The following is a 57671-nucleotide window of genomic DNA, read 5'->3' on the forward strand; positions in this document are numbered from 1 at the left end:
TTTTTATAAAAGATGATTCATAATAAAAGTATAATAAAGTGAATGAACTAAAAAAATAGTAATTTTACATCGAAATTATGGACTATATTCTTGGACAACGCGTGATTGAAAATAATGACTGGGCAACGATTTTGTTTGTCCTATGTTTTATCTTGATTGCCATAACCAAAACTTTTTTTGAAGCCCGTTTTAATGATTTTTTAAAGCTTATTGTGACGGATAAGTATACCAAAATCTACAAAGATTCTTCGTTTATGTTAAGTTGGTTTACGATTAGTTTATTTATCGTTCAACTAATTTCGATTGCCTTTTTTATATTACTACTCTTAAATTATTTTGGACTAGCCTCTAAAACCGATTGGATAAAATACATTCAAATTATTACCTTAATTGGTGTGTTTGTTTTATCGAAATATTTAGTTGAAAAAATCATCGCTACCTCCTTTAAGATAGAAGACTTTATTGAACAGTTTAATCTTCAAAAGGTGAGTTACCGCACTTTTATTGGCGTGTTTTTATTGCCAATTAATTTAATTTTGTATTATAATGACGTTTATTCAGATTTTATAATATACAGCGTTCTCGCTATTGTGTTGATAGTTAATGGCTTTACCTACTTGCTTTCATTAAAGGCATATCAAAATTTACTATTTAGTAAGATGTTTTATTTTATTTTGTATCTTTGTGCCCTTGAAATAGCCCCCTACTATTTTATGTATTATTGGTTTACAAGACGATAGTTTTTATAACAAGTCCGTATATGAAAGTGAAAACAATTTTGGTGTCACAACCAGAACCAAAAGTAGAGAACTCCCCATACTTTGAGCTGATTCAGAAGCATAAAGTAAAAATTGATTTCAGACCCTTTATTCATATTGAAGGGGTTTCATCAAAGGATGTCCGAGGCCAAAAAATCGATTTAAATAATTTTACGGCTATCATTTTAACTAGTCGAAATGCTGTTGACCATTTTTTTAGAGTGGCAGAGGAAATGCGATATAAAGTGCCTGAAGATTTGAAATATTTTTGCCAATCGGAAGCGGTTGCTTTTTATCTTCAAAAATATGTGGTGTATCGCAAACGTAAAATTTATGTTGGCCAAAAGGATTTTGTTGATTTATCTCCTTTGATAAAAAAATACAAAGAAGAGAAATTTTTGTTACCTGCATCTGATCAATTAAATTTTGACATCCCACAAACGCTTACTAATCTAAAAGTAGATTGGACTCAGGCTGTTTTTTACAAAACAGTAATGAGTGATTTATCCGATTTAGCAGATGTTTATTATGATATTTTGGCCTTTTTTAGTCCAACAGGAATTAAGTCATTATTCAAAAATTTTCCTGAATTTAAACAAAACAATACACGGATAGCTGTTTTTGGTAGTACCACACAAAAAGAAGCATTAGACCGCGGCTTACGAGTCGATATCATGGCTCCTTCGCCAGAAGCTCCTTCGATGACGATGGCTTTAGAAAAATATATTACAAAAACAAATAAAGATAAGTAAGCTGCTTTGTATTTGGTTTTTTGACAAAATAAAAAAGAGTCCTTCAAAATTTGAAGGACTCTTTTCGTTAGGTTAGTTAATGTAAAATTATAGTTGAGGACCTGCTTTTACCAAGTTTTGTCCTTCTTCATTATCAGTATACTGAACGAAATTTTTTATAAATAAACCGGCTAAATTAGCTGCTTTTTCATTCCACTCCGCCTTATTTGAATAGGTATCTCTCGGATCAAGAATGGCCGGATTCACTTCGTGCAAAGCTGTTGGAATAGCAAAATTAAACATCGGAATAGTTTTTGTTTCAGCTTTTTCAATAGACCCATCTAAAATAGCATCGATAATGGCTCGTGTGTCTTTAATTGAAATTCTTTTTCCAGTTCCATTCCAACCTGTATTGACCATATAAGCGGTAGCGTTGTGCTCTTCCATTTTCTTTACTAATTCTTCACCATATTTGGTTGGATGTAACGATAAAAACGCTTTACCAAAACAAGCAGAGAAAGTTGGTTGTGGTTCAGTTACTCCTCTTTCTGTTCCAGCTAATTTTGCTGTAAATCCAGAAAGGAAATAATACTTCGTTTGCTCAGGAGTAAGTTTAGAAACGGGAGGCATAACACCAAAAGCATCTGCTGTTAAGAAGATTACTTTTGTAGCATGCCCTGCTTTAGAAACTGGCTTAACAATATTTTGAATATGATTAATTGGATAAGAAACACGCGTATTTTGCGTTACTGAACCATCTTTAAAATCAATTATTCCATTCGCATCAACGGTTACATTCTCTAATAAAGCATCTTTTTTGATAGCTCCATAAATATCTGGCTCGTTTTCTTTACTTAAATCAATGGTTTTTGCATAACAACCACCTTCAAAATTAAAAACACCTTCGTTATCCCAGCCGTGCTCATCATCGCCAATTAATTCGCGTTTTGGATCTGTTGACAAGGTTGTTTTTCCAGTTCCAGACAAACCAAAGAAAACAGCTACATCTCCGTCCTTTCCTTTATTTGCAGAACAGTGCATAGAAGCTATTCCTTGTAAAGGCAAATAATAATTCATCATCGAGAAAAGACCTTTTTTCATTTCTCCTCCATACCAAGTCCCACCAATAATTTGAACTTTTTCTGTTAAGTTGAAGGCCACATATACTTCAGAATTTAAACCGTGGGCGGCATAATCCTTAAAGGTTGTTTTTGAACCATTCATCACAATAAAATCAGGCTCACCAAAATTTTCAAGTTCCTTTTCTGTTGGACGGATGAACATGTTTTTAACAAAATGAGCTTGCCAAGCCACTTCCATAATAAAACGCACTTTTAATCGTGTGTTTTCATTGGCACCACAAAAGGCGTCAACTACAAATAATCTTTTTCCAGAAAGTTGGTTAACTGTATTCTCTTTCAAAGCTATCCATGTTTCTTGAGAAATAGGCTTGTTATCGTTTGGAGCTTTTGGAGAATTCCACCAAATGGTATCTTTCGTCACGTCATCTTCTACAATATATTTATCTTTTGGAGAACGACCAGTAAATTCACCAGTCATTACATTTACAGCTCCGAGCTCGGATAACTGTCCTTTTTCAAAACCTTGAAGACCTGAACTGAGCTCTTCTTTATATAAAAATTCAAACGAAGGATTGTAGATTATTTCTTGGGCATTGTGTATCCCGTATTTTTCTAACGAAATCGATTTCGTAATTTGAGCGGATGTATCCATAAAATTAACCGTTTAGTTGTGTTTATTTATTTGGCAAAAATAAAAATTTAATCTTTACTATTTTGAGATTTATCAATAAATTATGCTTTTTGTTTATAAATATCAAAAAACAGAACGCCCCAAGCGACAATTAATAACAATCCCCCAATTGGCGTAACAGGGCCTAAAAAGCCAAAATCAACCGAAGTAACGGCCGGTGTTGCTAATAAAAAAATGGAGCCAGAAAAAAGCAAAACCCCAACCAACACTAAACTTAGAATGATTTTCTTACTTTTTTCTGTTACTAAAGAAGTGGTTCCGAGAAAAAGCAAAAAAATAGCGTGATACATTTGGTAACGCACCCCTGTTTCAAAAGTGGTCAATTGGTTTTCTGTAAGTTGTGATTTTAACGCATGGGCTCCAAAAGCACCTAAAATAATAGCTAAAATCCCAAGAACTGCGGCAAAAAGAATTATTTTTCGATTCATTTGGCTTAAAATGTCTGACAAATTTACACATTTAAATTTTCTCAAAAAAAGAATTAACAGCACTTAATTTGTTAGAAATATAACATTTGCTTACTTTCGTGTGATTTTTATACTAAAACCCATGAGAAATATTCTGATTATTGGAGCAGGTCGATCAGCTTCTTCGCTTATAAAGTACTTACTCACAAAGTCTGACTCTGAAAAACTGCATCTCACCATCGCTGATTTATCATTAGAATTAGCCATGAAAAAAACCAATAATCACCCGAATGCAACGCCAATTCAGTTGGACACTGTTAATGTAGAACAGCGGCAGAAAGAAATTCAAAAGTCGGACATTGTCATTTCTATGCTTCCTGCTCATTTGCATGTAGAAATTGCACAAGATTGTATCGCTTTCAGAAAAAATATGGTCACTGCTTCTTATATAAGTCCGAAAATGCAAGAGTTAGATGCTCAAGCAAAAGAAAATGGTTTAATTTTTATGAATGAAATCGGACTTGATCCTGGCATTGACCATATGAGTGCGATGAAAGTCATTGATGAAATTAGAGCAAAAGGCGGAAAAATGATTCAGTTTGAGTCGTTTTGTGGCGGCTTAGTTGCTCCCGAAAGCGATACTAATTTATGGAATTATAAGTTTTCATGGAACCCTAGAAATGTAGTATTAGCTGGTCAAGGCGGTGTTTCGAAGTTTATTCAAGAAGGAAAGTATAAATATATTCCGTATAATAAATTATTTAGAAGAACGGAGTTTTTAGAAGTAGAAGGCTATGGCCGATTTGAAGGCTATGCAAATCGCGATTCGTTAAAATACCGTAGCATTTACGGACTAGATTCTATTTTGACGATGTATCGCGGCACGCTTCGTCGGGTTGGTTATTCAAAAGCATGGGACATGTTGGTGCAACTCGGCATGACTGACGATAGCTATACGATGGAAAATTCTGAAAACATGACCTATCGTGATTTTACAAATTCCTTCTTGGCTTATCATCCAACGGATTCGGTAGAGTTGAAGTTACGTCATTACCTTAAAATTGACCAAGATGATGTGATCTGGGATAAATTTATGGAACTCGATTTATTTGATGCTTCCAAAAAAGTGTCCATTAAAAATGCAACGCCGGCTCAAATATTAGAGAAAATTCTAGCTGAAAAGTGGGCTTTACAACCAGAGGACAAAGACATGATTGTGATGTATCATAAATTTGGTTACGAATTAAACGGAAAAGAGTGTCAAATTGATAGCACCATGGTTTGTCTTGGAGATGATCAAACCTATACTGCAATGGCTAAAACAGTTGGCTTGCCAGTTGCTATTGCCACTTTACAAATTTTAAACGGCAACATCAAAACTCCCGGTGTTCAAATTCCAATTAAAAAAGAAGTATACCTTCCAATTTTAAAAGAATTAGAATCTTTTGGTGTTGTTTTTAATGAAAAAGAAGTACCTTATATGGGTTATAATCCAAATAATGTAGCGGGATAATTTTGAATTTTACAATCTGTTTTTATTAATTTCGTCTTGTAATTGGCGTCCCAATTTCTGTTCTTTTTCTAAAGCTTTGTGCTTATAGTCTTCAAAATCAGTTTCTAATTTTTCTGCGTGACTTTTTTGTTCATTTGCGACTGATTTAGCACTTTTAAGTTGAACAAACAACAACAGTAAAACAAGTCCTAAGACAGAGACAATTCCCCACATCAAATAATTGTAGTTGGTTTTACTCATCGTAGTTCCAAATAAATCAACATTATTTTGAGCCGTTTGCAATTCATTTAAATTCGCTTGTGTTGTTTTTAAGGTGTCGTTTAGTTTTGACACGATCGCTTGATGACTCTCTTTTTGTTTTTTTAAATCAACTAATTCCTTTTGGTATTGACGAACAGAATCCGTGCTGCTTTTTTTAAGTTGTAATAAATAGTCTTTTTTTACCACTTTATACTCTTGAAAATTGTTTGACTTTTGCATAACATAATCAAACTGCTCGTTTAAAGTACCGTTACTTTTTCCTTGGCTATTTTCTTGAGCAAAAGCTAAGGAGGTTATTGAAATCAAGAGGAAAACTATATAATTTTTCATAAAAAACATCTCATTAAACTCGTTTATAAAAATTAGAGGCATAACAAATTTAATTTTTTTTGTTTAAGTATCCTAACTTATTATCGTTATCAGAAGTGCTTTTAGAAAAATAAATTACTTTTACCTATCAAAAATGAAAATTTTAGAACAATTTATAACTTTATTCCTATTTTTGATTTAAAATAGAAACTTATGAAAATTAATTCTTTAGAAGTTGAAATAGATGGGATTGATAAAGAGATTCTTCGCGATTTGATGGAAGATGCTCGAAAACCTATTTTACAAATTGCAAATAAAATTGGCATTTCAGGAGCGGCCATTCACCAACGTTTACGTAAATTAGAAGAAGCCGGCGTGATTTCGGGTTCTAAATTCATACTTAATCATAAGGTTTTAGGCTATAAAACGATGGCATTTATTGGAGTTTATTTAGACAAAGCTTCTAGCAATGCAGAAGCGGTGAAAGAACTAAAAAAAATTCCTGAAGTTTTGGAATGCCATTATACCACTGGAAATTGGAGTATTCTCATTAAGATTATTTGTCGGGACAATGAACATTTGATGCTTTTGTTAAACAAAAAAATTCAACCAATTGACGGCGTTTCTCGTACGGAAACCTTTATTTCGTTAGACCAACAAATTGAACGTCAAATCCAATTATAGAACAAAAACTTCGATTAAAGATTGTAAAAAAGTTCAAAATGACAAAATAGCATAAAAAAACCCAAGCTCTTTTTACGGAATTTGGGTTTTTGAATTAGTTTCTTTTTTTTATTAATCTCTTGAACCAAATACTTGCATAGCCCAGTAAATTAGAGAAGCTAAGGCTCCAATTGCTGCTACTAAATAGGTTCGTGCCGCCCATTTTAAGGCATCTTCTGCTCCTTCATATTCTTGTTGCCCCACCATATTTGCTTTTTTTAACCAAGCCAATGCCCGATTACTTGCGTCATATTCAACGGGTAACGTGACAAAACTAAATGCAGTAGCCAGCGACATCATAACTAAACCTGCCACGGCTACATAAAATCCGATAGCACTACCAGAAGCTGCTCCTAAAATTAATCCGCCAATTACTAACCATTGTGACATTCCCGAAGAAACACTCACGATTGGTACTAATTTAGAACGCATCGCTAACCATTGATAAGCGGTAGCATGTTGCACAGCGTGTCCAACTTCGTGTGCAGCTACGGCGGCGGCGGCGGCATTACGTTGATTGTAAACTGCTTCACTTAAATTTACAGTTTTATCCACCGGATTGTAGTGATCTGTTAAACGACCGGGTGTAGATATCACTTTGACATCGTAAATTCCGTGATCATTCAACATATGCTGAGCAATTTCTGCTCCACTCAATCCGTTTCGCAAACTTACTTTGGAATAAAATTCAAATTTTTTCTTCAATTTTGAACTAACCAACCAGCTCACTAAAGCGATGGCTCCTAATAAAATATAATATCCAATCATAGCATTTTTGTTTTAAACTAACTAATAGCAAAAGGCATTCCAAACTCAGGAAATGACATCTTGACATTTATATATTATACGTAAATTTCTAAAAAAGTTACAAAAAGGAAGTAAAAAAAACCGCAGATTCACAAATTTTAAAAATAACTGTGAAGCTGCGGTTAAAGAAAAAAACAAATTTCTATCCTACCAAATTTATGATTTTTCCTGGAACAATTATGATTTTTTTAGGCGTATTTCCCGCCAATTGAGCAATGGTTCGTTCATCTGCCATGATGATTTCTTCAATTTGAGCAGCGGTTAAATCTAAAGGTAATTTCAACGTAAAACGCATTTTTCCATTGAAGGAAACAGGATATTCTTTTTCTGATTCTACTAAATATTTTTCTTCAAAAATTGGGAAATCTACTTTAGAAATAGAGCCTTCATAACCTAATTGTTTCCATAATTCTTCAGCAATATGTGGTGCATAAGGCGAAATTACAACAGCTAAAGGTTCTAAAATTGCTCTATGATGACATTTTAAAGTGGCTAATTCATTCACACAAATCATAAATTGGGAAACCGAAGTATTGAAAGAGAAATTCTCAATATCTTCTGTCACTTTTTTGATGGTTTTATGCAACGATTTATACATTTCAGCGGTTGGTTCGTCATTGGTTACATTTAATCCGTTATCATCAAAATACAATCTCCATAGTTTTTTTAGGAAACCAAAAACTCCTGTAATTCCTGCAGTATTCCACGGTTTTGCTTGTTCTAAAGGTCCTAAAAACATTTCATACAAACGCAACGTATCGGCTCCATATTCATTACAAATTTCATCAGGATTGACGACGTTATATTTTGATTTAGACATTTTTTCTACTTCGCGACCAACGATGTATTTTCCATCTTCTAAAATGAATTCAGCATCTTTATAATCTACATATAATGGATGATTTTTGAATTTTTCTATATCTAATTCATTTGTAATATCATTAATTACAGCTAAATCAACGTGAATTGGTGCTACATTTAGTGATAAAATTTCGTTATTTGAATCTAAATCTGCAATAGATGAATTTAAAATAGAAAAATCATTTCTTCTATTAAATGACAATAACAATTGTTTTTTAACCCCAGTATTAAAAATTGCCTTCTTTTTATCTCTCAACCAAGCTTCATTAGAAATCGAAGAGTTAAAAATTTCATTTTGATACTTTAAATCAATATAAGTTATAGATTCTAATCTATAAACAAAAGCACTCATTCCCAAAATCATTCCTTGATTAATCAACTTTTTAAATGGTTCTTCTGTTGGTGCAAAACCTCTGTCTTTTAAGAATTTGTTCCAAAAACGAGCATACAATAAATGTCCGGTTGCGTGTTCGCTTCCTCCAATGTATAAATCTACATTTTGCCAGTAATCTAACGCTTCCTTGCTTGCAAATTCTTCTTCATTTTGTGCGTCCATATAACGCATCCAATACCAAGAAGAACCAGCCCAACCCGGCATTGTGTTTAATTCTAAAGGAAAAATAGTTTGGTTATCTATTAACTGATTACTAACTACTGAACACTGAACACTGTCCCAAGCCCAAACCGTTGCATTTCCTAAAGGTGGTTGTCCATCTTCTGTTGGTAAATACTTTTCTACTTCTGGTAATTCAATGGGTAAATATTTTTTGTCAATCATTTGTGGTAAACCATTCACATAATAAACCGGAAAAGGTTCACCCCAATATCTTTGTCTTGAAAAAACAGCATCACGCAAACGGTAATTTGTTTTTCCTTTACCTTGTTTTATATTTTCTAAAGCTTCAATGGCTTTTTTTGTTCCTTCTTTATAGCCTAAACCGTTTAAGAAATCGGAGTTTGTTAGTGTAAATCCTGTTTTTTCACCATAAGCAAAATCCACCCCGCCCGTTGGGCACCCCTCCAATGGAGGGGAATTTAAACTAAAAATATTTTTAATTTCAGGCATTCCGTTGGTTCCTTTGAAGAAATTTGCGAAAGCATAATCACGTTCATCACCACAAGGAACCGCCATAACCGCTCCTGTGCCATAACCTGCTAAAACGTAATCACCAATCCAAACCGGAATGGGTTCTTTTGTAAAAGGATGTTCGGCATAAGCACCTGTGAAAACGCCAGAAATGGTTTTTACATCGGCCATTCGTTCTCTTTCTGAACGTTTTGCTGTGGCCAGAACATAAGCTTCAACAGCTTCTTTTTGTTCAGGCGTTGTGATTTTAGCGACCAAATCGTGTTCTGGTGCTAAAGTCATAAAGGTTACTCCGAAGATGGTGTCGGGACGGGTGGTGAAAACTTCGATAAAATTTGTTTCAGGTTTAAAGTTTAAAGTTTCCTCAGTTTGCGAATCTTTACTAAACTTTGAACTTTGAACTTTGAACTTAACAGTTGCTCCAACACTTTTCCCAATCCAATTTCTTTGCGATTCTTTTAAAGATTCTGTCCAATCGATATCGTTTAAACCTTGTAACAAACGTTCTGCATAAGCTGAAATTCGCATCGACCATTGAGTCATTTTTTTACGAATTACAGGATGACCACCACGTTCTGAAACGCCGTTTACGATTTCGTCATTGGCTAAAACGGTTCCTAATCCTGGACACCAATTTACTTCTGTTTCTGCTAAATAGGTTAATCGATAGTGTAATAGTATTTTTTGTTGTTCGTCTGATGAAAAAGTGTTCCATTCATCTGCTGAAAAAGAAACGATATTGTCATCACAAACTGCATTTACATTGGTATTTCCTTTCTTTTCAAATTCTTGAATTAACGTGCAAATACTTTCTGCTTTGTTGGAATCATTATTGTACCACGATTCAAATAATTGGATGAAAATCCATTGTGTATGTTTGTAATAATCAGCGTTTGAAGTACGCACTTCCCTATTCCAATCAAATGAAAATCCGATTTTATCAAGTTGTTCGCGGTAACGAGCAATATTTTCTTTAGTCGTTTTATCGGGATGTTGCCCAGTTTGAATCGCGTATTGTTCTGCTGGCAAGCCAAAAGAATCGTAACCTTGTGGATGCAATACATTGAATCCTTTGTGCCGTTTGTAGCGAGCTACAATATCGGAAGCAATATAACCAAGTGGATGACCAACATGTAAACCTGCTCCAGATGGATAAGGAAACATGTCTAATACATAGTATTTAGGCAGTAGGTTTTGGGTAGTAGGTTGTTGGGCTGCAAATGTTTGGTTTTCTGACCAGTAGTTGCGCCAATAGGCTTCGATTTCGTTTGGATAATATTTCATTTTTTTAAGATGCTGAGTTTCTGAGAGGCTAAGTTGCTCGGTTTTTATATTTTAAAGGGCAAATTTACGTTTATTGTACTAAAGTCAAAACTTTGACCGTTATAAACTGTGGTTTAACCAATTTCTTTTTTAATTTTACCCCTTAAAATCAATTATATGGCATCATCATTTGAAAAATATCAGAAAAGAAGGCTTATTTCTTCCTACTTTTCTGTGGTTTTAAGTGTTTTTTTAGTTCTTTTTCTGTTGGGAATTTTAGGTCTTTTTATTGTTAATTCAAAGAAAATTTCCAATGATTTTAAAGAGCAAATTCCAATGTCGGTTTATTTTAAAGATACGGCCAAAGATAGCACACTCAAGGCTTTTGGTGCAATGTTAAAAGAATCTGCATTTGTAAAAACAGATACTTTTGTTTCTAAAGAAGATGCCGCTTCTAAACATAAAGATATTATTGGCGAAGATTTTATGCAGTTTTTAGGATTTAACCCCTTACAAAATTCCTATGATATTCACTTAAAAGCAGATTATGTTCAGGCGGATAGCATCAAAACAATTGAACAAGATTTTAAAGAAAATAAATTCATTTCTGATATTGTTTATGACAAACATTTAGTGGATTTAGTAAATGACAATGTTAAAAAAATTACCTTTTGGATATTAGTCGTAACCGGATTCTTAGCAATCGTTGCGGTGTTACTTATTAATAGCTCCATGCGATTATCAATTTATTCCAACCGATTTATCATTAAAACGATGCAAATGGTAGGAGCTACAAAATCATTTATTCGCAAACCTTTTATCATGCGAAGTATAAAATTAGGGATGATTGGTGCTTTATTATCTGATGCGGCCATCCTTGCTGTATTAGTTTACATCGATACAAATTTTCCTAAATTGGGGATTTTAGCAGACAAACCCATGATTGCCGCGGTGTTGATTGGCGTTTTACTTTTAGGGGTTTTGATTTCGTGGTTCAGCACCTTTTTTGCCACTCAAAAATTCCTTAATTTGCGAACCGACGATTTATATTAATTTTTCTTTTTTCAAAAACCAGCAACTATGAGTAGTAAAAACGAACAAAAACAAGAGTTTCTTTTTGAAAAAGTAAACTATAAAATTCTTTTAATTGGTCTTGCTATTATTGCCCTCGGATTTATTTTGATGAGTGGCGGCGGCAGTGACGATCCAAAAGTATTTAGTGAGGCAATTTTCAACTTTCGTCGCATTCGTTTAGCTCCAACTGTTGTTTTAGCTGGATTTGGTGTGGTTATTTATGCTATCTTGAAAAATCCCATCAAAAAATAGTGGAGAGTATTCTATCACGATTGAAAGGCAACGCTATTATCTTGAAAAGTTATTTTTTGGTAGCCTTTGCAATTATTCTGTTTTTTGGTAGCTGTATTTCAAAAACCGAAGATCCTGTCATTACAAAAATCACCGCAGAAAATTACAAGAACCTTACTCTAAATCTAAAAAAGAAAACAATTGTTCATTATTGGTTTTCATATTGTGAACCTTGTATAAAAGAAATGCCCGCTTTAGAAAAAATGGCATCAGAAAACAATTTAGATGTACTTCATATAAGTGCTGACAAAAGTGACAGCAAAATGCAAGACAATCTGAGTACCGTTTTAAAAAAGCTTGAAATGAAAACATGTTACATTGTAGATTTTGAAGATTTATATCCGGGTGGCACAAAATTCATAGCAATACAAAGGGATTTTGCAAAAAAAGTCGGCTGGCCGTCCTTTGGTAGTCCGTATTATATTCTTTTGGATAAAAATGGAAAGACAATTATTGCTGCTGATGAATTATCAAAAATAAAAGAAAAACTATAAAAAGAAAGAAGTCATTACCAGTAGAAATGAACTAAAAACTGATACTGAAAAACTAAATTAAATGGAATTATTACACGTCATACTCATCGCTATTATTGAAGGCTTAACGGAATATTTACCAGTTTCTTCAACGGCTCACATGATTTTTGTGAGTTCGTATTTTGGAATTCAAGAAGATGATTTTGTGAAGCTTTTTCAAGTTTCAATTCAGTTTGGAGCCATTTTAGCTGTTGTATTTTTATATTGGCGGAAGTTTTTTGACTTTTCAAAATTTCAATTTTATATTAAATTAGCTGCAGCGGTAATTCCAGCTTTAATTTTAGGAAAATTATTTGATGACAAAATCGATGCGGTTTTAGGAAACCCTATTCCAATTGCCATCGTGCTCATTCTTGGAGGTGTTATTTTACTTTTTGTAGACAATCGATTTAAAAATCCAACTATCGTTAGCGAAGAACAAATCACGGTAAAGAAAGCCGTTATTATTGGTTTTTGGCAATGTTTAGCGATGATGCCCGGCACTAGCCGAAGTGCTGCTTCGATTATTGGCGGAATGCAACAAGGTTTAACCAGAGCAACGGCAGCCGAATTTTCATTCTTTTTAGCCGTTCCAACGATGTTAGCCGTCACCGTTTATTCCTTATTTTTAAAAACATACGAAGTCACACAATTAAAAGGATACGAACTTTTAGTACAAGGCAATAACATCAAGTTTTTTCTTATCGGAAACATAATTGCCTTTGTCGTTGCCGTTTTAGCCATTAAACTTTTCATAGAAGTGATTAAAAAATATGGCTTTAAACCTTGGGGCTACTACCGAATTGTAGTTGGCATTTTATTACTCATCTATTTTTCCATAAATAAATAATCCCATTGAAAAGTGCACAAGATTTTTTGGATGGTCAAATCCTACTCATAGACAAACCGTATCGATGGTCGTCGTTTCAAACGGTGAACAAACTGAAATATGCGTTAAAACGAAATTTAGAACTTCCTAAGAATTTTAAAATCGGTCATGCTGGAACCTTAGATCCATTAGCGACTGGCTTATTGATTGTTTGTACTGGAAAATTCACCAAACGCATCACTGAAATTCAAGGTCAATTAAAAGAATATACTGGAACTTTTATGTTGGGAAGCACCACGTCTTCGTATGATTTAGAAACAGAAATTGATCAAACATATCCTACTTCTCATATTACTGAAACGCTTATTCAAAATGCAGTTTCACAATTTTTAGGTGAAATTGACCAAAAACCACCTGTTTTTTCGGCCATCAAAAAAGATGGTATTCGGATGTATGAACATGCCCGAGCTGGCGTAGAAGTTGAAATGGTCAGCCGAAAAACAACGATTTATACGTTTGAATTTACCCGAATTGCATTGCCCGAACTTGATTTTCGAGTAGTTTGCAGCAAAGGAACCTATATTCGTTCCTTAGCCCATGATTTTGGGAAGGCACTGGAGTCTGGAGCACATTTAACGGCTTTACGTCGTACAAAAATTGGCGATTACAGCATTGAGAATGGAGTTTCTCCTGAAGATTTTGAAGAAAATTTAGTTTCTAGTAAAACGTAATTGTTTTTTTCATAACTTTATTTTTATTTAATTCTTAATGAGAATGTCAAAAGATAAATCTAAAAACTTAGCAACTCCTGGCCCAATGTCTAAAGATGATTTTGCTTCATTGATTAAAGAAGCAGAAGAAGGCGAATTCATGACTGATAAAAAATTTGAAGAATGGAGATTGCAATGAAAGAAGTAATCAGATCTTCATTTTATTTAGCAGACATTCAAGATATTTTTTGAGTACGGCGAAGCTTCATTTGGAGAAAAAGCAGCTTTGTTTTTTTTACGAGAATTTAAGGTCTATTGTTCGTAGTTTAGAAATCAACTACCTTCTTCATCCCGAATGTTGCTATTTGTAGACCAAAACAAAATTTACAGAAATATAATTCTAGGTTCTTATTTAATAATTTACTGAATAAAATCACATCAAATTGAAGTTTTAAGAGCTTTTCATGGAAGTCGCTCACCTAGAATCATCAAACAAGTGAGAAAAATTAATATATGAAACGTTTTCTTTTTTTAATCCTTTTATTTCAATTCAGCTGTTTTGTTCAGGCTCAAAAAATTCAATTGCAAACAGGTGACCTTCTTTTTCAAAAAATGAATTGTGGCGAATTATGTGAGGCCATCCATGCCGTTACAAAAGGCTATCAAGGGAATGATTTCAGTCATTTAGGTTTAGTTCTGATTGAAAATGACTCGGTATTTATTTTAGAAGCCGCAGGAAATGCAGTTCGGAAAGTAACATTAGAAGAGTTTTCTAAGAATACCACAACGACCATGTTTATCGGTCGCGTAAAAAAGAAGTATGAAAAACTAATTCCACAAGTAATTTCGTTTTCAAAAGAGCAACTCGGAATTCCGTATGATGATGATTATTTGTATGATAACGGAAAGTATTATTGCTCCGAATTGATTTATGATGCTTTCTTGAATGCGTATGGCAAACCTTTTTTTGAATTACAACCTATGACTTTTAAACAGCCCGAAACCAATGTGTTTTTTCCTGCTTGGGTTGCTTATTATAACGACTTAAAAATAGAAATCCCAGAAGGAAAACCAGGTTGTAATCCAGGTGGAATTTCTACTTCTAAAAAAATTAAAATTATAGGAAAATTAAACTAATTGCGATTCCTGTTGCTCAATTAAAAGCAAGATTTCCGTTTGAGTACTCACCCCTTTATCTTGTAAATACCATTTTTGAAGCTCGGTTTTAGCCGTTTCATCTACAACGCCATGGGTTGCTTTATAATCGATTATTAAATTTTTTGCTCCAAGTGGTCTTGGTCCCCAATCGCCAAGAACCGTATTCGTTTCAGCATCTATTACCACTAATTTCGGAATTGCCTTTCCTCCATTGGTTAAAAACAGATTCATCAACTCTTCGTTTTCATCACGAAGAGCGACACGCATTTCGATATTTTCTGAAAATTCTGCCATTTTATGCATGATGGGAAGTAACTGAGCGGCATCGCCACACCAACCTTCAGAAATTACTAACCAAATATATTTTGTTTTTAACGTTGACAATGCGATTTTAACCTGTTCCGTCAGGGCAATGGTTTTTTCTAATCGATTCATCCGTGCCTCGTTCAAAGCGGTATAATTCGCTAAAGCTTCTGATTGTTCTAATCCCGTCACTTTTCCTTGTCGCAATAAACTAGTCACCTGATTTCTGTATTCAGAATAAGAATAACTGTTTTCTAAACTGTTTTTTATAATCGTTTGCATACTTTAAAATTTAAGAATACAAAAGTACACGCTATTCTATCATAAATAAGTAACAATTATTACAAAGTCGAATATTTACAAATACATTGTAAAAATTAAGTAAAAACAGAATCATAAAACCAACTAGAAATAAATTTTCATCTCTTAAAAAGAGAAAATAATACGAGAAATAGTTTGAAGAATAGTTAAAAAGCAATAATTCTTTATATTTGCACCAGAAAACCACACACAACTCATGAAATACAAAAGAATATTACTCAAATTAAGCGGCGAAGCGTTAATGGGAGACCGTCAATATGGTATTGACCCAAAGCGATTAGCAGAATACGCTCAAGAAATTAAGCAAATTCATAACCAAGGTGTTGAAATTGCCATTGTAATTGGCGGAGGAAATATTTTTAGAGGAATTGCTGGAGCCAGTAATGGAATGGATCGAGTTCAAGGCGATTATATGGGCATGTTAGCCACCGTGATAAACGGCATGGCTTTACAAGGAGCTTTGGAAGAAGCAGGAATGCTAACTCGTTTGCAAACCGCTTTAAAAATTGAAGCCATTGCAGAGCCTTATATTAAAAGAAGAGCGGTTAGACATCTAGAAAAAGGCCGAATTGTCATTTTTGGTGCTGGAACAGGTAACCCTTATTTTACTACAGATACCGCTGCTGTTTTACGTGGTGTAGAAGTCGGAGCCGATGTAATTTTAAAAGGAACTCGTGTAGATGGCGTTTATAATACTGACCCAGAAAAAAACAAAGACGCTGTAAAATTCGACTTTATTTCTTTTGAAGACGTATTAAAAAAAGGACTAAATGTAATGGATACAACTGCTTTTACGTTGAGTCAAGAAAACAAATTGCCAATTATTATTTTTGACATGAATAAAGAAGGTAATTTATTAAAGGTTTGTAATGGAGAACCTATCGGGACAACCGTTACGATTTAAAGAAAATTAAGTATTAAGACAAATAAAAAAGACTTTGTGTCTAAAAATTTAAAAATCGAACTAAAATGACTGAAGAAATAAATTTTATTATCGATACGGCAAAAGAACACATGAACGGTACAATTGCCCATTTAGAAAAAGAATTTCTAAACATCAGAGCTGGAAAAGCTAGTCCGCAAATGTTGGGTGGCGTTTTTGTGGATTATTATGGTTCACAGACACCCTTGTCACAAGTGGCCAACGTGAATGTTCCTGATGCTCGAACCATAACCGTTACGCCTTGGGAGAAAGGGATGCTTCATCCAATTGAAAAAGCAATCCAAATCGCCAATTTAGGGTTTAACCCGATGAACAATGGCGATAACATTATTATTTCTGTTCCGCCCTTAACGGAAGAACGCCGTCGCGATTTAGTAAAACAAGCAAAATCAGAAGCAGAAGATGCTAAAATCGGAATTAGAAATGCTAGAAAAGATGCTAATACTGACATTAAAAAAGAAGAGAAAAACGGCACTTCAGAAGATATCTGTAAAGACGCTGAAGAAATTATTCAAAAAGTAACCGACACCTACATTAGAAAAATCGAAGAACATTTGGCGTTTAAAGAAGCCGAAATCATGAAAGTATAACTTCAAATCCACTTGAAAAAGTGGATTTTTTTGTTTAAATAACCTACTTTTGTTATTCTTTTTTATAATATGAACAAGTTTCTTTTATTTTTTCTTTTATGTTCGGTTGGTGCACAAGCACAATACCGAATTGCAGGAATTATAAAAGATGCGGCTACTCAAAAACCGCTTCCGTTTGCAATTATTGAAACCCCGAAAGGAATTCAAACAAGTTCTGATGTAACTGGAATTTTTCAATTGGAATCAAAAAACCCTTTTGAAACCATTGTCATCTCTTATATTGGTTATAAAACGTTTACTTTATTTGTTAAAAACAAAAATTATGTAACGGTAAACCTCATGCCAAATCTACAAAGTGAAAGCATCGATTCATTAACCACTAAAAAAAACGAAACAATTTCCTTAATTAAAAATGTAATCTATAAGGAACCGCAAAACAATCCGCAAAAAAAATTAGCCTCTTTTCAATTTAAAATTTACAACAAACTAATTGTGACTGCCAATCCTGATTCCATTCCGAATCAAGTAGAATGGATAGAAAGCAACAGTAATAAGATTAAAATTGATTCTTCCTCTTTAAAATTTAAACGTCTAGTTTCTAAACAACATTTGTTTTTAATGGAAAAGGTTTCGCTTTTCCAGCAAGAAAAAAACAAAGTAAAAGAAACGGTATTAGGCACAAAAATGTCAGGTTTTAAAAATTCCTTTTATGAAATTATTGGTTTCAATTTGCAATCTTTTTCGCCTTATGATGAAAAATATGAGTTTTTTGAAACAAAATATGTCAGTCCGATTTCCAGTCTTGGATTAAAAGATTATGACTATCAATTTTTGAATTCTGTCAAAATAAACAACCGAACTTGTTATGCGGTTTATTTTATAAACAAAAGAAAACGAAATAAAAATGGCTTAGAAGGCGTGCTTTATATCGATTCTGAAAATTTTGGTTTAGCAAAAGCCATTATTCGAATACGCGGAATTTTAGACATAACTTCTATTCATGATTTTGATTATTTACCAAATGAAAACCTTTGGTTTCCCATCATGAACGAATTTAAAGTGGTGAAAGGTCAAAATGATGATCCGCTTAAAATTTTAGGCGGAACGATTTATTTTGATGGTGAATATGAACAAATGGGTTTGAAAAAGAAAAAAGATCCAACTGACTTTTCGTATATTCAATCTAAATCCTATTTTTTTGACCGTGAGTTTAACGTTCCAATCGATATCAACCGCTCGTCGGTCGTGATTGAAATAAAAAATGATGCTGTAAAAAAAGATAATGCATTTTGGAATTCCTATCGCATGGACAGCTTGGATTTGCGAAGTAAAAACACCTATCAATCGCTAGACAGTTTAGCTTATCGAAAAGGAATCGACTCCAAATTGTTTTTTGGCAGAAAGATAATCAACGGCTATGCTCCCTTAGGTTTTTTTGATTTTGATTTGCGTTACTTAATTAGCTTTAACAATTATGAAGGATTTCGATTTGGATTGGGCGGCATTACCAATGAAAGATTTTCTAATAAATTTAGGCTGGAAGGTTATAGTGCATATGGCTTAAAAGACCAAGAAGTAAAATATAAAATTGGTGCTGCTACTCGTTTAGATGAATTTTCGAACACGTGGATGGGAATCAATTACACCGATGATATTTTGGAAATTGGTAGTACCAAATTCACCATAGACAAACGTGTTTTCAAAGTTTATGATCCGCGACCCATTAACGTGAATACCTTTTATCATCATGAAAGTTGGAGTGGTTTTATAGAAAGTAAAATTTTATCTAAATCAGAAAGTATTTGGCAATTAACACAGTCAGAAATCACCCCTCTTTTCAATTATTTATTTTATAATGATGGAAAAGAATATTCCTCTTATACCATGACCACCGCTTCCTTTTCGATGCAATGGAACCCATTTAGTGATTTTATGCAAACTCCAAATGGAAAAATTGAAATAGAAAAAAGGTTTCCCATTTTTTCGCTTCAGCTCACGCAAACCATTCCGGATTTTCTAGGTAATAATTTTGATTTTACAAAAATCGACTTTCGTTTTAAATACCAAAAAAAATTTATTAATGGTCAGAAGTCAACGTTTTTATTACAATCTGGAATTGCACTTGGCGATGTTCCGATAACACATTTATACAGTTCGTCACCAAATAATTTTAATCTAAGCAACGTTTGGAGAAGAATAACCGTTGCAGGTGAAAATAGCTTTGAAACCATGTTTTTTAATGAGTTTTTCTCTAGTCGGTACTTTATGGTTCATGCCAAACATGGATTTAAACGTATTGAACTCTTTCCAAAAGTAAAACCCTCTTTGGCTTTAGTAACTCGAATGGCTTTTGGAGCAATGGACAATCCAGACCAACATCTTGACATTACTTATAAAACATTAAATCAAGGATTTTTTGAATCGGGGATTGAATTAAATCAAGTTTTATACGGTTTTGGTCTTGGTGGTTATTATCGTTATGGTGCCAATCACTTGCCGAAATTCGCAAACAATATCGCTATAAAAATTACTTTTTCTTTTGAATTGAGTTTGTAAATAATTCCTTTTTTGCACTCTTTTTAATTTTATTGAAAATCGCTATTTTAGCCTTGATTTCATTACCTTTGCATCTTCATAAAACAATCCTATGTCCAAATGGTTTAGCGTGGGTTTTTGGGAGTCTGTTGCCCGAGTAATCCTTCGAAATAGAATAACAATACTTTCCATCATTTTTTTATTTACAGTGTTTTTAGCATTGCAATGGAAAAATATGCGGTTTACATATACGGAGGCCAATTTACTTCCAGATCACCACGAAGTTAACCTTCAGTACAACGACTTTCTTGAAAAATTTGGAGAAGAAGGTAATTTGATTATAATCGGAATTAAGGATTCTACTTTTTTCACGCCTAAAAAATTTCAAGCTTGGATTCAACTGATGGATACTTTAAAAAAATCCAAAGAAGTTGAATTGGTTATTTCGGTAGATGATTTAAAAAAATTAAATAAAAACGAAAATTTAGAAACTTTTGAATTTATTGATTTTATTGATAAATCCAAATCCAATAACGCCGAATATTTGATAGAGAAGCAGAAAGAATTGTTTGAAAAACTTCCTTTCTACGAACATCTATTACTTAATAAAAAAACTGGAACCATTCGTTCAGCACTTTATTTAGATAAAAAAATTGTCAACACAAGTGTTCGAAAAGATTTTATTGAAAAAGTACTGATACCAGAAGTTGAAAAATTTGAAAAATCGACAGGAATAGATTTAAAAGTTTCGGGAATGCCCTATATCCGAACGTTGAATTCGCAAAATATTGTAGATGAAATTGGAATATTTATTGGAGCGGCTTTATTAGTCACTTCACTTATTTTCTTCTTTTTCTTTCGCAGTTTCAGAGCAACTTTTATCTCCATGTGTGTAGTGATTGTTGGTGTAATGTGGTCTTTTGGAACTTTGGGATTATTAGGATATGAAATAACGGTTTTAACCGCTATTATTCCGCCGTTAATTATTGTAATTGGAATACCCAATTGTATTTTCTTGATTAACAAATACCAACAGGAGATTCAAAACCATGGCAATCAGGCAAAATCTTTGCAACGCGTAATTTCTAAAGTAGGAAATGCCACGTTGATGACTAATTTAACCACTGCTGCTGGTTTTGCTACCTTCATTATTACGGATAGTGAATTATTGACAGAGTTTGGTATAATTGCTTCTATCAATATTGTCTTATTATTCATTTTATGTTTATTGATCATTCCAATTGTTTATAGTTTTATGCCTTTGCCAAAAGACAAACATTTAAAACATTTAAATAAAGCTTATACTAGATCATTTGTAAATTGGATTGAAAAAACTGTCAAAAACAATCGAATTGCTATATTTTCAACTGCAATTACCTTACTTGTAATTAGTATTATCGGGATTTATCAAATTAAGATTTCTGGCAGTCTAATTGAAGACATGCCTAAAAAAACTGGTTTTTTTAAAGATATTGTCTTTTTTGAAAAAGAATTTGATGGCATCATGCCTTTGGAAATAATGATTGACACCAAACGCAAAAAAGGTGTTATGAAATTAAGTACCCTAAAAAAAATGGAAGAAGTTCAGGAAGTCATTTCTGAAATTCCAGAGTTATCCAGCCCAATGTCTGTTGTAAACGTCGTTAAATATGCTAAACAAGCCTATTACAATGGCAATCCAGAGTATTATGAACTGCCAACGGCTCAAGAACAAGGGTTTATTTTGACGTATGCTAAAAATGCGACAAAAGACAAGAATGAAAACTTCATGAAAAGCTATGTAGATTCTACCGGTCAACATGCACGCATAACAACCTTCATGAAAGATATCGGAACCGATAAAATGGATAAAATTGAAGATAAATTGTGGGATAAAATCAATACTGTTTTTCCGCCAGACCGTTACACCGTGACCATGACCGGAAAAGCATTGGTTTTTCAAAAAGGCACCGACTTTTTAGTAAATAATTTAATCGTTTCCCTATTGTTTGCCATCTTTTTAATCTCGCTCTTCATGGCATATTTGTTTCGGTCTTTTAAAATGATTATCGTTTCATTAATTCCAAACTTACTGCCATTAATAATTACAGCCGGATTAATGGGCTATCTTGGCGTGCCTATCAAACCGTCTACCATTTTGGTATTTAGTATTGCATTTGGTATTTCGGTAGACGATACGATTCACTTTTTAGCCAAATACCGTCAGGAATTAAAAGCCAATGATTGGAAAATCAGAAAATCGGTATTTAGTGCCTTACGAGAAACTGGAGTAAGTATGTTTTACACCTCTATTGTTTTATTTTTCGGTTTTTCGGTTTTCATGATTTCTAGTTTTGGCGGAACGGTAGCTTTGGGAGGCTTAGTATCGGCAACTTTGCTTTTTGCAATGTTGTCTAACCTACTTTTATTACCCGCTTTATTGCTTTCGTTAGAAAAAACAATTGCGAATAAAGAAGAGTTTATAGAACCAACTATAGACATCTTAGTAGAAGAAGAATAAGATTATCCTGAAACAAAATCACAAAAAAAACACACGAGTTAGTATATTTGTATCGTAAATTTATAGAAAATGAACAAGCACAGTAAAGTCATCGATTTATTAAACAACACCCCTATTCATACGGAAATTAGCGTTAAAGGATGGGTGAGAACTTTTAGAAACAATCAATTTATTGCCTTAAATGATGGTTCAACTATTCATAATATTCAATGTGTAGTTGATTTTGAAAATACTAAAGAAGAAATCTTAAAACGCATTACTACGGGAGCAGCAGTTTCCATTAAGGGTTCATTAATTGAAAGCAAAGGGGCTGGTCAGAAAGTTGAAATTCAAGTTAAAAGCATTGCTATTTTAGGCGATTCGGATCCAGACAAATTTCCGATGCAACCTAAAAAACATTCACTTGAGTTTTTAAGAGAAAACGCACATCTTCGCGTGCGAACGAATGCTTTTGGAGCGATTATGCGGGTACGATCTACCTTAGCATTTGCCGTTCATCAGTATTTTCAAGAGCGAGGTTTCTTTTATGTCAACACCCCAATCATTACTGGTTCAGACGCAGAAGGGGCTGGAGAAATGTTTAAAGTAACCGCTCTGCCATTCGACAAAACACCAAGAACCGAAGAGGGAAAAGTAAATTATAAAGAAGATTTTTTTGGAAAAGAAACTAATTTAACCGTTTCTGGTCAATTAGAAGCGGAAGCTTATGCCATGGCTTTAGGTCAAGTATATACTTTTGGCCCTACGTTTAGAGCAGAAAATTCAAATACTTCACGGCATTTAGCAGAGTTTTGGATGATCGAACCCGAAGTTGCTTTCAATGAGTTGGCGGACAATATGGATTTAGCCGAAGATTTTATTAAATATGTAATTAAATATACTGTTAATAAACACCAAGATGATTTAAAATTCTTGGAGCAACGTCTTTTAGACGAAGAAAAAAACAAACCACAAGCCGAACGAAGTGAAATGACTTTGTTAGAAAAGCTTAACTTTGTATTAGAGAATAATTTTAAACGGGTTACGTATACCGAAGCAATTGATATTTTACGCAATTCTAAACCTAATAAAAACAAAAAATTTAACTATCTTATCGACGAATGGGGTGCCGATTTACAAAGTGAGCACGAACGCTTTTTGGTAGAAAAACACTTTAAATGTCCGGTAATTTTATTTGATTATCCAGCAAAAATCAAAGCATTTTACATGCGTTTGAATGACAATACAGAGCCTGGAAAAGAAACAGTTAGAGCTATGGATATTTTATTTCCTGGTATTGGCGAAATTGTTGGCGGCTCTCAACGGGAAGAACGTTATGATGTTTTAGTTGAAAAAATGAAAGCTTTGGGCATAGACGAAGAAGAATTGTGGTGGTATTTAGATACTCGAAAATTCGGAACGGCAGTTCATTCTGGTTTTGGATTAGGATTTGAACGGTTAGTGCTTTTTATTACCGGAATGACCAATATTCGTGATGTGATTCCTTTTCCAAGGACACCACAGAACGCAGAGTTCTAATAGTTGATTAAGGTTTAAAGTTTAAGGTTGTCGAACTCACCACAACTTGAAACTTGAAACTTGAATCTTTTAAAAAAACAATCATGTTAAAACACAGTTTACAATTCAAATTATCTCAAAAATTATCTCCTCAACAAATTCAGTTGATGAAGTTAATTCAATTGCCTACGCAGGCTTTTGAACAACGTTTAAAGGAGGAAATGAATGAAAATCCAGCTTTAGAAGGCGGAAAAGAGGAAGATGAGTTTGCTGATGAATATGAAAAAGAAGAGTTTGATGATTATGAAGAGGATGAATATGAACATATTGATGCAGAAGATATCAATATTGACGAATATTTAAGCAACGACGAAACACCAGAATATAAGTTACAAGCCAATAATTATAGCGATGATGATGAAGAACGAGAAACACCTTTAGTGGCACCGGTCACTTTTCATCAAGATTTAATTAACCAATTAAATACCTTTATCTTAACTGATGAAGACCGCGATATTGCTGAGTTTTTAGTGGGAAGTATCGATGACATGGGTTATATTAGAAGAACAGTAGCTGACATTGTGGATGACTTAGCTTTTACACAAGGAATTTATACTGATGAAGAAAATGTCTTGCGAATTTTACACGTCGTTCATGAATTAGAACCAGCTGGCGTAGGTGCTCGTGACCTGCAAGAATGTTTGCTATTACAGTTAAAACATAAAACACCAACGGAATATGTCGATTTAGCAATCAACATTATCGAAAATCAATTTGAGCAGTTTTCCAAAAAACACTATGATAAATTGCTTCAAAAATATGGTGTTTCGCAAGAACAACTTAAAAAAGCGGTTGAAGAAATTGAAAAATTAAACCCTAAACCAGGTGGTGCTTTTGCTGGGAATAATAAAATTGTTGAACATGTTGTGCCCGATTTTACTATACGAATTGTAGAAGGAGAATTAGAACTTTTGTTAAATGGCAGAAATGCACCGGAGCTTCATGTTTCAAAAGATTATCAAGACATGTTGCGGACTTATAAAGATTCGCGGGATAAATCGAATAATCAAAAAGATGCGGTTCAATTTATTAAACAAAAATTAGATTCGGCAAAATGGTTTATTGATGCCATTAAACAAAGGCAAGAAACTTTGTTTGTCACGATGAATGCCATTATGCATTACCAACAAGAGTTTTTTTTAGACGGTGATGAAACCAAGCTTCGTCCGATGATTTTAAAAGATATCGCAGAAATGGTTGATTTAGATATTTCTACTATTTCGCGTGTTGCGAATAGTAAATATGTAGATACACCCTACGGCACAAAATTGATTAAAGAATTCTTCTCCGAAGCAATGAAAAATGACCAAGGGGAAGATGTTTCCACCTTAGAAATTAAAAAAATATTACAAAATATTATTGAAGACGAAGACAAAAAGAAACCTCTTCCCGACGATCAATTAGCAGATATTTTAAAAGAAAAAGGATATCCTATTGCCAGAAGAACAGTGGCAAAGTATCGTGAACAATTAGAGATTCCAGTTGCTCGCATGCGAAAGAAAATATAAAGAAATTGAAAAAAATTCTTCCCGTTTTCTCCTATATATTTCATCCGTTGTTCATTTCGGTTTATGCTGGTTTGTTCTATTTTACTTTATTTCATGATTTTTATGTGATTGAAGAAATCTACCTCTTTCTCATTCAAATCGTTATTATTATGGTATTAATACCCATTTCGATGTTTTACCTACTCTTATCATTAGGCAAAATAGACAGTATAATGGCTGAGGAACTTTCGCAAAGAAAAATTCCGCTTTTGATTAACTGTATATTATTGTTTATTTTAACGCAAAAGAGCGTCACATCAGACAGAATACCAGAATTGCATTATTTCTTTGTAGGAGGCATGTTTAGCTCAATTCTAGCCTTTTTGTTTTTACTTCTAAAAAAGAAAGCAAGTTTACATATGTTAGGAATTGTTGCACTAACTTTTTTTGTAATCGGTGTTAGTCTGCATATTGAAATTTCTTTGCTCTATACTATTGCCGCCTGCATTTTATTAATTGGATTTGTCGGCTCCTCTCGTTTGGCGATGAAAGCTCACACGCTGAGTGAATTAACCTTAGGGTTTGTTTGTGGAGCATTGCCACAAATTTTCTTTTGGCCTTTTTGGTTATAAGATGTAAAACTGAAGTCCTAAGTGAATCAAGCTAACATCTAATGTATTGCTTCCAATCTTCACATTATCATACAGCGGATTAATGCCGTAGTAAGCATAAAAGTTCCACGTATTATAGCCAGAAGCTAAATAAACGCCATATTGCAAAGCATTAAGTTCTGGATTATTTTTAACAATACTATTTCCTTGACTCGAAATAAAACGCGATTCGTCATACAAAAGATAGCTCACTTTAAAGCCCGTATATAATCTAAAAAACTTATGACTTTGGGGTGTAGAGGTTCTCCATCTAAACTCGATGGGCAAATCGATATTTAATGTGGTAAATCTGTTTTTTCGAAAAGAAACATCCGACTCGATTATAGAATAAGTATAAACGCCTTCTTCTTCAACAACTAATAAATTTTGACTGTACGCTTGATAGGAAAACCCTAGACCTGCAGCAAAAGCAAAAGTTCGGTCTTTATTAATGGGCATATCACGCAAAAAGCCTAAATTTATACCTGGAGAAAATGTTTTTTGAGTTAATCCACTCGGTTTATTTAGAAAAGTATTATAGGTAATTCCAACATAAAATTGGTCTTCGCGGTATTTTAAATCAACTTTTTTTTGGGAGGACAAAGTATCCTGACCCACCATAGCATAACAGAAAAAAAATAAAAATAGAGAGAGCCGCATACACTATATTTAGAAAGTTAAAATTACAAAAAAAGCCACGCAATGCGTGGCTTTTATCATATAAAATTTGTTTTAATCTAATACACTTCCCTTTGTGGTGGTATAATTGATTTTTAACGCATCCATTTTTCTTAATTCTTGTTTTATTTCTCCAACAAGACCCATTTTAGCATCCTTATCAATTTTCAAAGAAGTTGTAAGAACTTTCTCTAATTCCGGATCTCTTGCAGCTCTTTCTGCTAAAATAAAATTTCTAATATCAGAAACAGCAGACAATCGATCGTTCAATTGAATACGAGCTCCTTCACCATATTGTTTTTGGTACTTTTGGTGAGGTTTCCCAGCAAAAATAAATATTACCCTATCTTTCTTTTCCAATTTGGTTACTTGGTCTGCTTTAGGCAAGTTATTTTGGATTTTTAAGTCATTGTCTTTCATTACGGTTGCAACCATAAAAAAGAATAATAACATAAAAACGATATCTGGTAACGATGCCGTTGAAATGGCAGGAGTTCCTCCGTCTTTTTTCTTTTTAAATTTAGACATACTTCTAAAATTTATAATTAATTACGCTTCGGTTCAGCTTCAGATAATTTCTGAGGAAACAAGGTTTGAATATCTTTTATGATTGGCTCAATTTTATTACGTTGAGTTTCTGTCGTTTTCGGATCATCAAACATGGCCTCTAATTCTCTAAAGCTCTTGCCGTATCGAGCTAAACATTCTCTATCTCTTAAAAAATAATAGGCTGCTACTAATTCATTTTGAACAGCGATATAGGCTTTATAAGAGGTTTCTGCATCATTTTGAAGGGAAATAATTGCTTTATCAGGATTATCAGATGAAAACTCATCTTTTAGTCCTTTACAATAAGTACAAGTACCATCTCCGCCATTATCAAGGAAATCAATCGCTTTCTGTCTTAAATCTTTTAATTCAACCAATTTATCTTCCACCAACAATTGATCATTTCTGTTAATCAATACCGTGAAGATATTTTTCTCTTTAATGATGTTGTCTTCTGGTTTTTGGGTATCATCAATTGGAGGCAACTTACGATTAATACCTTGATCTGTTTGGATTGTCGTAGTTACCAAGAAGAAAATTAACAGCAAGAATGCAATATCTGCCATAGATCCAGCATTCACTTCTGGTGGTGCACTTCTGTTTTTTCTTGCCATGATTTATTTTTTAATTCGTGTATATCCCGTGAAAAACATTAATAAAATAGCTACTAAAGCCAAAATATAAAATGCATTAAGTCCAGTACTGACCATTTTAGAAGCAAAAGCAGAAACTTCTCCTCCATCTTTCAAGGGAACTGCCGTACCATCTGCAAAAACAAATGCAATGACAAACACCCCAAGAAAAGCTCCAATGCTAATAAAAGTCTTTTTTAAGTCTCCTTTTTTTGCCATCAGACCTTTGATCATATAATATGCTACAAATACAATTGCAATAATTAACATCACGTAGGCTACATAAATGATCGGTGTAATCATCCCACCGTCACTAGCATCTGACATCATGATGGTTGCCAAAAATACAATAGCAAGTACACTTAAGACCATTACCACTAATCTGGCTAACTTATTTAAGTTCATAGTAATTGTTATTTAAAATTATTTTTTGTTTTTGTAGTCTACTAGTATATCTACTAAACTGATAGAAGCATCTTCCATATCGTTAACGATAGAGTCAATTTTTGCAATAATGTAATTATAAAACACTTGAAGAATCATCGCTACGATAAGTCCAAATACCGTTGTTAATAACGCTACTTTAATACCACCCGCAACTAATGAGGCATCCATGTTTCCTGCTGCTTCAATTTTATCGAAAGCTTGAATCATCCCGATTACTGTTCCCATGAACCCTAACATCGGAGCTAAAGCGATAAATAAAGAAATCCAAGATACATTTTTCTCTAATTGTCCCATTTGAACACCTCCGTAAGAAACTACCGCTTTTTCAGCAGATTCTACTCCGTGATCGATACGGTCTAATCCTTGATAAAAGATAGACGCTACTGGCCCAGCTGTATTTCTACAAACTTCTTTTGCAGCATTTACACCTCCTGATTGAAGTGCATCTTCAACATCTTTTATTAATTTTTTTGAATTAGTTGTTGAAAGATTTAAATAAATGATTCTTTCAATTGCAATGGCCAAACCTAAAATCAAACACAATAAAACAATACCCATAAAGCCTGGACCCCCTTGGATAAATCTTTCTTTTAATTCTTGTGTAAACGATTTTTCAGCGGTTGCTGTTTCTTCATCTGCAACCATGTCAGTTGCTGTTTCCTCAACTGTAGCAGTAACAGTTTCTTCTACTGCTGGTTCAGTTGTTTGAGTGGAGTCTTGAGCTTGAACTGTTCCAAACGTCATTAGACCTGCGATTGCTAAAATAGAAAATAATTTCTTCATTGCTTTTGTTCTTAATTTTAATTAGTTAATCAGGTTAAAGGTATAAATTAATTTTTAAAAAAACACAAATTATAAAAAAATGAGCGGAGAGAAAGGGATTCGAACCCTTGATACCCTTTTGGAGTATACACACTTTCCAGGCGTGCTCCTTCGACCACTCGGACACCTCTCCCACATCCATTACAATGCATTTCAAGGGAGCCAAATAACGAAAAAAATCTCACTTGGTAAAATTTAATTTGTTATTTTTATGACAATTCTCCACGCAAGGGAGTTTCAAAAATGGTTTTGAACACTTTAGGTGAAACTTTTTGCCCTAATAAATACATTAATTTAGTGACAGCAGCCTCTGTTGTGATATCTTTTCCGGATATAATTCCTATTTTTTTTAAATAAGTACTCGTTTCATATTGCCCCATATTCACACTTCCGCCTGAACATTGCGTCACATTGATAACGTAAATTCCGTTTTTTATTGCTTTTTTCAACAAAGAAATAAACCAATCTTCAGACGGTGCATTTCCAGCCCCATAGGTTTCAATAATTATTCCTTTTAAATTTGGCACATCGATTAATGCTGCAAAAATTGTTTCATTTAAACCCGGAAACATTTTTATTATTAACACATTTGAGTCCAATTCTGTGTGTACTTGTAATTTTTTGGCTCTTGTTTTGGTTAAAATTGTTTCATTATTTACTTTTAAATGCACCCCCGACTCTGCTAATGCTGGATAATTTGGCGACGAAAAAGCATTAAAATGTTCTGCGTTTATTTTAGTTGTCCGGTTTCCGCGGTATAATTTATATTCAAAATACAAACAAACTTCCTGAAAAACAGGTTTCCCTTTTTTCTGAAGCGATGCAATTTGAATTGCAGTAATCAGGTTTTCTTTCGCATCTGTTCGCAAATCTCCAATAGGCAATTGAGAACCCGTAAAAACTACTGGCTTTGCTAAGTTTTCTAACATAAAACTCAAAGCAGAAGCCGAATAAGACATCGTGTCTGAGCCATGTAATATCACAAATCCATCAAAGCGATCATATTCGCGTTCAATAATTTTTGCCATTTCAACCCATTCGATAATACTCATATTAGAGGAATCGATTGGCTTTTCAAAAGAAATTGTTTCTATAGCACAATCCAATTGCTTTAATTCTGGAATACGTTGCAGTAATTTTTTGAAATTAAACGCTTTTAACGCTCCTGTTTCAAAATCTTTCATCATACCGATTGTACCACCGGTGTAGATTAATAATATGTTAGCTTGTACTGGCATCATGATAATTCAACTGATTGCTCACAGGGTTGGAATACATCGCTAAAAAACTTTCAACCATAACTTGATTTGAGACATCGATTTTCATCTCTAAACGTCGTTCAAACAACGATTTTTCGGTTTCTGTATATAAATGTTGGTGTTGATTGGTCTGGTGCAAAATATCATACGCAATATAATTGGTTGGCCAAAGCCTATAGGAACTCAATATTGACTCGTCTATCGCTTGAGCAACTGCTTGAATTTGCTTATTACTATTCTCTTGCGTCTTTTTAATTTCTTCTATTTCTTGGTCTAGCACATCACCTACATGAATGTGAATTCGTTTCTTCTGTCCCATGATTCCGCTGAGCAAGGTTATAAAATCTTCATTTTTTTCTTTAATGTAAATTTCATTATTGGCTTCTGCCATCAATTGTGGCATTTTTAAGGCATCTGTCGGATCATATTCATACGATATAGAAACCGGAACAATTTTAATTTTCTTAAAATAATCCAACACATTGTCTTCATCAGAACCCATTCCGAGCATTTTTAAAACCCCTTGATGCGTTGCATCATTGCCATCTTTGGTTCTTCCCTCGCGTTGAGCAATCCAAACGGAACGGTTTTCTCTTAACAATAATTGCCTAATATATTCAGACATTAATTTAGAGCTTTGCAGCAATTCTCTCGGCGACAATCCTCGAAGCACTAAAAAATTACGGTTGAGTTTAGACAATTTTAAAAGAAAATCCTTCTTCACTAAATTATCTCCAATTGCCGAAGCAGTCATAATTAACCCATGGTCATACAAGCAGACATTTAATAGAGAAGTGTCTAAAATAATATCACGATGATTCGATATAAAAAGATAGGAGGTGTTTTTATCTAGCTTTTCAAAACCAGAAGTTGTCAATCCTTCTGAACTTCGTTGCAACACTTTCTGTACCGATTGATAAATAAAATTAATTTGAAAATCGCGAATAGAATGTGTCTTCTCAAGTTGTTCTTTCCAAACTGATTCTTCTACTTCTGGAAAAGCAAAATTCATCAAGGCCTTCATCATCGGATGATGAATTACAGAACAAATTCCTTCATTTACTTCACTGTCGTAATAAGGACGGATAGAATCAAAAATTGGCATTTATGAATTGTTTAATTGTACAAATGAACAAAAAAAATGTGACTTTTATGAATTAATAAATTAAATTCCAAATACCGACTTTGCAGTAGAAGTGGTAATTTTTGCAATTTCTTCGATGGGTATTTGGTACAATTCACTGAGCTTCTTGGCTACTAAAAGAATATGACCACTTTCATTTCGTTTTCCACGGAAAGGAACGGGAGCTAAATAAGGTGAATCGGTTTCTAAAACCAATTCTTCTATTGGAATTTGATTAATGAATTGGTCAATTTTTCCGTTTTTAAACGTCACTACACCGCCAATTCCTAACTTCATATTATAAGAAAGTGCTTGTTGAGCATGTTCAAAAGTTCCCGTAAAACAGTGAAATATCCCTCTTAAATCCACACCTTTTTCAGCTTCTAATACGTCAAATATTTCATCAAACGAATCCCGACAATGAATTACAATTGGTAATTGATATTGCTTTGCCAATTGAATTTGACGTCTAAAGGCCACTTTCTGAATTTCTAACGTGGATTTATCCCAAAATAAATCAATACCAATTTCGCCAATCGCCACAAATTTTCGTTGTTTCAATTGAAGTTCAACGTGAGCTAATTCTTCTTCAAAATTTTCTTTGACATAACAAGGATGTAAACCGGCCATTAAAAAAACATGGGCAGGATAATGAGCCTCTAAATCATACATTGCTTGTGTGCACGAAGCATCAATTGCCGGAACAAAAAAGCGACTTACGCCAGCATTTATGGCACGTTGCATCATTTCGTCTCGGTCTGCCTCAAATTCTTCAGAATATAAATGGGTGTGCGTATCTGTTAAAATCATCGGGCAAAAATACGGAAAAAGAACGATTATTAAGTTACCAACATTTGTTTGACCTTTAAATTTATCTACATTTGAAACTCAAAAAATGAAAATGAAAAACTTACACGATATTTTAAAAGATAAAGGATATCAAAAAATTGCTTTTAAAGTTTCTAAAACACAACATTTACTAATTAAAGCTAGTATTAATGGGGTAAAAGGTAATTTTATTTTAGACACCGGAGCGTCTAACAGTTGTATTGGATTTGAAAGTATCGAATTATTTAAAGTCAATGCCGGAGCCTCCGAAACCAAAGCAGCCGGAGCAGGTGCAACAGGAATGGAAACTTTAGTGGGAAAAAACACTGCTTTTCAATTAGGCCGTTGGAAAGCTAAAAATATTCAATTGGTGATTTTTGATTTAACACATGTAAACGTTGCTTTGACACAATATAAAGCCAAGCCAGTTCATGGTATAATTGGTGCCGATGTTTTACTGCAAGGCAAAGCCATTATTGATTATTATAACCATTATTTGTATTTATTGAAGCCGACCCAAAAAATGAAATAAAAGTTTAAATCGGTTTGTTTACAGCTGTAGCTATTACGCTATTACACCACGCTGACAAATTTTTGGCATACTATTTGGAAAACTCAGAAAAGTAATTACTTTTAACCAAAATTTCAACCCTTTTATGAAACACAAAATTACTTTTACTGCGTTTGTTTTACTGCTAACAACGCTTGCTTTTGGGCAAATTCAGCCCTTTGGTCATTTGACAATTTTTTCGGAAGATGGTGATAAATTCTTCTTAGTTTTAAATGGCGAACGAATAAATGATGTGGCTCAGACTAATATTCGTGTAGAAGAATTAGTACAACCGTATTATAATGCTAAAATTATTTTTGAAGAGAACACCCGAAATGAAATTTCGAAAAACTATTTACAAGTAACCGATGTGGATGGTGTTTTTATGGATGTTACTTATAAAATTAAAAGAGATAAAAACAACAATAAGAAAATGAAGTTGAATTTCTTTTCAATGATTCCTGTTGTGCAAGGATTTATCCCGCCTTCTAATATGTATGTAAGACAATGGGGACAACCTGCTCCACCCATTGTCATTCAACAAAATACCTCTGTTGGCGTGATTCAACAAACAACAACGACCACCACCACCAATAACGGTATCAATGCGGGTGTGAGTGTGGGCGGAGTGGGCGTGAATATTTCTATTAATGACCCTGTTTTTAGTGGAAGTACGACGGTAACCGAAACTACCACTATTGGCACTTCAAATGGTGGGCCTGCCCATTATCCGCAAGATAGTAATCCAACTTGTGCGAACAAAAGACCAATGAATCAAGCCGATTTTAATAGTGCTTTGGCAACGATTAAAAAACAAGGATTTGATGATACTCGCCTAAAAACCGCAAAACAAATTGCACAAAGCAACTGTTTGAACACGAATCAAATTATAGCAATTTGTCAAATTTTTGGGTTTGAAGATTCTAAATTAGATTTTGCAAAATTTGCTTATGATGCCTGTGTTGAACCTAGAAATTATTTTAAAGTAAATGATGTTTTTTCTTTTAGTACCAGCGTGGATGAATTGACCGACTACATTTCAAGAAGATAGTTAAATTATTAGATTAAGTTAAAAAACACGTGAAGAACAACGTGTTTTTTTTGTGAATTTTATTTATTTTAACAGCAAAGTTGCAAATTCAGATAATTCGTTTATTTTTGCACCAAATTTTATAAAACCTTATCATGAAAAAATTATTTTTATTCTTAGCTGCTAGTACTTTAGCATTAACGTCTTGTTCAAGTGATGATGATTCAGCTCCTTCAATTGGGGGGACAATTAATGTAACTATTGATGGACAAGCTAAAACATTCAACACGGTTGTTGTTAATGAAGAAGTGTTTGATGCTGGAACAGTTGATGAATATACTGAACTTACAGTAACTGGAGTTATTGGAACGAACACAAACGAAATCATAACTTTTATTGTAGATAAAGGCGATTTAGGAGCAAATGCTATTTATTCTTTTAACTATACAAAAGATGGAGCATTCTACTACAATACAACTATTTCAACTAACGTTACGACAAACAACGATAGTAAAAAATTAATTGGAAACTTTTCAGGAACAATGACAAGCTTTTCAGGAACTGGAGAGGGTGTTGAATTAGTTTTCACTAATGGTACATTTAATATTCAATATTAATTGATAATATTATTCAAATAAAAATCCCGTTTAGAAAACTAAACGGGATTTTTACTTTATATCAATTAAGAACTAGAGCTCTAATGCTTTCTTTGGATTGTTATCCATTAATAGTTCTGCTGGGTTTTCTAAACCTTCTTTAATGGCAACTAAGAAACCTACTGACTCACGCCCATCGATAATTCGGTGGTCATAAGACAAAGCAACATACATCATTGGAGCAATAACCACTTGACCATCAACTGCAATTGGACGCTCAATAATGTTGTGCATTCCTAAAATTCCCGATTGTGGTGGATTAATAATTGGTGTAGACAACATACTACCGAAAACGCCACCATTAGATATAGTGAATGTTCCACCAGTCATATCATCTACCGTAATTTGACCATCACGAGCACGGATAGCCAAACGTTTGATTTCTCCTTCAATTCCACGGAAAGACAAGGTTTCTGCATTTCTTACGACAGGAACCATTAGCCCTTTTGGGCCTGAAACGGCAACCGAAATATCACAAAAATCATACGCTATTTTATAATCGCCATCGATCATAGAGTTCACGTCAGGATATAATTTTAATGCTCTTGTTACGGCTTTTGTAAAGAACGACATGAAGCCTAAACTTAGACCGTGTTTATCTTTAAACACCTCTTTATATTCGCTTCTTAATTTATTTACGTTGGTTAGATTAACTTCGTTAAACGTCGTCAACATCGCTGTTTCATTTTTTGCAGAAACTAAACGCTCTGCTACTTTACGACGCAACATCGATAATTTTGAACGTTCAGAACCACGGCTTCCACCAGTAGGTGTTCCCATAGAAGGAACCGCATTTACTGCATCATCTTTGGTAATTCGTCCCCCTTTTCCAGTTCCAATTATATCTGTGGGCTGAATGTTTTTTTCGTTTAATATTTTTTTAGCCGCAGGAGAAGGAGCTTGTGTAGCATACGATTTCTCTGGAGCAGGAGCTGCCTTTGGAGCCTCAGTCTTTTTTTCTTCTACTTTTTTCTCCTCCGTTTTCGGACTTTCAGACGTTTGACTTTGGACTGCATTTGGTTTTGCAGCACTAGTGTCGATTAAACACACCACTGCCCCAACAGCAACCGCATCGCCTTCTTCCGCTTTTAACGTAATGATTCCGCTAGCTTCAGCTGGTAATTCTAAGGTTGCTTTATCAGAATCAACCTCAGCAATAGCTTGGTCTTTTTCTACATAATCACCATCTTTTACTAACCAAGTGGCAATTTCTACTTCTTTTATCGATTCGCCTGGTGAAGGCACTTTCATTTCTAAAATCATATTCTATTTTGTTTAAAGTTTAAATTGTTTAAAGTTTAGAAGCGTACTTCTGAAACTTTAAACTTGAAACAAATTTTTATCAAAAACCATTCGTATAGCATCTGCATGTCTACGTCTATCTCTAGTATGACTTCCTGCCGCTGGAGCAGAATACGCTTTTAACGAGGCTAATCGCCATGGAACTAAATCAAAATTCATTAACATGAAGCTATATGCTCCCATGTTTTTTGGCTCTTCTTGTGCCCAAACATAATCATCCACATTGGGATAACTCGCAATAATTTTCTTTAATTGCTCAATTGGTAAAGGAAACAATTGTTCGATACGTACCAAAGCTACGTCATTTCTTTCTAACTTTTCACGTTCTGCTAAAATTTCATAATAGAATTTTCCAGTACAGAAAACGAGTGTTTTTACTTTCTTTTTATCTACAAAAGTATCATCGATTGTTTCTTGAAATTCACCATTGTATAATTCTTCTTTAGTAGATACACACAAAGGATGACGCAATAAACTCTTTGGTGAAAAAACAATTAATGGCTTTCTAAACTTTGTTTTCATTTGTCTTCTTAACAAATGGAAGAAGTTAGCTGGTGTTGTACAATCGGCTACATACATATTATGACGGGCACACAGTTGCAAATAACGCTCCATTCTTGCGGAGGAATGCTCTGCTCCTTGTCCTTCATATCCATGAGGTAATAACATTACTATTCCGTTTTGGTTATTCCATTTATCTTCACCACAAGAAATATATTGGTCAATCATAATTTGGGCTCCATTAGAGAAATCACCAAACTGAGCTTCCCAAATCGTTAATGCATTCGGATTGGTCAAGGCATATCCATAGTCAAAGCCTAAGACACCATATTCTGAAAGAAAGGAATTATAAATACTGAATTTTCCTTTTTTATCTTGAAGATGATTTAATAAAATTACTTCTTCTTCACTGTCTTCTACTTTCACAACGGCATGACGGTGTGAAAAAGTTCCTCTTTCAACATCTTGTCCTGAAATTCGCACATCATAACCTTCTATCAATAAAGAGCCATAAGCTAGCGTTTCTGCAGTTCCCCAATCAATAACGTCATTGTCAAACATGGTTTTTCTATCAGATACAATTTTTTGAATTTTATTGATGAATTTTTTATCTGAAGGTAAGGTAGAAATAGTTTCAGCAATCGACGCTAATTTTTTCTTATCAAAAGTGGTTTCTACTTTTTTAAGCATTTCGGCATCACTCACTTGCACAAAACCTTCCCATTCATTTTGCATAAATGGCGTAATGATAGTCAATTGTTTTTTTCGAGAAGCTTCTAAATTTTCATCTAGTTTCGCTTTGTAATCATTTTCAATTTTGGTAAGGTAGGCTTGATCTACAATACCATCTATTATCAATTTTTCTGCATAAATATCTCTTGGATTCTTATGTCTAGCAATGATTTTATATAAAACGGGCTGAGTAAAACGCGGCTCATCTCCTTCATTATGACCGTATTTTCGGTATCCCAATAAATCAATAAACACATCGCGTCCAAAAGTCATCCGAAAATCTAGTGCAAAAAGCATCGCATGTACTACGGCTTCGGCATCGTCTGCATTTACATGAAGAACAGGCGAAAGCGTAACCTTAGCCACATCAGTACAATAAACGGAAGAACGAGCATCTAAATAATTTGTGGTGAATCCCACTTGATTATTGATGACAATATGAATAGTTCCTCCTGTTTTATATCCTTCTAATTGTGACATTTGAACGATTTCATATACAATTCCTTGTCCCGCTACTGCAGCATCACCATGAACGGCAATGGGCAATACTTTTGAAAAATCATTCGGATAATACTTATCTTGCTTTGCTCGAGTAATTCCTTCAATCACAGCTCCAACTGTTTCAAGGTGTGATGGATTTGGAGCTAGGTTAATATTGATGCTTTTTCCGGATTTTGTTTTGATATCGGCAGTAAGCCCTAAATGGTATTTTACATCACCATCAAAATATTCTTTATCATAATCCTTTCCGTCAAATTCTGAGAAAATATCTTGGGTAGATTTACCAAAAATATTAGCCAAGATATTCAAACGTCCACGGTGAGCCATTCCCATTACAAATTGCTCCACTCCTTTTTCTGCTGCCTTTTCAATTAAAGCGTCTAAAGCTGGAATAACACTTTCTCCTCCTTCTAACGAAAAACGCTTTTGCCCCACATATTTTGTGTGTAAAAAGTTTTCAAAAGAAACGGCTTCGTTTAATTTATTAAGAATATGCTTTTTATTTTCTATAGAAAAATTAGGTAAGTTGTCATTAACACTTAGTTTTTTTTCAATCCACTCAATCACTTCTGGTTTTCGAATGTACATGTATTCAATTCCGATGGATTGACAATACACAGCATCTAAATGGCGGATAATTTCTTTAAGTGAAGACGGTTCGTGGCCAATCACGCGAGCGGCATCAAAAACAGTTTCTAGATCTGAAGCCGATAAACCAAAGTTTTCTAAAGTCAAGGTTGGTGCATATGTTCTTCGATCGCGAACCGGATTTGTTTTGGTAAACAAATGGCCACGCGTTCGATACGCATCAATTAATTTTAAAACATTAAATTCTTTTAGTAATTTATCAGATACAAAACTACAATCTTGTGCTTCTGTTGAAAAATTTACTAATTGTTCAATTTCTTGCTCTGTTCCCGAAGATTCCATTCCGAAATCAAAACCTTGAAAAAAGGCTCTCCAACTGGGTTCAACGGCATCAGGATTTATCGTGTATTGTTCGTATAAATCGTCAAAAAATTGTGTGTGTGCTGCGTTTAAAAATGAAAACCTATCCATAATTCGTAATAATAAACCTTATTTGTTAAAAATAGTTTTGCAAAAGTACACTATTTGCTATAATCTTTTGAATATTTTTACATACTTTTATGAATGAAAATTTCTAGAGAAATAGTGTTATGAAAAAAATAGCTTTTTTTAAAAAAATTTGGGTAATGTTGTTATTTTTAGGCGGAAGTTTTTTTTCGTTTTCTCAGTCAACAGATTTCATGAGTCACGTTCAATTTGGCGGAGAAATTGGTGCACAATTTGGCAGCAATTTTACCGAAGTAACGTTAGCTCCTAGTGCAATTTACAATTTTAATCAATATGTTAGTGCAGGAGTTGGACTTCGAGGTGGTTATTTAAAAGAAAAAAATTATTATGACGCCTGGATTTATGGTGGTTCGCTACTTGCGTTATTTAATCCGATACGAGAAATTCAACTTTCTGTGGAATTAGAACAATTGCGTTACAACTTTAGTTATGATGCACCGATTTCCTATGATGATAATTTTTGGAATACTGGATTATACCTTGGAGCAGGTTATAACTCAGGTAATGTAGTAATTGGTATTCGCTACAATGTATTATTTGACAGCGATAAATTCAATTCTGAACCTTGGTTTCCGTTTATTAGAGTTTATTTCTAAACCACACTTTTTGCCATTCTCTTTTTAAAATTAAAAAAGCAACTTGTTCTGCTAATTCAAGTAAATCATCGCCATTTAATTTTTTGACTTCCGATTCGGAAACATCAATAATATAAAGCAGGTTTAAGTATTCGGCAAATTTATATTGTATAAGTCGATATACTTTTTCATGCAATTGCACTTTCAATTCCTGTGGCGAAGTGCTCAATGGAAAATCAACAGGTTCATTAGCAAAATTGAAATCTTTATTGAGTTGCTCAATCAATTTGAGATAAAGATTTTCTTTCTCGGCTTCGGTTAAGAGTTGATCGGTGGAAGTTGGGATGGGATACATTAAATTTACGCTTTTTGATTTGAATTTGTTGCTTAAACTTTTCTCTTCATTAGTTTTTCTCCAAACACTTTTAGAACCATTTTCTTTTCTTCAGAAATTTGCATTTGATTTAACGTTTCAAATGATTTAAAAGTGTAGTTTTCAATAGCTTTTTGAGTTGCTTCTGCTGCTTTTGTTTGCACAAAAATTTCTTTTACAGAAGCCACTTTTTCCGCATTATCTTGCGGCTGAATGGAGTATAAATGCAACAGTTCTTCGCGTTCTTCTGGGTTGGCAAACTCCATTGCTTTAAGATACAAATACGTTTTTTTATTTTCGATAATGTCGCCTCCAACCTGTTTTCCAAAAGTCTCTGGATTTCCAAAACAATCTAAATAATCATCTTGTAACTGAAAAGCAATTCCTAAATTCAATCCAAATTCATAAATTAAATTCGCATTTTCATCAGAAGTTTCAGCAACGATTGCTCCCATTTTTAATGCCGCAGCGACTAATACTGCCGTTTTATATTCAATCATTTTGAGGTATTCAGGAATCGTTACATCATCTCTGTTTTCAAAATCAACGTCATACTGTTGACCCTCACAAACCTCTAATGCAGTTTTGCTAAATAATTTTGCTAATGTTTTGAAAATAGCTGGTTCATAATTTTCAAAATACTGATAGGCCAAAATCAACATCGCATCACCCGAAAGAATTCCGGTATTCAAATCCCATTTTTCATGAACGGTTGCTTTCCCTCTTCGCAACGGAGCATCGTCCATAATATCATCATGCACTAACGAAAAATTATGAAAAACCTCTATTGCCATAGCGGCAGGCAATGCTTTTTGATACGAAACATCAAATACTTCCGCTGCCATTAACGTTAAAACAGGTCGAATTCGCTTACCACCTAAACCTAAAATGTATTCAATTGGCTCGTATAAATTTGCGGGTTGCCGATTAATGTTTTGTTGTGCAAAATAGGTTATAAAATGCTCTTGATAAGCCGCTGTTGACTGCATGAATTCAGGATTTTGATAATTATTAAGTATGCAAATAAAAGTAAAAAAACACAATAAATAAGATTACTCCTTTGTAAACCTAGTTTAACAAATGTTAAATTTATGTAAATACTTTGGAAACTATTTTGGTGTTAAAAGTTTCCGCTCTACATTTGCATTCGGATTTAAACACTGCTTTTGTGTTTTATAACAGCAAAATTGTTAAAATCTTTAAACTGAAAATTATGAATACAATTGGAACAATCGACTCAAGTCAATCGGATATTTTGATAAAAATGCAACGATCAATCGTGGCCTATTTAGCAGGAACAAGGAATAAATTTAATGGTTTTGTTGAAATGAATAATGAAGAAATTGAAAAAGCTTCTTTGGAGTTTTCATTAAATATAAATGACGATAAAACAAAATTAAAGTCTAAAAACCATCAGCTTAAACTAACTGATTTTCCTGAAATTCAAGAAAATCCGATTATTAGTTTTAAATCGACTTCTTTTCAAAAAGTAAATAAACACATTAATTTTTTAAGAGGAAATTTAACTATTAAAAATGTCACGAAAGTAGTAGAACTAGACACCGAATTTTTGGGAATTAAGGCTCAAAATGGCGTTAACAAAGCACTTTTCGAAGTAACGGGCGACATCAATCAAAATGATTTTGATTTGGCGTTAACCTCAAACACACACAAAGGAATGAAAACAAAAGGGAAGAACATAAAGCTCATCGCTAATTTGGAATTCACCTTTTAAAAAGCACTAAAAATGAAAGAAAAGATTATTGCAAAAGCATCCGATTTGTTTTTAAAACTTGGTTTTAAAAGCATTACTATGGATGATATTGCTAGTGAAATGTGTATTTCAAAAAAAACAATTTATAAATTTTTCGCCAATAAAGAAGTCTTAATTGAAGAAACTACTGCCGCTGTACATGAACAGGTTTATGAATCCATTCATAAAATAACCTTACTAAATTTAAATGCGATTGAAGAGAATTTCGTTATTAAGAAAATGTTTAAAGAGTTGTTTAATTCTGCCGAAGCCTCTCCAATTTTTCAGCTAAGAAAACATTATCCAGAGATTTATGAAAAAGTCATGGCAAGAGAAATTAAAGAATGTAATTTAATGTTTATTCAAAATATTAAAAAAGGTGTTGAACAAGGCTTGTATCGAGAAAATATTAATTTTGTAACCGTTGCTAAATTTTATTACACCTTAATTTTCAATATTTATGACACAGACGTAAGCGAAGAAGAAGCCAAAACCATCGAATATGAAGCACTTGAATACCATATTAGAGCCATCGCAACACCTGCTGGAATTGCAGAATTAGAAAATCAGTTAGAGAAATTCAATCACCAATCTATATAATTTTTTTATGAAACTTAAATTTACGTTATTCCTTTTGTTATTCGGACTAGTAATTAGTGCACAAGAAGGGAAAAAAACCTATTCCTTTTCGTTACAAGAAGCTATTAATCATGCTATAGAGTATAATTATTCTTCTATTAATTCAGGTCGCGATATTGAAGCGGCCAAAAAGAGAAAATGGGAAACTACCGCAGCGGGTTTACCGCAAATCAATGCCTTTGTAGATTATCAAAATAATTTTGTGCTTCAAAAATCGGTTTTGCCAGCGGAAATTGTTGGCGGAAATCCAGGCGAATTTGTTGAATTGGCTTTTGGAACCAAACAAAACATGAACTCTAGAGCGACCTTAAGCCAACTTATTTTTGATGGCTCTTATATTGTAGCATTGCAGGCTTCTAAAACATACCTTGAGTTTTTTGAAAATTCTAAACGCAAAACAGATATAGACGTTAAAGAAATGATTATCAACTCTTATGGAAATGTTTTATTGGCAGAAGAAACGATTGCTATATTGGAAAAAAATAAATCTTCTTTAGACAAAACACTTTTTGAAACCACACAAACCTATGAAAATGGTTTAGCGGAAGAAGAAAGTGTTGAGCAATTAAAAATTAATCTTTCTGCTATTGTAAGTAATTTAAATTATAGCAAAAGACTAAAAGACATTGCCTATAAAATGCTAAAAATCAATCTCGGAATTGAAATTGAAGATGAAATTACACTTACCGACAAATTAGAATCATTGAGTATAAGCAACCTTGATTTAGCGATTACAAACACTGAATTTTCAGCAGAGGATAACATCAACTACAGTTTGAAAAGCAATTTTGTAGAACAACGAAATTTAGAATTAAAATTAGAAAGAAGTAAATATTTACCTTCATTAGGTGCAAATGTTAACTTTGGTTACAATGCCTTTTCTAATGAATTCACTTTTGTAAACCAAGATCAAAAATGGCTTAACTATTCAAACGTAGGTCTAAATCTAAACATACCTATTTTTAGCAGTTTTGCAAGAAGTGCTCGAACACAACAAGCCAAAATTGCTCTTGAAAAAGCCAAAACTGAATTAACAGAAGTGGAGCAAACATTAAAACTGGAATATCAAAGTGCTAAAAACAAATTTGAATTTGATGTAGAACAATACATGACTACTAAAGAAAACCTAAGACTTTCTGAACGTATTGAACGCAAACAACAAATAAAATTTACAGAAGGTTTGTCTACCAGTTTTGAATTTACAGAAGCCCAACGACAATTATACACTTCACAACAAGATTATTTACAAGCTATGGTAAACATTATCAATAGTAGAGCCGCATTAGAAAAAATTACAACGAAATAACTAACGAATATCCTTTAACAAAATGAAAAAAATACTCACTCTAACCGTTTTATCGCTTTTAGTATTAAGTTGTTCTGGCGACAATAAAAAAGAAAATATTGACGCTGTCATCAAATCGAATGATTTAAATAAAATCAAAGCTTCTCGCAAAATTGTTCATGAAGAATACGAAAAAATTGCTGCTGAATTGGCCAAATTAGATCTGGCTATAGCCGATTTAGATCCAAACAAAAAAGTGCCGTTAGTAAGAACAATCGTGGTAAAAGATTCACTTTTTAAACACTATATTGAAATTCAAGGTAATGTAGAAACAAAGGAAAACATCATGATTAGCCCTGAATATTCAGGTGTATTAACACAAGTAAATGTAAAAGCGGGACAACGCGTTAGTAAAGGGCAAGTGTTGGCTAGAATTGACGATGGAGGCATGGGTTCGCAATTGGCTCAAGCTGAAACACAATTGGCTTTAGCAAAAACTACTTTTGAAAAACAAAAAAATCTTTGGGATCAAAAAATAGGTTCTGAAATTCAATTTCTTCAGGCCAAAACGAGTATGGAAAGTCAACAAAAAGCAGTGGCTCAAATCAAATCACAACTTAATAAAACCTTAGTTTTAGCTCCTTTTAACGGAACCATTGACGATGTTCTGATAGAAAAAGGAAAAGTGGTCGCTCCTGGAATGGATTTATTTCGAATTGTAAATTTAAACAATATGTACGTGAGTGCGAATGTGCCTGAAAATTATATTGAACAATTAAAATTGGGTGCTATTGTAGAAGTAAATATGAATTCTATTGGAAAAACTTACCAAGGAAAAGTACGTCAAATAGGGAATTATATCAATCCAAACAATCGAACGTTTAGCATTGAAATCGCTTTGCCTAATCCAGATAATTTATTACGTCCTAATCAAGTGGCCATTTTAAAAATTGAAGATTACACCAATCCAAAAGCAATTATTTTACCAGAGAATATCATCCAAGAAACCGCCGATGGTAGCAAAATTATTTATGTTATTGATCAAACAAAATCTGATAAAAACACTGTTGCAATCCAAAAAACGATTGAAATTGGTTACGCTTCTGGTGCAAATGTAGAAGTAAAATCGGGTCTAAAAACAGGAGAAACCGTAATTACCGATGGTGCAAAAGCCTTAAAAGATGGTGCAGTAGTAGAAGTAATCAATCGATAACTAGTAGTAATAAAAAACGTTATGAGTATCAATATACACAAAAATTTTGCCATATCCACTTGGGCCATCAACAACAAAATGACAGTTTATGTCATTACCGCCATTGTTTTAATTGGCGGATTGATTTCCTATTATTCGATGCCACGGGAGAGTTTTCCCGAAATTATTGAAACCAAAATTTATGTCAGTTCAATCAATCCTGGGAATTCTGCCGAGGATGTTGAAAAATTAATCACGAAGCCATTAGAAGAAGAATTCAACAATATTTCGGGTGTAAACAAAATCACTTCGAACACGTTGGAAGACTACTCTATGATTTTGATTGAATTTGATGAAGCCATCTCTGTAGAAGATGCTAAACAAAAAGTAAAAGACAAAGTCGACCGCGTTAAATCGGACACAGAGTGGCCCACCGTTGATGGCGGCGGAAAAGTAGAGCCCAATGTTTTCGACTTAAATATTGCTGAGGAAGTGCCCATTTTAAACATCAGTTTAACTGGAAATTTTACATCCGAAAAATTAAAGGAATATGCAGAATATCTCGAAGAACGTATTGAAAGATTACCGCAAATAAAAGAAGCAGCTATTCGAGGTGCCGAAGATAAAGAAATCGAAATTGCCGTAGACATGTATAAAATGGCTGCTGCAAAAGTGAGCTTTGACGACATTATCAATGCCGTAAAATATGAAAACAAAACGGTTTCAGGTGGAAGTATTTCAAATAACGGAATCAAGAAAAACATTCGTGTTATTGGAGAAATTAATACTCCCAAAGAACTAGAGAATATCATCGTAAAAAAACAAGATGGAAATGTTTACTTACGCGATATTGCAACCGTTTCCTTTCAAGAAAAAGAACGCACTACTTTTGCTCGTTCGTATGGTGAACAAGTGGTGATGCTCGATATTAAAAAACGAAGCGGAAAAAATATGGTGGAAGCCGTAGAAAGTTTAAAACTGATTGTCGAAAAAGCTCAAGAAAACTATTTCCCCGAAGGTTTATCTATTTCGTATGCGAATGACCAATCCACCAAAACCATTGCACAAGTAGATGATTTAGTAAACAATATCATTTTTGGGGTAATTTTAGTGATTGGCGTTTTAATGTTTTTCTTAGGATTCAGAAATGCCATTTTCGTTGGATTTGCCATTCCTTTATCGATGTTTATGTCGTATATGATTTTAGCCTCATTTGGGGTAACCTTAAACACCATGGTGCTTTTTGGGTTGGTCATGGGACTCGGAATGCTGGTAGATAACGGAATCGTCGTAGTAGAAAACGTCTACACGCTGATGAGTCAAGGCATGTCGCGAAAACAAGCCGCAATTGAAGGAATTGGCGAAATTGCATGGCCAATTATTGCCTCCACTGCAACTACTTTAGCTGCCTTTTTCCCGTTAGGATTATGGCCAGGCACGACAGGAAAATTTATGATTTATTTTCCAATGACCTTATCGGTCGTGTTGTTTTCATCACTTTTTGTGGCATTGATTATTAATGCGATGCTAACTTCTGATTTTATGAAAATAAAAGAAGATGAAATGACCAAAAGAGGCTTAATTCGCCTTTCAGGTTTAGTGGGCGGAATCGGTTTGCTGATGCTTATTGTAGGTTTTGTTACTAAAACGGATGGCCTAAAAGGACTAGGGAACTTAATGCTCTTTTTTGCGGTTATGTTATGGATTTACAAATACTTTTTAATTCAAGCTCAAGACTTTTTTCAAAAAATTATTTTAGTTTGGATGGAAAACAAATACCAAACTTTTTTACAATTTGCTTTAAAAGGGCGGAAACCCTTGTTGTTCTTATTAGGAACTTTTGGAATTTTGATTTTATCTTTTGTTGCAGTAGGAATTGCCAAGCCCAACGTCTTGTTTTTTCCAGAAAATCAACCGAATCAAATTATGGTTTACATTGAGTTTCCTGAAGGAACCGATATCAAAAAAACCAATGAATTCGTTAAAATTATTGAGAAAAAAGTATATGCCATTGCCAACAAATATATAGAAAACGGCGAAAACTATATGGTTGAAAGTGCCATTGCTCAAGTAGGAAATGGTTCAGGAAATCCGCAAACCGATGGCGGTTCAGAAAATGATATGCCGCATCGTGGAAAAGTAACTTTAACCATGCGTGAATTCAAATACCGTAAAGGATTAAATAGTTTAGACGTCATGGAAGAAATTCGTGCTGCCGTGCAAGGCTATGCGGGTGTTTCGGTCATCGTCGAAAAAGAACGAAATGGACCACCAGCAGGTTACCCAATTAATATTGAAATTAAAGGGGAAGATTATAACCAAATGTTGATGGAAGCCGAAAAAATAAGAGAATTCATCAACGAAAAAAATATTGCCGGAATTGAAGAATTGAAAATTGATGTCAATAAAGACAAACCTGGAGTAGATGTAAAGATTGATCTAGACAAAGCAGGACAATTAGGCATCACCTCTGGACAAGTTGGACAAACCTTGCGAAGAGCAATTTTTGGAGAAAAAATATCAACCTATAAAGACGGAAAAGACGATTTTGAAATCAATGTTCGTTTTCCTGAAGCACAACGAAATGATAATAATTTGATTTACAATCAACCCATTACGTTTAGAGACCAAGCTTCTGGAAAATTAATTCAAGTTCCTATTGCTGCGATAACTTCTACGCAAAACTCAACAACTTTTAACACCATTAAAAGAAAAAATCTAAAAAGAGTCATTACAATTTATTCTAATGTCATTACAGGTTATAATGGAAATGAAATTGTCGATAAAATTAAATCGGAATTAAAAGACTATCATATTGACAAAGAGATGAACTTTACATTCACCGGCGAACAAGAAGAACAGTCTAAAAACATGGGATTTTTAGTGAAAGCATTATTAATTGCTTTAGGCGGAATTATTTTAATTTTGGTAGCTCAGTTTAATTCGATTTCGAAACCAATTATTATTATGGTATCGGTTTTATTGAGTTTTGGAGGCGTGTTTTTTGGGATGGTTATTTTCAAAAACGATTTTGTCATCATTATGACGATGATGGGAATTATTTCGCTGGCTGGAATTGTGGTCAATAATGCCATTGTTTTAATTGATTATACGCAGTTGCTCATCGACCGTAAACTAGATGAAAAAGGACTAGATGAAAACGGTTTGCTTAGCAAAAAAGAATACCTTGAAGTAATTGTAGAAGGTGGTCGTTCGCGTTTACGACCTGTTTTATTAACCGCCATAACAACTGTATTAGGATTGGTGCCACTCGCTATCGGATTAAATATCGATTTCTTTAATTTATTTATCAACTATAACCCTAATATTTATTTAGGTGGAGATAATGTTATTTTCTGGGGGCCATTGGCCAAAACCGTTATCTACGGATTAATTTTTGCGACGTTTTTAACGTTAGTCATTGTGCCCGTGATGTTCTTTCTTTTACACAAAGGAAAAATCAAAGTGAAAAAGAAAAAAAAGAAAAATATTGATACTATTGTCACAACAAATTAAAAATAAGACCACGTGAAAACGTGGTTTTTTTTATCTTTCCCAAAAAAATGAAAAAAGCAATCCTTTATATAGTACTTCTGTCTCTTTTTACTAATTGTCAAAAAAAGGAAGAAACAGAGCTAGTTCGCGTAAAAAACCAATATACATTAGCCATTCCTAAATCGATGTCAAAAGTTGATTATTTGCATACAGATGCATCCTTGCAATATCAAAATGCAAATACAGATTTTTATACCATTGTGATTGACGAGCCTAGTGATGATTTTAATACGCTAGTTTTACAAGAAGCCGATTTGAGAGCAACTTATTCACCTGATTTAAAAGGGTATGCTTTGCTTTTAAAAAACAACATTTCGAATACCTTAAAAAAAGGAGCGTTTTCCGCTTTTGAAGAAACTTCCATTAACGGATTGCCTGCTCTACTCATGAATGCCAGCGGAGAAGTAGATGGATTTATTATTTATTATCAATTTGGTTTTGTGAAAGGAAAAGAAACCTATTACCAAATTGTAAATTGGACAGACCTTAAACGCAAAAAAGACCATCAAAAAACAATGGCAGACATTATTTCTTCTTTTAAAGAATTAGGGAAACCCAAAAAGAAACAATCCTAAAAATTAGTAGTATAAACTATAAATAAAGGCCAAAATAAAATTCGTAATCTCAAAATTCATTCTGATTATACTAAAAAATGAACAAAATCTTGAAACAAAATAGTACTTTTGCATCTCAAAATTTTACTTGTTATGTATAGAAGTCACACTTGCGGAGAATTAAACATTTCTCATTGCCAAACAGAAGTTACACTTGCTGGCTGGGTGCAAAAATCAAGAGATAAAGGATTCATGAACTGGATTGATTTACGCGATCGCTATGGTATTACGCAATTAATATTCGACGAAAGTCGGACTGAGAAATCCGTTTTTGACGCTTCAAAATCATTAGGTCGCGAGTTTGTGATTCAAGTAAAAGGAACCGTGATTGAGCGAGAAGCCAAAAATAAAAACATTCCCACAGGAGAAATCGAGATTTTAGTAAAAGAACTTACTATTCTCAATGCATCGCAATTACCACCATTCACCATTGAAGATGAAACCGATGGTGGCGAAGACATTCGAATGAAATACCGTTACTTAGATATTCGAAGAAATCCTGTTAAAAACAGTTTGATTTTTAGACATCGGGTTTCGATGGAAGTCCGCAATTATTTATCAAAACAAGGTTTTTGCGAAATAGAAACGCCTTACCTTATCAAATCAACGCCAGAGGGAGCAAGAGATTTCGTCGTTCCTAGCCGAATGAACGAAGGACAATTTTATGCTTTGCCTCAGTCGCCACAAACCTTCAAACAATTGTTGATGGTGGGCGGAATGGACAAATATTTCCAAATTGTAAAATGTTTCCGTGATGAAGATTTACGAGCCGATCGTCAACCCGAATTTACTCAAATTGATTGCGAAATGGCGTTTGTGGAACAAGAAGATATTCTAAATGAATTTGAAGGATTAACCCGTCATTTACTAAAGGAAATAAAAGGGATTGAGGTTGACAAATTTCCGCGAATCACCTATGATTACGCCATGAAAACCTACGGAAATGACAAACCAGATATTCGGTTTGAGATGAAGTTTGGCGAATTAAACGCGGTGACTCAACACAAAGAATTCCCTGTTTTCAATGCAGCTGAATTGGTCGTTGGAATTGCTGTTCCGGGTTGTGCTTCGTATTCTAGAAAAGAAACTGATGCCCTTATCGATTGGATTAAACGGCCGCAAATTGGTGCCAGCGGAATGGTTTATGTCAAATATGAACTAGATGGAACCTTAAAATCATCGGTCGATAAGTTTTATGACGAAGCCGATTTAAAAAAATGGGTCGAAATTACCAACGCCAAACCGGGTGATTTAATTGTAGTGCTTTCGGGTAATGCCGATAAAACTAGAACTCAATTATCTGCTCTTCGTATGGAATTGGCCACACGCTTAGGCTTGCGAAAACCTGATGAATTTGCTCCGCTTTGGGTCGTTGATTTTCCATTATTAGAATGGGATGAAGATTCAAAACGTTATCATGCCATGCACCATCCGTTTACTTCGCCAAAACCAGAAGACATGAAGTTAATTGAAACCGACCCTGGGAAAGTACGTGCCAATGCCTATGATATGGTCTTAAACGGAAATGAAATTGGTGGTGGCTCAATACGAATTCACGACCGCGATTTACAAAGCAGAATGTTTTCATTATTAGGTTTCACACCAGAACAAGCCGAAAATCAATTTGGCTTTTTAATGAATGCATTCCAATTTGGAGCTCCGCCTCACGGTGGATTAGCTTTTGGTTTAGACCGATTGGTCGCTATTCTAGGCGGACAAGAAACCATTCGTGATTTTATTGCTTTCCCAAAAAACAATTCGGGTCGCGATGTCATGATTGATGCTCCCTCTGCTATTGACGAAAGTCAATTGAACGAACTACACATCAAATTAGATTTATCTTAATATGAAATACGTTATCCGCATCTTGTTTTTCATCATCCTCGGATTGATTGGCTATGGCTATTATATCAAACAAAATGAAGGGCCAGATGGCGATAAATGGATTGGTATTGGCATCTTACTCAGTGCCTTAGTGCTTATGCCTATTTTTTTATGGTATCGTTATAAAAATAAGAATTTAGAGGACTATATGTTTAAATTCGATAAAAAAAACGAGGAAAACACTGAAAATCAATAATTTTCATAAAAAAAGAATACTGATTTTATATTTGTATTATTTTATAGATTACCTTTGGCCATTATTAATTATTTTTTTATTACACAATGCGTACAGGTACAGTAAAATTTTTCAATGAATCTAAAGGTTACGGTTTCATCACAGATGAAGAAACTGGAAAAGACATCTTCGTTCACGCAACTGGAATCAAAGCTGAAGAGCTAAGAGAAGGTGACCGCGTTTCTTATGAAGAAGAAGAAGGTAGAAAAGGTAAAGTAGCGGCTCAAGTAGCTGTGATCGAATAATATATATTATTTAGATTACCGAATGAATGTTAACGTCTCGAGCAATCGAGACGTTTTTTTTATGTTAACCCGCACGAATAGGTCGCCCTGTTTCTGTAAAATCAACACCAATGAACTATCAATTCCGAAAAGCCGAATTAACAGAAGCACCAGAAATTTGGACAATTCTACAAAACGCTATTCTTCGTAGAAAAGCCGATGGTAGCAACCAATGGCAGGATGGTTATCCTAATCCTGAAATTGTTGAAACAGATATTAAAAAAGGCATTGGTTATGTTTTAGTAGAACAAAACAAAATCATTGGTTATTGTGCCGTTTTGATTAATGACGAACCAGAATACGCCAATCTTCAAGGCGAATGGAGAACCAATACTGACTTTGTAGTTTTTCATCGTGTTGCTATTGCAGCAAGTCATTTGGGTAAAAATTTATCTAAAAAAATCATTGCTTATTTAGAAGAATTCGCACGAGCAAATAAAATTTATAGCCTAAAAGCCGATACCAATCACGATAACTTTGCCATGATGGCTATTTTTGAAAAAGCAGGATTTGTTTTCTGCGGCATCGTCCATTTTAGAGGTAGCCCAAGAAGAGCTTATGAAAAAGTACTTCTGTAAAACGGATAGGTCGCGAGCTGTCCGCACTACAGAATCTTATCAACATTAACATTCGTTCGCTTTCTAAAAAAACAATAATCTACTAACTTTACAACATGTATGCTCTAGTAGATTGTAATAATTTTTATGCCTCGTGCGAACGAGTTTTTCAGCCTCAATTAAACGGAAAACCCATAGTAATTCTGTCTAATAACGATGGCTGTATCATTTCGCGGAGCGACGAAGCGAAAGCTCTCGGCATTCCGATGGGAGCTCCCGAATTTAAATTCCGAGACCAACTTAAACAACATAATATTACTGTTTTTTCATCCAATTATGCTTTGTATGGCGACTTGAGTAGTCGCGTCATGGCAATTTTAGGACAATTCACACCAAATTTAGAAGTGTACAGCATCGACGAAGCTTTTCTGAATTTTGACGGTATGAAAATTGACGATTACCAGCAGTATGGCTTAGAAATAAAAAAACGCACCTTGAAATGGTTGAGTATTCCTGTTTCGGTTGGCTTTGCTCCCACCAAAGCCTTGGCCAAAGTCGCCAACAAAATTGCACGAAAATTTCCCAAAGAAACACTCGGCAGTTATGTGGTGGATAGTGATGAAAAACGCATCAAAGGTTTAAAGTGGACCAAAATTGAAGATGTTTGGGGGATTGGTTTTCGGCTTTCTAAAAAAATGAAAGCCCAGCTTATTTTCACGGCTTATGATTTTACGTTACCTCATCACGAAGCATTTATTAAAAAAGTAATGGGCGTGGTGGGAGTTCGGTTGCGGTATGAACTTTTAGGCCAATCGGTTTTGGAGCTGGAAGAACCAAAAACCAGAAAAAATATTGCCATTACTCGAAGTTTTGATGGAAATATCACCACTTTTGATGAAATGAAAGAACGGGTTTCCACTTTTGCAACCGTATGTGCCGAAAAACTGCGAAGTCAGCAATCGTGTTGCCATCAAATCACCCTTTATTTACGAAAAGATCATTATAAAATCACCAGCGACCGTTATCATTTTTATCAAACCGAAACCTTGCCGTTTGCAAGCAATTCAAGTCTTACGCTAAGCAATACAGCCATAAAAATGCTCAAAAAATTGTTTAAAGAAGGCGAGATTTATAAAAAAGCTGGGGTTATTGTAGGGCAGCTCATTCCGCAAGACCAAAAACAATTTCAGTTGTTTGACGAAGAAAATCCGAAACATCAAAAATTAATGCAAGTCATGGATGCCCATTATAAAAAAACGGGCGAACGTAAAATTAGGCTTGGCAGTCAAGATTTGCAACGTACCTGGAAAATGAAACAAAATCATTTATCACCCAAATACACGACAAATATTCGAGATATTATGAAAGTGAAAGTGGGATAATGTATTAATTTGTAAATTTAAAAATTAATTATGACCAAAAACAAACTTACTTTTTTTCTTCCTGATTTAGAAAATCCGATAGAACTTCCGTTCATTACGGCTGGAATTAAAGCTGGATTTCCTTCGCCAGCGGCAGATTTTGATGAATCCAAAATTAGTTTGGATGCCGTTTTGGTCAAAAATAGAGATGCTACTTTTTATGCAAAAGCAGCTGGAACCTCCATGATTGGAGCCGGAATTGATGATGGCGATATTTTAGTTATCGACCGAAGTTTAGAGCCGCAAAACAACAAAGTAGCCGTTTGTTTTTTAGATGGCGAATTTACCGTAAAACGGATTAAAGTCGCTAAAGACAAGGTGTTTCTCATGCCCGAAAACAAAGATTTCGAACCGATTGTAATCACCGATGAAAACCAACTGATTATATGGGGAATTGTGACCTATGTGGTAAAAAAAATGTAATAGAAGCGAACAACTACCAAAATAGTTAATGTGAAACTATTTCTTTCTTGAAAATTTTCTTAAAAGCCATTACAACAAAAACACAAACTAAACCCACAATTAAACCCAATAAGAATTCGACAATCCAACTAGGCATAAAATCAAAATAATGATGTAAAAAAGGAATTTGATGTGAAAATATTCCACCAGAAACAAACAACAAGGCAAGTGTTCCTACTACTGCTAAAAATTGAATAACCTTAGGTAAAGCTTTTACTAAAAACGTTCCTGTTTTATGAAGTAAATTATTTCGACCTCCACTCCATTGTATCAATTTATAACCCGCTTCGTCCATTCGAACAATTAATGCCACGATGCCGTAAACACCAACTGTTGCAATAAAAGCAACAACACTTACCACCATAACTTGTGTCCAAATATCTTGGCCCATGACTGCCCCTAAAGCAATAATAATGATTTCAACCGAAAGAATAAAATCAGTTAAGATTGCTGATTTTATTTTAGCTTTTTCTAAAACTAAAATTTCTGCTTCCGATAATTCTTCAAAAACTTCCACTTTTTTTTCAATAGGATGCGGGAAGAAATATTCATATATTTTCTCGGCTCCTTCATAAGCCAAATAAAGTCCACCCAAAATTAAAATAACATTAATTAGCCAAGGAATAAATGCTGTAAGCAAAAAAGCAATTGGAAGAATAATGATTTTATTGAGGGCAGATCCTTTAGTTATTGCCCACAAAACGGGTAATTCTCTCGAGGAAACAAACCCAGATGCTTTTTCGGCATTTACCGCTAAATCATCACCTAAAATTCCAGCTGTTTTTTTTGCCGCAATTTTACTCATTGATGCCACGTCGTCCATTAACGTTGCAATATCATCTAATAACGCAAAAAAACCTGAAGCCATTTATTTTTGATTTAAGATACAAAAATACAATTGTCAATTTTTCTTAATGTTAAAATAAAGAAAAAAGTTTTGCTCCATAAAAGCTAATAAAAAAGCATCAAGATAAACAGAGCAGGAAGAATTTTGATAATTAAAAAAAGACTATCAATCTATATGTCAAAAAATAAAAAAGACCCCCTTCCGCAAACCACTGACCAGAAGGAGGTCAACCACTAAATTATATCTAACTTTATAATTAAGGATTTTAATATTTAAAAAACACAGTACAATTGCATACTAAAGAAATCCCAAATCTATTAAATAAGCCTTTTTACCTTTTTTTTTAGTTTTATCCCACCTTTCTTTATTCTGAGTAAAAAGCACGTTAAACCATTTATTTTTATTCATCATATCCTGTATAGCCTGTTTGAGGGTTAGTAACTCCTTTATATTTTAATATTAGACTCTTTGATAAATTTCTTAATTCTAATATTTCTTTTTGAGTATAATACTTTTCTTGAAATGCTGTTGCATCAGCAGATAAAGCCGAGCCCAAACTCCAAAAAGCATCTATAGCAAACGTCACTCCGCTAACTTTAAATGATTTAGATATAATTCCTGAAGACCCACTAACTACTAAAAATTGGCCACCGTAATTTACGATAAATTGGCTCATACTAAAAGAATCAAAATCATATAAAGGAATCCATCTGCCATTAAAAAAATGATAAGTTGTATTGTCCTGTACTAAAATTTGACCCTGTTTACCATTCATTAATATCCAATTTCCTCCAACTAAAACATAAGTATTACCATTCGAAGATTTGTGCACTGAATATTCTTTAACAGATTTACTTGATGGACAACCTTCACAACTCCCATTTGAATTGGATTCTAAATATTCTTTAAATAATTCATTTATCTCATTAGAAATTTTTATTTCTGTTTCTTTTTGTTCAGTTAGTGCACGATAATCTATTTCTTCTTCTTTTTTATCTTCAACCTTATCATCAGGAATCATTCCATCAGGATCCGTAAATCTTAAAGGGTCATTGTAGGCGTAATTATAAGGCTACCATCTTCTTGATTGTTCCGCTAGCGGGTCAATGTTCATCCATCTACCAATTGCAGGGTCGTAATTTCTAGCTCCATAGTCGTAGAAGTTAAGCCCCAACTCATCCTGCCACTCCTTCCCATTGTATTTATACTGATACGCCTTTGTAAAACTTTACTAGGAAATAAAAAGCACCTTAACTTAATTCAAATAAGAACGTCCAACTTCATTTTCCAACAAAACGAAATTAAGAGTAATCTTAAAATATTCCTATTAAATTTAATTAAAATAAATTTGGTCAATGTTAACTTTTAAGATAACTTTGCAACATGATTAGGAAAATTATATTTCACAATAACCACTTTATTGAATTTTACCAAAATCAAGATGATAAGGTAAAAACTAAAATTCAATATGTTTTAGAATTGATAAAACAGGTTGATAGAGTTCCTGAAAAGTTTTTAAAGCATTTGACAGGAACAGATGGTCTTTATGAAATACGAGTAGAATATCAGTCAACTATTTATAGAATATTTTGCTGTTTTGATGAAGGTAAATTGGTTGTTTTATTTAATGGGTTTCAGAAGAAAACACAGAAAACACCAAAGGGAGAATTGGAAAAGGCAATAAGTTTAATGAAAGAATATTTTGAACTAAAAAAACAAGTAAGATGAAAAAGTACGAAAACATAAAATCATTTGATGAGCTAGTTGATGCTGAACATGGTAAAATTGGAACAGAAAGTAGAAATGATTATGAGGAAAACTCTCAGATGTTTATCATTAGCGAGATGTTAAAAGAAGCTCGTAAAGAAGCTAAAATGACTCAAGAGCAACTTGCTGAAAAAGCAGGAACTAAAAAAAGTTATATTTCTAAACTTGAAAATGGTAGAGGAAATATTCAACTTTCTACATTAATCAGAATTTTTGAAATCGGATTGAATAGACGAATCGGATTAACTTTCTTATAATAGAAATGATTATCATTTTGAGCATTCCCCAAAAAAAATTAGACACCATTTAGGGCATATTCAAGACGGTTCGTCTTTTTGTTTTAATTTTTGTTTATAAATTGATTTACAAATGGTTAAATTGTGGATTTTGGTTCATCACTAACTATGGAAGATTACCGCTTTTCATAGGAACTCTTTACGGATGTATCATCCCTATTATCAATTACATATACAGCACGTGTAAGTCTTATTTCATTGGTTATTATTCTATCTCCTTTACTTCCATCTTTCAAAACACCGCCTTTGGCTATGATAATTTCATCTTTTATAATACCATTAAAATAATGTAGTCCCAGCTTATCAAACTTTATATCATATAAAGGGATTAGTCTATTTGTTTCCGCTACAAAAGTATCTGTAACCATTTTTTTCAAAAGTTTGTTGTCTTCAATTGGCTTTTTTGTTAACCAAAAAGAATACTCAAGAAACCTTGCTTTTTGATAATCACTTAAACTTGTAGTAATTGTATCGAAATTGCTTTTAAAACTAATTTTCCCATCATAACTTTCATTAACATAAACTGTATCAGGAAAAATAAATTTTATGTCTTGATAAGCTGATTTTTGAGTTACTTCAACATCTTTTCTGCATGAAATACAAAATATTATGAATATTGAAAATACTATTTTTTTTGTCATATTTATTGTTTCAATAGTGAATTAATTCTTTCTTTTAGCTCCTTTTTATCTTTAACTACTTGTTGTTGTGCTCTCTTTTCACTTTGTTGATTCATTCTTTCAATGGTAGATACTTGTGATGGTGCAACAGTTGTATCATTTGTGGATACATGAAGTCTAGGTTCATTTAGTCCAACATTGCCTGACGAAGACCAAGTTTGTTTATCAATGGTCACGTTTTCATTCTGCTCTGGTTTATTAGTTTCGCTTACACTACCATTTTTACTTGATTTATCTCTATTGAGTTCAACTGCATCACCAACTCTGTCTAACGCATTTGCTGCATTTTCCAATTTAGAACCATTACCGGGTCCTGGTCTATAAATTTTTCCAATTGTTTCAGCTCCAGATCCATCTACCGTTTCTGGATTCCTACCACCTGGTTTCATTAAACTTTTATCTCCTGTTGCACCACCTTTGTCATTAGTAAAAGCAATACCTCCCGATACATCAATTTTAAAATTGGAAACTGATTCTTTAAAATTATTTATAGCATCACTAGTAGACTTTTTTGCCTCATTATATTTCTTACTTATAGTATTTCCCATACTAGTAAAAGCACTTTTAACATATCCTGGAAAATCAGGCCACATT

General features: G+C 33.7%; 58 protein-coding genes, 1 tRNA gene and 1 pseudogene (1 of these 60 only partly in view). 36 read left to right on the top strand and 24 right to left on the bottom strand.

Annotation, left to right across the window (positions count from 1 at the left end; all coding sequences use genetic code 11):
* Nucleotides 1-77: 77 nt before the first annotated feature.
* Together PHR76_RS03450 and PHR76_RS03455 are read left to right on the top strand one after the other, a co-directional pair.
* Nucleotides 78-740, top strand: a complete 663-nt coding sequence (locus PHR76_RS03450) for a DUF4271 domain-containing protein (RefSeq protein WP_300058592.1) — start codon at nt 78-80, stop codon at nt 738-740.
* Nucleotides 741-760: 20 nt separating this feature from the next.
* Entirely contained in the window at nt 761-1510 is a 750-nt protein-coding gene (locus PHR76_RS03455) for a uroporphyrinogen-III synthase (protein ID WP_300058594.1), read from the top strand.
* A gap of 87 nt (nt 1511-1597) precedes the next feature.
* Here PHR76_RS03455 and pckA read toward each other — a convergent pair whose 3' ends face one another.
* Nucleotides 1598-3223 (bottom strand): phosphoenolpyruvate carboxykinase (ATP), encoded by a 1626-nt coding sequence (pckA, locus tag PHR76_RS03460; RefSeq protein WP_300058595.1) that lies wholly within the window; start codon nt 3221-3223, stop codon nt 1598-1600.
* 80 nt (nt 3224-3303) lie between these two features.
* Nucleotides 3304-3690, bottom strand: coding sequence for a DUF423 domain-containing protein (locus PHR76_RS03465; RefSeq protein ID WP_300058702.1), 387 nt, complete (start codon nt 3688-3690; stop codon nt 3304-3306).
* A 121-nt stretch (nt 3691-3811) separates the two neighbouring features.
* Between PHR76_RS03465 and PHR76_RS03470 the strand changes: the two genes are divergently transcribed.
* Nucleotides 3812-5182 carry a saccharopine dehydrogenase C-terminal domain-containing protein gene (locus tag PHR76_RS03470; RefSeq protein WP_300058597.1) on the top strand — a complete coding sequence of 457 codons (1371 nt, stop codon included), beginning with the start codon at nt 3812-3814 and terminating at the stop codon, nt 5180-5182.
* Between the two features lie 9 nt (nt 5183-5191).
* Here the strand turns inward: PHR76_RS03470 and PHR76_RS03475 are convergent, their stop codons facing one another.
* The gene (locus PHR76_RS03475; RefSeq protein WP_300058599.1) at nt 5192-5773 is read right to left on the bottom strand and encodes a hypothetical protein; all 582 of its coding nucleotides are present in this window, start codon (nt 5771-5773) and stop codon (nt 5192-5194) included.
* Nucleotides 5774-5965: 192 nt separating this feature from the next.
* Between PHR76_RS03475 and PHR76_RS03480 the strand changes: the two genes are divergently transcribed.
* Complete coding sequence (locus PHR76_RS03480; RefSeq protein WP_300058601.1) at nt 5966-6436, top strand: Lrp/AsnC ligand binding domain-containing protein; 471 nt, start codon at nt 5966-5968, stop codon at nt 6434-6436.
* Nucleotides 6437-6547: 111 nt separating this feature from the next.
* Here PHR76_RS03480 and PHR76_RS03485 read toward each other — a convergent pair whose 3' ends face one another.
* The gene (locus PHR76_RS03485) at nt 6548-7243 is read right to left on the bottom strand and encodes a zinc metallopeptidase (protein ID WP_300058603.1); all 696 of its coding nucleotides are present in this window, start codon (nt 7241-7243) and stop codon (nt 6548-6550) included.
* A gap of 181 nt (nt 7244-7424) precedes the next feature.
* Entirely contained in the window at nt 7425-10514 is a 3090-nt protein-coding gene (locus PHR76_RS03490) for a class I tRNA ligase family protein (RefSeq protein WP_300058605.1), read from the bottom strand.
* A gap of 156 nt (nt 10515-10670) precedes the next feature.
* On the opposite strand from PHR76_RS03490, the gene PHR76_RS03495 reads away from it, so the two are divergent.
* The 7 genes from PHR76_RS03495 (at nt 10671) to PHR76_RS03525 (ending at nt 15046) form a co-directional block, all read left to right on the top strand.
* Nucleotides 10671-11546 (top strand): permease-like cell division protein FtsX, encoded by an 876-nt coding sequence (locus tag PHR76_RS03495; RefSeq protein WP_300058607.1) that lies wholly within the window; start codon nt 10671-10673, stop codon nt 11544-11546.
* A gap of 27 nt (nt 11547-11573) precedes the next feature.
* Nucleotides 11574-11819: a DUF3098 domain-containing protein gene (locus PHR76_RS03500; RefSeq protein WP_300058609.1), complete on the top strand. Its 246-nt coding sequence runs from the start codon at nt 11574-11576 to the stop codon at nt 11817-11819.
* Between the two features lie 41 nt (nt 11820-11860).
* The gene (locus PHR76_RS03505; RefSeq protein WP_300058610.1) at nt 11861-12352 is read left to right on the top strand and encodes a thioredoxin-like domain-containing protein; all 492 of its coding nucleotides are present in this window, start codon (nt 11861-11863) and stop codon (nt 12350-12352) included.
* Between the two features lie 61 nt (nt 12353-12413).
* Nucleotides 12414-13220, top strand: a complete 807-nt coding sequence (locus PHR76_RS03510) for an undecaprenyl-diphosphate phosphatase (protein WP_300058612.1) — start codon at nt 12414-12416, stop codon at nt 13218-13220.
* 5 nt (nt 13221-13225) lie between these two features.
* Nucleotides 13226-13930, top strand: coding sequence for a tRNA pseudouridine(55) synthase TruB (gene truB / locus PHR76_RS03515; protein WP_300058613.1), 705 nt, complete (start codon nt 13226-13228; stop codon nt 13928-13930).
* A 43-nt stretch (nt 13931-13973) separates the two neighbouring features.
* Complete coding sequence (locus tag PHR76_RS03520; protein WP_300058615.1) at nt 13974-14108, top strand: hypothetical protein; 135 nt, start codon at nt 13974-13976, stop codon at nt 14106-14108.
* 314 nt (nt 14109-14422) lie between these two features.
* Nucleotides 14423-15046 carry a YiiX/YebB-like N1pC/P60 family cysteine hydrolase gene (locus PHR76_RS03525; RefSeq protein ID WP_300058617.1) on the top strand — a complete coding sequence of 208 codons (624 nt, stop codon included), beginning with the start codon at nt 14423-14425 and terminating at the stop codon, nt 15044-15046.
* On the opposite strand, the gene PHR76_RS03530 is transcribed toward PHR76_RS03525, so the two are convergent.
* Nucleotides 15038-15652, bottom strand: coding sequence for a thioredoxin family protein (locus PHR76_RS03530; RefSeq protein ID WP_300058619.1), 615 nt, complete (start codon nt 15650-15652; stop codon nt 15038-15040). The two genes, PHR76_RS03525 and PHR76_RS03530, sit on opposite strands and share 9 nt — an antisense overlap.
* Before the next feature lie 235 nt (nt 15653-15887).
* Here PHR76_RS03530 and pyrH point away from each other — a divergent pair, with 235 nt between their 5' ends.
* The 7 genes from pyrH (at nt 15888) to PHR76_RS03565 (ending at nt 25935) form a co-directional block, all read left to right on the top strand.
* On the top strand, nt 15888-16595 hold the full coding sequence (gene pyrH, locus PHR76_RS03535) for a UMP kinase (RefSeq protein WP_300058621.1): 708 nt from the start codon (nt 15888-15890) through the stop codon (nt 16593-16595).
* Nucleotides 16596-16660: 65 nt separating this feature from the next.
* A complete protein-coding gene (gene frr, locus PHR76_RS03540) occupies nt 16661-17224 on the top strand; it encodes a ribosome recycling factor (protein WP_300058622.1) in 564 nt (187 codons plus the stop codon).
* A gap of 69 nt (nt 17225-17293) precedes the next feature.
* The gene (locus PHR76_RS03545) at nt 17294-19780 is read left to right on the top strand and encodes a DUF5686 family protein (RefSeq protein WP_300058624.1); all 2487 of its coding nucleotides are present in this window, start codon (nt 17294-17296) and stop codon (nt 19778-19780) included.
* Between the two features lie 91 nt (nt 19781-19871).
* Nucleotides 19872-22259 carry an MMPL family transporter gene (locus tag PHR76_RS03550; protein WP_300058626.1) on the top strand — a complete coding sequence of 796 codons (2388 nt, stop codon included), beginning with the start codon at nt 19872-19874 and terminating at the stop codon, nt 22257-22259.
* A gap of 69 nt (nt 22260-22328) precedes the next feature.
* Entirely contained in the window at nt 22329-23777 is a 1449-nt protein-coding gene (gene asnS / locus PHR76_RS03555; RefSeq protein ID WP_300058628.1) for an asparagine--tRNA ligase, read from the top strand.
* Nucleotides 23778-23860: 83 nt separating this feature from the next.
* On the top strand, nt 23861-25324 hold the full coding sequence (gene rpoN, locus PHR76_RS03560; RefSeq protein WP_300058630.1) for an RNA polymerase factor sigma-54: 1464 nt from the start codon (nt 23861-23863) through the stop codon (nt 25322-25324).
* A 5-nt stretch (nt 25325-25329) separates the two neighbouring features.
* Nucleotides 25330-25935: a hypothetical protein gene (locus PHR76_RS03565; protein ID WP_300058632.1), complete on the top strand. Its 606-nt coding sequence runs from the start codon at nt 25330-25332 to the stop codon at nt 25933-25935.
* On the opposite strand, the gene PHR76_RS03570 is transcribed toward PHR76_RS03565, so the two are convergent.
* The 9 genes from PHR76_RS03570 to PHR76_RS03610 form a co-directional block, all read right to left on the bottom strand.
* Nucleotides 25930-26613: a porin family protein gene (locus PHR76_RS03570; RefSeq protein ID WP_300058634.1), complete on the bottom strand. Its 684-nt coding sequence runs from the start codon at nt 26611-26613 to the stop codon at nt 25930-25932. The genes PHR76_RS03565 and PHR76_RS03570 overlap by 6 nt on opposite strands.
* A 72-nt stretch (nt 26614-26685) precedes the next feature.
* On the bottom strand, nt 26686-27159 hold the full coding sequence (locus tag PHR76_RS03575; protein ID WP_300058636.1) for a biopolymer transporter ExbD: 474 nt from the start codon (nt 27157-27159) through the stop codon (nt 26686-26688).
* Nucleotides 27160-27176: 17 nt separating this feature from the next.
* A complete protein-coding gene (locus PHR76_RS03580) occupies nt 27177-27794 on the bottom strand; it encodes a biopolymer transporter ExbD (protein WP_300058638.1) in 618 nt (205 codons plus the stop codon).
* A 3-nt stretch (nt 27795-27797) separates the two neighbouring features.
* On the bottom strand, nt 27798-28217 hold the full coding sequence (locus tag PHR76_RS03585; RefSeq protein ID WP_300058640.1) for a hypothetical protein: 420 nt from the start codon (nt 28215-28217) through the stop codon (nt 27798-27800).
* Between the two features lie 18 nt (nt 28218-28235).
* On the bottom strand, nt 28236-29042 hold the full coding sequence (locus PHR76_RS03590) for a MotA/TolQ/ExbB proton channel family protein (RefSeq protein ID WP_300058642.1): 807 nt from the start codon (nt 29040-29042) through the stop codon (nt 28236-28238).
* Between the two features lie 84 nt (nt 29043-29126).
* Nucleotides 29127-29214 (bottom strand) — tRNA-Ser (locus PHR76_RS03595).
* Between the two features lie 76 nt (nt 29215-29290).
* Nucleotides 29291-30319: an asparaginase gene (locus tag PHR76_RS03600; RefSeq protein ID WP_300058704.1), complete on the bottom strand. Its 1029-nt coding sequence runs from the start codon at nt 30317-30319 to the stop codon at nt 29291-29293.
* Nucleotides 30303-31445: a 1-acyl-sn-glycerol-3-phosphate acyltransferase gene (locus tag PHR76_RS03605; RefSeq protein ID WP_300058644.1), complete on the bottom strand. Its 1143-nt coding sequence runs from the start codon at nt 31443-31445 to the stop codon at nt 30303-30305. Before PHR76_RS03605 ends, PHR76_RS03600 begins: the two co-directional genes overlap by 17 nt.
* A gap of 60 nt (nt 31446-31505) precedes the next feature.
* Nucleotides 31506-32273 (bottom strand): TatD family hydrolase, encoded by a 768-nt coding sequence (locus tag PHR76_RS03610; RefSeq protein ID WP_300058646.1) that lies wholly within the window; start codon nt 32271-32273, stop codon nt 31506-31508.
* Between the two features lie 91 nt (nt 32274-32364).
* Here PHR76_RS03610 and PHR76_RS03615 point away from each other — a divergent pair, with 91 nt between their 5' ends.
* The 3 genes from PHR76_RS03615 to PHR76_RS03625 all read left to right on the top strand — a co-directional run bounded on the left by PHR76_RS03615 (nt 32365) and on the right by PHR76_RS03625 (nt 34488).
* The gene (locus PHR76_RS03615; protein WP_300058706.1) at nt 32365-32823 is read left to right on the top strand and encodes a retropepsin-like aspartic protease; all 459 of its coding nucleotides are present in this window, start codon (nt 32365-32367) and stop codon (nt 32821-32823) included.
* 124 nt (nt 32824-32947) lie between these two features.
* Nucleotides 32948-33892 (top strand): DUF4476 domain-containing protein, encoded by a 945-nt coding sequence (locus PHR76_RS03620; RefSeq protein WP_300058648.1) that lies wholly within the window; start codon nt 32948-32950, stop codon nt 33890-33892.
* Between the two features lie 134 nt (nt 33893-34026).
* On the top strand, nt 34027-34488 hold the full coding sequence (locus tag PHR76_RS03625) for a hypothetical protein (protein ID WP_300058649.1): 462 nt from the start codon (nt 34027-34029) through the stop codon (nt 34486-34488).
* A gap of 72 nt (nt 34489-34560) precedes the next feature.
* On the opposite strand, the gene odhB is transcribed toward PHR76_RS03625, so the two are convergent.
* Both odhB and PHR76_RS03635 read right to left on the bottom strand, forming a co-directional pair.
* Entirely contained in the window at nt 34561-35790 is a 1230-nt protein-coding gene (gene odhB, locus PHR76_RS03630) for a 2-oxoglutarate dehydrogenase complex dihydrolipoyllysine-residue succinyltransferase (RefSeq protein WP_300058651.1), read from the bottom strand.
* A gap of 57 nt (nt 35791-35847) precedes the next feature.
* Entirely contained in the window at nt 35848-38622 is a 2775-nt protein-coding gene (locus PHR76_RS03635; RefSeq protein ID WP_300058653.1) for a 2-oxoglutarate dehydrogenase E1 component, read from the bottom strand.
* A gap of 119 nt (nt 38623-38741) precedes the next feature.
* Here PHR76_RS03635 and PHR76_RS03640 point away from each other — a divergent pair, with 119 nt between their 5' ends.
* Nucleotides 38742-39254, top strand: coding sequence for a hypothetical protein (locus PHR76_RS03640; protein WP_300058655.1), 513 nt, complete (start codon nt 38742-38744; stop codon nt 39252-39254).
* On the opposite strand, the gene PHR76_RS03645 is transcribed toward PHR76_RS03640, so the two are convergent.
* Entirely contained in the window at nt 39238-39588 is a 351-nt protein-coding gene (locus PHR76_RS03645; protein WP_300058657.1) for a hypothetical protein, read from the bottom strand. The two genes, PHR76_RS03640 and PHR76_RS03645, sit on opposite strands and share 17 nt — an antisense overlap.
* Before the next feature lie 32 nt (nt 39589-39620).
* On the bottom strand, nt 39621-40595 hold the full coding sequence (locus tag PHR76_RS03650; RefSeq protein ID WP_300058659.1) for a polyprenyl synthetase family protein: 975 nt from the start codon (nt 40593-40595) through the stop codon (nt 39621-39623).
* 224 nt (nt 40596-40819) lie between these two features.
* Here PHR76_RS03650 and PHR76_RS03655 point away from each other — a divergent pair, with 224 nt between their 5' ends.
* From PHR76_RS03655 to umuD, 12 genes are all read left to right on the top strand, one after another.
* A complete protein-coding gene (locus PHR76_RS03655) occupies nt 40820-41341 on the top strand; it encodes a YceI family protein (RefSeq protein ID WP_300058661.1) in 522 nt (173 codons plus the stop codon).
* Between the two features lie 12 nt (nt 41342-41353).
* Nucleotides 41354-41959: a TetR/AcrR family transcriptional regulator gene (locus PHR76_RS03660; RefSeq protein WP_300058663.1), complete on the top strand. Its 606-nt coding sequence runs from the start codon at nt 41354-41356 to the stop codon at nt 41957-41959.
* Nucleotides 41960-41966: 7 nt separating this feature from the next.
* Nucleotides 41967-43304: a TolC family protein gene (locus tag PHR76_RS03665; protein ID WP_300058665.1), complete on the top strand. Its 1338-nt coding sequence runs from the start codon at nt 41967-41969 to the stop codon at nt 43302-43304.
* 22 nt (nt 43305-43326) lie between these two features.
* Entirely contained in the window at nt 43327-44496 is a 1170-nt protein-coding gene (locus PHR76_RS03670; protein WP_300058667.1) for an efflux RND transporter periplasmic adaptor subunit, read from the top strand.
* Between the two features lie 21 nt (nt 44497-44517).
* Complete coding sequence (locus PHR76_RS03675; RefSeq protein ID WP_300058669.1) at nt 44518-47991, top strand: efflux RND transporter permease subunit; 3474 nt, start codon at nt 44518-44520, stop codon at nt 47989-47991.
* Between the two features lie 47 nt (nt 47992-48038).
* Nucleotides 48039-48605: a hypothetical protein gene (locus PHR76_RS03680; protein WP_300058671.1), complete on the top strand. Its 567-nt coding sequence runs from the start codon at nt 48039-48041 to the stop codon at nt 48603-48605.
* Nucleotides 48606-48737: 132 nt separating this feature from the next.
* Nucleotides 48738-50489 carry an aspartate--tRNA ligase gene (gene aspS / locus PHR76_RS03685; RefSeq protein ID WP_300058673.1) on the top strand — a complete coding sequence of 584 codons (1752 nt, stop codon included), beginning with the start codon at nt 48738-48740 and terminating at the stop codon, nt 50487-50489.
* A gap of 1 nt (nt 50490) precedes the next feature.
* Entirely contained in the window at nt 50491-50724 is a 234-nt protein-coding gene (locus PHR76_RS03690) for a hypothetical protein (protein ID WP_300058675.1), read from the top strand.
* A gap of 86 nt (nt 50725-50810) precedes the next feature.
* Nucleotides 50811-51008, top strand: a complete 198-nt coding sequence (locus PHR76_RS03695; protein ID WP_129462785.1) for a cold-shock protein — start codon at nt 50811-50813, stop codon at nt 51006-51008.
* Nucleotides 51009-51118: 110 nt separating this feature from the next.
* The gene (locus PHR76_RS03700) at nt 51119-51625 is read left to right on the top strand and encodes a GNAT family N-acetyltransferase (RefSeq protein WP_300058678.1); all 507 of its coding nucleotides are present in this window, start codon (nt 51119-51121) and stop codon (nt 51623-51625) included.
* Nucleotides 51626-51720: 95 nt separating this feature from the next.
* Nucleotides 51721-52986 (top strand): Y-family DNA polymerase, encoded by a 1266-nt coding sequence (locus tag PHR76_RS03705; RefSeq protein WP_300058680.1) that lies wholly within the window; start codon nt 51721-51723, stop codon nt 52984-52986.
* 30 nt (nt 52987-53016) lie between these two features.
* The gene (umuD, locus tag PHR76_RS03710; protein ID WP_300058682.1) at nt 53017-53448 is read left to right on the top strand and encodes a translesion error-prone DNA polymerase V autoproteolytic subunit; all 432 of its coding nucleotides are present in this window, start codon (nt 53017-53019) and stop codon (nt 53446-53448) included.
* Between the two features lie 25 nt (nt 53449-53473).
* Here the strand turns inward: umuD and PHR76_RS03715 are convergent, their stop codons facing one another.
* The 3 genes and pseudogenes from PHR76_RS03715 to PHR76_RS03725 all read right to left on the bottom strand — a co-directional run.
* The gene (locus PHR76_RS03715; RefSeq protein ID WP_300058684.1) at nt 53474-54355 is read right to left on the bottom strand and encodes a DUF808 domain-containing protein; all 882 of its coding nucleotides are present in this window, start codon (nt 54353-54355) and stop codon (nt 53474-53476) included.
* A 379-nt stretch (nt 54356-54734) separates the two neighbouring features.
* Entirely contained in the window at nt 54735-55355 is a 621-nt protein-coding gene (locus PHR76_RS03720; protein WP_300058686.1) for a hypothetical protein, read from the bottom strand.
* A gap of 51 nt (nt 55356-55406) precedes the next feature.
* Nucleotides 55407-55535 (bottom strand): annotated as a pseudogene (locus PHR76_RS03725) (RHS repeat-associated core domain-containing protein); the annotation flags it as partial.
* Nucleotides 55536-55717: 182 nt separating this feature from the next.
* Between PHR76_RS03725 and PHR76_RS03730 the strand changes: the two are divergent.
* Both PHR76_RS03730 and PHR76_RS03735 read left to right on the top strand, forming a co-directional pair.
* Nucleotides 55718-56062, top strand: coding sequence for a type II toxin-antitoxin system RelE/ParE family toxin (locus PHR76_RS03730; protein WP_300058688.1), 345 nt, complete (start codon nt 55718-55720; stop codon nt 56060-56062).
* Complete coding sequence (locus PHR76_RS03735; RefSeq protein WP_300058690.1) at nt 56059-56358, top strand: helix-turn-helix transcriptional regulator; 300 nt, start codon at nt 56059-56061, stop codon at nt 56356-56358. Before PHR76_RS03730 ends, PHR76_RS03735 begins: the two co-directional genes overlap by 4 nt.
* A gap of 155 nt (nt 56359-56513) precedes the next feature.
* On the opposite strand, the gene PHR76_RS03740 is transcribed toward PHR76_RS03735, so the two are convergent.
* Complete coding sequence (locus PHR76_RS03740; RefSeq protein ID WP_300058692.1) at nt 56514-57038, bottom strand: hypothetical protein; 525 nt, start codon at nt 57036-57038, stop codon at nt 56514-56516.
* Between the two features lie 2 nt (nt 57039-57040).
* On the bottom strand, nt 57041-57671 hold the 3' portion of the coding sequence (locus tag PHR76_RS03745) for an RHS repeat-associated core domain-containing protein (RefSeq protein ID WP_300058694.1). It continues 443 nt past the right edge of the window; the window shows 631 of its 1074 coding nt (coding positions 444-1074); its start codon lies beyond the right edge, outside the window; its stop codon occupies nt 57041-57043.

This window comes from Flavobacterium sp., assembly GCF_028689845.1.
In the GTDB taxonomy this organism is placed as follows: domain Bacteria; phylum Bacteroidota; class Bacteroidia; order Flavobacteriales; family Flavobacteriaceae; genus Flavobacterium.

Bases quoted from the DNA above. Each gene is read 5' to 3' on its own strand.
- PHR76_RS03495 (WP_300058607.1), top strand. From the start codon at position 10,671: ATGGCATCATCATTTGAAAAATATCAGAAAAGAAGGCTTATTTCTTCC.
- PHR76_RS03480 (WP_300058601.1), top strand. From the start codon at position 5,966: ATGAAAATTAATTCTTTAGAAGTTGAAATAGATGGGATTGATAAAGAG.
- PHR76_RS03640 (WP_300058655.1), top strand. From the start codon at position 38,742: ATGAAAAAAATAGCTTTTTTTAAAAAAATTTGGGTAATGTTGTTATTT.
- PHR76_RS03650 (WP_300058659.1), bottom strand. From the start codon at position 40,595: ATGCAGTCAACAGCGGCTTATCAAGAGCATTTTATAACCTATTTTGCA.
- PHR76_RS03665 (WP_300058665.1), top strand. From the start codon at position 41,967: ATGAAACTTAAATTTACGTTATTCCTTTTGTTATTCGGACTAGTAATT.
- PHR76_RS03720 (WP_300058686.1), bottom strand. From the start codon at position 55,355: ATGATTCCTGATGATAAGGTTGAAGATAAAAAAGAAGAAGAAATAGAT.
- PHR76_RS03470 (WP_300058597.1), top strand. From the start codon at position 3,812: ATGAGAAATATTCTGATTATTGGAGCAGGTCGATCAGCTTCTTCGCTT.
- pyrH (WP_300058621.1), top strand. From the start codon at position 15,888: ATGAAATACAAAAGAATATTACTCAAATTAAGCGGCGAAGCGTTAATG.
- PHR76_RS03660 (WP_300058663.1), top strand. From the start codon at position 41,354: ATGAAAGAAAAGATTATTGCAAAAGCATCCGATTTGTTTTTAAAACTT.
- PHR76_RS03485 (WP_300058603.1), bottom strand. From the start codon at position 7,243: ATGATTGGATATTATATTTTATTAGGAGCCATCGCTTTAGTGAGCTGG.
- PHR76_RS03625 (WP_300058649.1), top strand. From the start codon at position 34,027: ATGAAAAAATTATTTTTATTCTTAGCTGCTAGTACTTTAGCATTAACG.
- odhB (WP_300058651.1), bottom strand. From the start codon at position 35,790: ATGATTTTAGAAATGAAAGTGCCTTCACCAGGCGAATCGATAAAAGAA.
- PHR76_RS03600 (WP_300058704.1), bottom strand. From the start codon at position 30,319: ATGCCAGTACAAGCTAACATATTATTAATCTACACCGGTGGTACAATC.
- PHR76_RS03455 (WP_300058594.1), top strand. From the start codon at position 761: ATGAAAGTGAAAACAATTTTGGTGTCACAACCAGAACCAAAAGTAGAG.
- frr (WP_300058622.1), top strand. From the start codon at position 16,661: ATGACTGAAGAAATAAATTTTATTATCGATACGGCAAAAGAACACATG.
- PHR76_RS03705 (WP_300058680.1), top strand. From the start codon at position 51,721: ATGTATGCTCTAGTAGATTGTAATAATTTTTATGCCTCGTGCGAACGA.
- PHR76_RS03500 (WP_300058609.1), top strand. From the start codon at position 11,574: ATGAGTAGTAAAAACGAACAAAAACAAGAGTTTCTTTTTGAAAAAGTA.
- PHR76_RS03590 (WP_300058642.1), bottom strand. From the start codon at position 29,042: ATGAAGAAATTATTTTCTATTTTAGCAATCGCAGGTCTAATGACGTTT.
- PHR76_RS03735 (WP_300058690.1), top strand. From the start codon at position 56,059: ATGAAAAAGTACGAAAACATAAAATCATTTGATGAGCTAGTTGATGCT.
- PHR76_RS03465 (WP_300058702.1), bottom strand. From the start codon at position 3,690: ATGAATCGAAAAATAATTCTTTTTGCCGCAGTTCTTGGGATTTTAGCT.
- PHR76_RS03620 (WP_300058648.1), top strand. From the start codon at position 32,948: ATGAAACACAAAATTACTTTTACTGCGTTTGTTTTACTGCTAACAACG.
- PHR76_RS03610 (WP_300058646.1), bottom strand. From the start codon at position 32,273: ATGATTTTAACAGATACGCACACCCATTTATATTCTGAAGAATTTGAG.
- PHR76_RS03695 (WP_129462785.1), top strand. From the start codon at position 50,811: ATGCGTACAGGTACAGTAAAATTTTTCAATGAATCTAAAGGTTACGGT.
- PHR76_RS03490 (WP_300058605.1), bottom strand. From the start codon at position 10,514: ATGAAATATTATCCAAACGAAATCGAAGCCTATTGGCGCAACTACTGG.
- PHR76_RS03475 (WP_300058599.1), bottom strand. From the start codon at position 5,773: ATGAAAAATTATATAGTTTTCCTCTTGATTTCAATAACCTCCTTAGCT.
- PHR76_RS03690 (WP_300058675.1), top strand. From the start codon at position 50,491: ATGAAATACGTTATCCGCATCTTGTTTTTCATCATCCTCGGATTGATT.
- PHR76_RS03525 (WP_300058617.1), top strand. From the start codon at position 14,423: ATGAAACGTTTTCTTTTTTTAATCCTTTTATTTCAATTCAGCTGTTTT.
- asnS (WP_300058628.1), top strand. From the start codon at position 22,329: ATGAACAAGCACAGTAAAGTCATCGATTTATTAAACAACACCCCTATT.
- PHR76_RS03635 (WP_300058653.1), bottom strand. From the start codon at position 38,622: ATGGATAGGTTTTCATTTTTAAACGCAGCACACACACAATTTTTTGAC.
- PHR76_RS03575 (WP_300058636.1), bottom strand. From the start codon at position 27,159: ATGTCTAAATTTAAAAAGAAAAAAGACGGAGGAACTCCTGCCATTTCA.
- PHR76_RS03675 (WP_300058669.1), top strand. From the start codon at position 44,518: ATGAGTATCAATATACACAAAAATTTTGCCATATCCACTTGGGCCATC.
- PHR76_RS03530 (WP_300058619.1), bottom strand. From the start codon at position 15,652: ATGCAAACGATTATAAAAAACAGTTTAGAAAACAGTTATTCTTATTCT.
- rpoN (WP_300058630.1), top strand. From the start codon at position 23,861: ATGTTAAAACACAGTTTACAATTCAAATTATCTCAAAAATTATCTCCT.
- PHR76_RS03615 (WP_300058706.1), top strand. From the start codon at position 32,365: ATGAAAAACTTACACGATATTTTAAAAGATAAAGGATATCAAAAAATT.
- PHR76_RS03655 (WP_300058661.1), top strand. From the start codon at position 40,820: ATGAATACAATTGGAACAATCGACTCAAGTCAATCGGATATTTTGATA.
- pckA (WP_300058595.1), bottom strand. From the start codon at position 3,223: ATGGATACATCCGCTCAAATTACGAAATCGATTTCGTTAGAAAAATAC.
- umuD (WP_300058682.1), top strand. From the start codon at position 53,017: ATGACCAAAAACAAACTTACTTTTTTTCTTCCTGATTTAGAAAATCCG.
- PHR76_RS03670 (WP_300058667.1), top strand. From the start codon at position 43,327: ATGAAAAAAATACTCACTCTAACCGTTTTATCGCTTTTAGTATTAAGT.
- PHR76_RS03605 (WP_300058644.1), bottom strand. From the start codon at position 31,445: ATGCCAATTTTTGATTCTATCCGTCCTTATTACGACAGTGAAGTAAAT.
- PHR76_RS03740 (WP_300058692.1), bottom strand. From the start codon at position 57,038: ATGACAAAAAAAATAGTATTTTCAATATTCATAATATTTTGTATTTCA.
- PHR76_RS03715 (WP_300058684.1), bottom strand. From the start codon at position 54,355: ATGGCTTCAGGTTTTTTTGCGTTATTAGATGATATTGCAACGTTAATG.
- PHR76_RS03700 (WP_300058678.1), top strand. From the start codon at position 51,119: ATGAACTATCAATTCCGAAAAGCCGAATTAACAGAAGCACCAGAAATT.
- aspS (WP_300058673.1), top strand. From the start codon at position 48,738: ATGTATAGAAGTCACACTTGCGGAGAATTAAACATTTCTCATTGCCAA.
- PHR76_RS03580 (WP_300058638.1), bottom strand. From the start codon at position 27,794: ATGGCAAGAAAAAACAGAAGTGCACCACCAGAAGTGAATGCTGGATCT.
- PHR76_RS03680 (WP_300058671.1), top strand. From the start codon at position 48,039: ATGAAAAAAGCAATCCTTTATATAGTACTTCTGTCTCTTTTTACTAAT.
- PHR76_RS03450 (WP_300058592.1), top strand. From the start codon at position 78: ATGGACTATATTCTTGGACAACGCGTGATTGAAAATAATGACTGGGCA.
- PHR76_RS03550 (WP_300058626.1), top strand. From the start codon at position 19,872: ATGTCCAAATGGTTTAGCGTGGGTTTTTGGGAGTCTGTTGCCCGAGTA.
- PHR76_RS03585 (WP_300058640.1), bottom strand. From the start codon at position 28,217: ATGAACTTAAATAAGTTAGCCAGATTAGTGGTAATGGTCTTAAGTGTA.
- PHR76_RS03545 (WP_300058624.1), top strand. From the start codon at position 17,294: ATGAACAAGTTTCTTTTATTTTTTCTTTTATGTTCGGTTGGTGCACAA.
- PHR76_RS03520 (WP_300058615.1), top strand. From the start codon at position 13,974: ATGTCAAAAGATAAATCTAAAAACTTAGCAACTCCTGGCCCAATGTCT.
- PHR76_RS03645 (WP_300058657.1), bottom strand. From the start codon at position 39,588: ATGTATCCCATCCCAACTTCCACCGATCAACTCTTAACCGAAGCCGAG.
- PHR76_RS03570 (WP_300058634.1), bottom strand. From the start codon at position 26,613: ATGCGGCTCTCTCTATTTTTATTTTTTTTCTGTTATGCTATGGTGGGT.
- PHR76_RS03510 (WP_300058612.1), top strand. From the start codon at position 12,414: ATGGAATTATTACACGTCATACTCATCGCTATTATTGAAGGCTTAACG.
- PHR76_RS03730 (WP_300058688.1), top strand. From the start codon at position 55,718: ATGATTAGGAAAATTATATTTCACAATAACCACTTTATTGAATTTTAC.